This window comes from Escherichia sp. WS3227_2, assembly GCF_046486495.1.
Taxonomy (GTDB): domain Bacteria; phylum Pseudomonadota; class Gammaproteobacteria; order Enterobacterales; family Enterobacteriaceae; genus Escherichia; species Escherichia coli.
Genome location: NZ_JBJQLG010000002.1, coordinates 345,733 through 387,840 on the forward strand (window position 1 = coordinate 345,733; position 42,108 = coordinate 387,840).

39 protein-coding genes are annotated in these 42,108 nt (G+C 51.9%); 26 read left to right on the forward strand and 13 right to left on the reverse strand.

From position 1 onward, the window contains the following. Positions 1-103 precede the first annotated feature (103 nt). Both degP and cdaR read left to right on the forward strand, forming a co-directional pair. Positions 104-1,528, forward strand: a complete 1,425-nt coding sequence (gene degP / locus ACJHXB_RS05055; RefSeq protein ID WP_000753946.1) for a serine endoprotease DegP — start codon at positions 104-106, stop codon at positions 1,526-1,528. A gap of 154 nt (positions 1,529-1,682) precedes the next feature. Beyond that, positions 1,683-2,840: a DNA-binding transcriptional regulator CdaR gene (cdaR, locus tag ACJHXB_RS05060; protein ID WP_000929439.1), complete on the forward strand. Its 1,158-nt coding sequence runs from the start codon at positions 1,683-1,685 to the stop codon at positions 2,838-2,840. A 53-nt stretch (positions 2,841-2,893) separates the two neighbouring features. Here cdaR and ACJHXB_RS05065 read toward each other — a convergent pair whose 3' ends face one another. The 4 genes from ACJHXB_RS05065 to map form a co-directional block, all read right to left on the reverse strand. Beyond that, positions 2,894-3,280 (reverse strand): DUF3461 family protein, encoded by a 387-nt coding sequence (locus ACJHXB_RS05065; protein ID WP_000272188.1) that lies wholly within the window; start codon positions 3,278-3,280, stop codon positions 2,894-2,896. Positions 3,281-3,593: 313 nt separating this feature from the next. Beyond that, entirely contained in the window at positions 3,594-4,418 is an 825-nt protein-coding gene (gene dapD / locus ACJHXB_RS05070) for a 2,3,4,5-tetrahydropyridine-2,6-dicarboxylate N-succinyltransferase (RefSeq protein WP_001186656.1), read from the reverse strand. Positions 4,419-4,448: 30 nt separating this feature from the next. Then, positions 4,449-7,121: a bifunctional uridylyltransferase/uridylyl-removing protein GlnD gene (glnD, locus tag ACJHXB_RS05075; protein WP_001094559.1), complete on the reverse strand. Its 2,673-nt coding sequence runs from the start codon at positions 7,119-7,121 to the stop codon at positions 4,449-4,451. Positions 7,122-7,182: 61 nt separating this feature from the next. Beyond that, the gene (gene map, locus ACJHXB_RS05080; protein ID WP_001018194.1) at positions 7,183-7,977 is read right to left on the reverse strand and encodes a type I methionyl aminopeptidase; all 795 of its coding nucleotides are present in this window, start codon (positions 7,975-7,977) and stop codon (positions 7,183-7,185) included. Between the two features lie 367 nt (positions 7,978-8,344). On the opposite strand from map, the gene rpsB reads away from it, so the two are divergent. The 20 genes from rpsB to tilS all read left to right on the forward strand — a co-directional run bounded on the left by rpsB (position 8,345) and on the right by tilS (position 32,100). Further along, complete coding sequence (gene rpsB, locus ACJHXB_RS05085; RefSeq protein ID WP_000246882.1) at positions 8,345-9,070, forward strand: 30S ribosomal protein S2; 726 nt, start codon at positions 8,345-8,347, stop codon at positions 9,068-9,070. A gap of 257 nt (positions 9,071-9,327) precedes the next feature. Beyond that, complete coding sequence (tsf, locus tag ACJHXB_RS05090; protein WP_000818114.1) at positions 9,328-10,179, forward strand: translation elongation factor Ts; 852 nt, start codon at positions 9,328-9,330, stop codon at positions 10,177-10,179. A gap of 146 nt (positions 10,180-10,325) precedes the next feature. After that, the gene (gene pyrH, locus ACJHXB_RS05095; RefSeq protein WP_000224573.1) at positions 10,326-11,051 is read left to right on the forward strand and encodes a UMP kinase; all 726 of its coding nucleotides are present in this window, start codon (positions 10,326-10,328) and stop codon (positions 11,049-11,051) included. A 291-nt stretch (positions 11,052-11,342) separates the two neighbouring features. Further along, positions 11,343-11,900 carry a ribosome recycling factor gene (frr, locus tag ACJHXB_RS05100; protein ID WP_000622418.1) on the forward strand — a complete coding sequence of 186 codons (558 nt, stop codon included), beginning with the start codon at positions 11,343-11,345 and terminating at the stop codon, positions 11,898-11,900. 91 nt (positions 11,901-11,991) lie between these two features. Beyond that, positions 11,992-13,188: a 1-deoxy-D-xylulose-5-phosphate reductoisomerase gene (gene ispC / locus ACJHXB_RS05105; RefSeq protein ID WP_000811923.1), complete on the forward strand. Its 1,197-nt coding sequence runs from the start codon at positions 11,992-11,994 to the stop codon at positions 13,186-13,188. A gap of 188 nt (positions 13,189-13,376) precedes the next feature. Continuing rightward, on the forward strand, positions 13,377-14,135 hold the full coding sequence (gene ispU, locus ACJHXB_RS05110; RefSeq protein ID WP_001295562.1) for a (2E,6E)-farnesyl-diphosphate-specific ditrans,polycis-undecaprenyl-diphosphate synthase: 759 nt from the start codon (positions 13,377-13,379) through the stop codon (positions 14,133-14,135). Between the two features lie 12 nt (positions 14,136-14,147). Beyond that, positions 14,148-15,005 carry a phosphatidate cytidylyltransferase gene (gene cdsA, locus ACJHXB_RS05115; RefSeq protein WP_000922437.1) on the forward strand — a complete coding sequence of 286 codons (858 nt, stop codon included), beginning with the start codon at positions 14,148-14,150 and terminating at the stop codon, positions 15,003-15,005. Positions 15,006-15,016: 11 nt separating this feature from the next. Then, positions 15,017-16,369: a sigma E protease regulator RseP gene (gene rseP, locus ACJHXB_RS05120; protein WP_001295561.1), complete on the forward strand. Its 1,353-nt coding sequence runs from the start codon at positions 15,017-15,019 to the stop codon at positions 16,367-16,369. A gap of 29 nt (positions 16,370-16,398) precedes the next feature. Next, complete coding sequence (gene bamA / locus ACJHXB_RS05125) at positions 16,399-18,831, forward strand: outer membrane protein assembly factor BamA (RefSeq protein WP_001240896.1); 2,433 nt, start codon at positions 16,399-16,401, stop codon at positions 18,829-18,831. A 121-nt stretch (positions 18,832-18,952) separates the two neighbouring features. After that, the gene (gene skp / locus ACJHXB_RS05130; RefSeq protein ID WP_000758956.1) at positions 18,953-19,438 is read left to right on the forward strand and encodes a molecular chaperone Skp; all 486 of its coding nucleotides are present in this window, start codon (positions 18,953-18,955) and stop codon (positions 19,436-19,438) included. A gap of 3 nt (positions 19,439-19,441) precedes the next feature. Next, the gene (gene lpxD / locus ACJHXB_RS05135) at positions 19,442-20,467 is read left to right on the forward strand and encodes a UDP-3-O-(3-hydroxymyristoyl)glucosamine N-acyltransferase (RefSeq protein ID WP_001139287.1); all 1,026 of its coding nucleotides are present in this window, start codon (positions 19,442-19,444) and stop codon (positions 20,465-20,467) included. A gap of 104 nt (positions 20,468-20,571) precedes the next feature. Next, positions 20,572-21,027, forward strand: coding sequence for a 3-hydroxyacyl-ACP dehydratase FabZ (fabZ, locus tag ACJHXB_RS05140; protein WP_000210739.1), 456 nt, complete (start codon positions 20,572-20,574; stop codon positions 21,025-21,027). A 3-nt stretch (positions 21,028-21,030) separates the two neighbouring features. Continuing rightward, on the forward strand, positions 21,031-21,819 hold the full coding sequence (gene lpxA, locus ACJHXB_RS05145; protein ID WP_000565966.1) for an acyl-ACP--UDP-N-acetylglucosamine O-acyltransferase: 789 nt from the start codon (positions 21,031-21,033) through the stop codon (positions 21,817-21,819). Continuing rightward, positions 21,819-22,967, forward strand: a complete 1,149-nt coding sequence (lpxB, locus tag ACJHXB_RS05150) for a lipid-A-disaccharide synthase (RefSeq protein ID WP_000139686.1) — start codon at positions 21,819-21,821, stop codon at positions 22,965-22,967. Before lpxA ends, lpxB begins: the two co-directional genes overlap by 1 nt. Next, complete coding sequence (rnhB, locus tag ACJHXB_RS05155; protein WP_000569428.1) at positions 22,964-23,560, forward strand: ribonuclease HII; 597 nt, start codon at positions 22,964-22,966, stop codon at positions 23,558-23,560. Before lpxB ends, rnhB begins: the two co-directional genes overlap by 4 nt. Before the next feature lie 36 nt (positions 23,561-23,596). Beyond that, complete coding sequence (gene dnaE, locus ACJHXB_RS05160) at positions 23,597-27,079, forward strand: DNA polymerase III subunit alpha (RefSeq protein WP_001294757.1); 3,483 nt, start codon at positions 23,597-23,599, stop codon at positions 27,077-27,079. A gap of 12 nt (positions 27,080-27,091) precedes the next feature. Further along, positions 27,092-28,051: an acetyl-CoA carboxylase carboxyl transferase subunit alpha gene (gene accA, locus ACJHXB_RS05165; protein WP_000055746.1), complete on the forward strand. Its 960-nt coding sequence runs from the start codon at positions 27,092-27,094 to the stop codon at positions 28,049-28,051. Positions 28,052-28,149: 98 nt separating this feature from the next. Beyond that, positions 28,150-30,291 carry a lysine decarboxylase LdcC gene (gene ldcC / locus ACJHXB_RS05170; RefSeq protein ID WP_001020990.1) on the forward strand — a complete coding sequence of 714 codons (2,142 nt, stop codon included), beginning with the start codon at positions 28,150-28,152 and terminating at the stop codon, positions 30,289-30,291. Positions 30,292-30,347: 56 nt separating this feature from the next. Next, positions 30,348-30,737 (forward strand): VOC family protein, encoded by a 390-nt coding sequence (locus tag ACJHXB_RS05175; RefSeq protein WP_000901098.1) that lies wholly within the window; start codon positions 30,348-30,350, stop codon positions 30,735-30,737. A gap of 64 nt (positions 30,738-30,801) precedes the next feature. Then, entirely contained in the window at positions 30,802-32,100 is a 1,299-nt protein-coding gene (tilS, locus tag ACJHXB_RS05180) for a tRNA lysidine(34) synthetase TilS (protein WP_000176528.1), read from the forward strand. Between the two features lie 48 nt (positions 32,101-32,148). Here the strand turns inward: tilS and rof are convergent, their stop codons facing one another. Continuing rightward, on the reverse strand, positions 32,149-32,409 hold the full coding sequence (gene rof, locus ACJHXB_RS05185) for a Rho-binding antiterminator (protein ID WP_000062311.1): 261 nt from the start codon (positions 32,407-32,409) through the stop codon (positions 32,149-32,151). Continuing rightward, positions 32,396-32,596 (reverse strand): YaeP family protein, encoded by a 201-nt coding sequence (locus tag ACJHXB_RS05190; protein WP_000417058.1) that lies wholly within the window; start codon positions 32,594-32,596, stop codon positions 32,396-32,398. The genes rof and ACJHXB_RS05190 overlap by 14 nt, the downstream gene beginning before the upstream one ends. Positions 32,597-32,761: 165 nt before the next feature. Here ACJHXB_RS05190 and ACJHXB_RS05195 point away from each other — a divergent pair, with 165 nt between their 5' ends. From ACJHXB_RS05195 to nlpE, 3 genes are read left to right on the forward strand one after another with little or no spacing between them, the layout of a single operon-like run. Next, the gene (locus tag ACJHXB_RS05195) at positions 32,762-33,307 is read left to right on the forward strand and encodes a YaeQ family protein (protein WP_001185309.1); all 546 of its coding nucleotides are present in this window, start codon (positions 32,762-32,764) and stop codon (positions 33,305-33,307) included. Continuing rightward, complete coding sequence (arfB, locus tag ACJHXB_RS05200; protein WP_000635545.1) at positions 33,304-33,726, forward strand: alternative ribosome rescue aminoacyl-tRNA hydrolase ArfB; 423 nt, start codon at positions 33,304-33,306, stop codon at positions 33,724-33,726. The genes ACJHXB_RS05195 and arfB overlap by 4 nt, the downstream gene beginning before the upstream one ends. Before the next feature lie 13 nt (positions 33,727-33,739). Beyond that, on the forward strand, positions 33,740-34,450 hold the full coding sequence (gene nlpE, locus ACJHXB_RS05205) for an envelope stress response activation lipoprotein NlpE (RefSeq protein ID WP_000239194.1): 711 nt from the start codon (positions 33,740-33,742) through the stop codon (positions 34,448-34,450). Positions 34,451-34,479: 29 nt separating this feature from the next. Here the strand turns inward: nlpE and ACJHXB_RS05210 are convergent, their stop codons facing one another. The 7 genes from ACJHXB_RS05210 to metN all read right to left on the reverse strand — a co-directional run bounded on the left by ACJHXB_RS05210 (position 34,480) and on the right by metN (position 40,944). After that, on the reverse strand, positions 34,480-35,304 hold the full coding sequence (locus tag ACJHXB_RS05210; RefSeq protein ID WP_001469015.1) for a YaeF family permuted papain-like enzyme: 825 nt from the start codon (positions 35,302-35,304) through the stop codon (positions 34,480-34,482). Between the two features lie 52 nt (positions 35,305-35,356). Further along, positions 35,357-37,075, reverse strand: coding sequence for a proline--tRNA ligase (gene proS / locus ACJHXB_RS05215; RefSeq protein ID WP_001260707.1), 1,719 nt, complete (start codon positions 37,073-37,075; stop codon positions 35,357-35,359). A 110-nt stretch (positions 37,076-37,185) separates the two neighbouring features. Further along, positions 37,186-37,893 (reverse strand): tRNA (N6-threonylcarbamoyladenosine(37)-N6)-methyltransferase TrmO, encoded by a 708-nt coding sequence (gene tsaA, locus ACJHXB_RS05220; RefSeq protein WP_000093980.1) that lies wholly within the window; start codon positions 37,891-37,893, stop codon positions 37,186-37,188. Continuing rightward, complete coding sequence (rcsF, locus tag ACJHXB_RS05225) at positions 37,890-38,294, reverse strand: Rcs stress response system protein RcsF (RefSeq protein ID WP_001202329.1); 405 nt, start codon at positions 38,292-38,294, stop codon at positions 37,890-37,892. Before rcsF ends, tsaA begins: the two co-directional genes overlap by 4 nt. Positions 38,295-38,411: 117 nt before the next feature. After that, the gene (gene metQ / locus ACJHXB_RS05230) at positions 38,412-39,227 is read right to left on the reverse strand and encodes a methionine ABC transporter substrate-binding lipoprotein MetQ (protein ID WP_000874224.1); all 816 of its coding nucleotides are present in this window, start codon (positions 39,225-39,227) and stop codon (positions 38,412-38,414) included. Between the two features lie 39 nt (positions 39,228-39,266). Next, the gene (locus tag ACJHXB_RS05235; RefSeq protein WP_001294600.1) at positions 39,267-39,920 is read right to left on the reverse strand and encodes a methionine ABC transporter permease MetI; all 654 of its coding nucleotides are present in this window, start codon (positions 39,918-39,920) and stop codon (positions 39,267-39,269) included. Further along, positions 39,913-40,944, reverse strand: coding sequence for a methionine ABC transporter ATP-binding protein MetN (metN, locus tag ACJHXB_RS05240; protein WP_000593994.1), 1,032 nt, complete (start codon positions 40,942-40,944; stop codon positions 39,913-39,915). Before metN ends, ACJHXB_RS05235 begins: the two co-directional genes overlap by 8 nt. Positions 40,945-41,131: 187 nt before the next feature. On the opposite strand from metN, the gene gmhB reads away from it, so the two are divergent. Beyond that, the gene (gmhB, locus tag ACJHXB_RS05245; RefSeq protein ID WP_001140178.1) at positions 41,132-41,704 is read left to right on the forward strand and encodes a D-glycero-beta-D-manno-heptose 1,7-bisphosphate 7-phosphatase; all 573 of its coding nucleotides are present in this window, start codon (positions 41,132-41,134) and stop codon (positions 41,702-41,704) included. The last annotated feature ends 404 nt before the right edge of the window (positions 41,705-42,108 follow it).

Genomic DNA, 42,108 nt, shown 5'->3' on the forward strand with positions numbered 1-42,108 from the left:
AATTTTTACCTTTTGCAGAAACTTTAGTTCGGAACTTCGCGCTATAAAACGAATCTGAAGAACACAGCAATTTTGCGTTATCTGTTAATCGAGACTGAAATACATGAAAAAAACCACATTAGCACTGAGTGCACTGGCTCTGAGTTTAGGTTTGGCGTTATCTCCGCTCTCTGCAACGGCGGCTGAGACTTCTTCAGCAACGACAGCCCAGCAGATGCCAAGCCTTGCACCGATGCTCGAAAAGGTGATGCCTTCAGTGGTCAGCATTAACGTAGAAGGTAGCACAACCGTTAATACGCCGCGTATGCCGCGTAATTTCCAGCAGTTCTTCGGTGATGATTCTCCGTTCTGCCAGGAGGGTTCTCCGTTCCAGAGCTCTCCGTTCTGCCAGGGGGGCCAGGGCGGTAATGGCGGCGGCCAGCAACAGAAATTCATGGCGCTGGGTTCCGGCGTCATCATTGATGCCGATAAAGGCTATGTCGTCACCAACAACCACGTTGTTGATAACGCGACGGTGATTAAAGTCCAGCTGAGCGATGGTCGTAAGTTCGACGCGAAGATGGTTGGCAAAGATCCGCGCTCTGATATCGCGCTGATCCAGATCCAGAATCCGAAAAACCTGACCGCAATTAAGATGGCGGATTCTGATGCACTGCGCGTGGGTGATTACACCGTAGCAATTGGTAACCCGTTCGGCCTGGGCGAGACAGTAACTTCCGGGATTGTCTCTGCGCTGGGGCGTAGCGGCCTGAATGCCGAAAACTACGAAAACTTCATCCAGACCGATGCAGCGATCAACCGTGGTAACTCCGGTGGTGCGCTGGTTAACCTGAACGGCGAACTGATCGGTATCAACACCGCGATCCTCGCACCGGACGGCGGCAACATCGGTATCGGTTTTGCTATCCCGAGTAACATGGTGAAAAACCTGACCTCGCAGATGGTGGAATACGGCCAGGTGAAACGCGGTGAGCTGGGTATTATGGGGACTGAGCTGAACTCCGAACTGGCGAAAGCGATGAAAGTTGACGCCCAGCGCGGTGCTTTCGTAAGCCAGGTTCTGCCTAACTCCTCCGCTGCAAAAGCGGGCATTAAAGCGGGTGATGTGATCACCTCACTGAACGGTAAGCCGATCAGCAGCTTTGCTGCCCTGCGTGCTCAGGTGGGTACTATGCCGGTGGGCAGCAAACTGACCCTGGGCTTACTGCGCGACGGTAAGCAGGTTAACGTGAACCTGGAACTGCAGCAGAGCAGCCAGAATCAGGTTGATTCCAGCTCCATCTTCAACGGCATTGAAGGCGCTGAGATGAGCAACAAAGGCAAAGATCAGGGCGTGGTAGTGAACAACGTGAAAACGGGCACTCCGGCTGCGCAGATCGGCCTGAAGAAAGGTGATGTGATTATTGGCGCGAACCAGCAGGCAGTGAAAAACATCGCTGAACTGCGTAAAGTTCTCGACAGCAAACCGTCTGTGCTGGCACTGAACATTCAGCGCGGCGACAGCACCATCTACCTGTTAATGCAGTAATCTCCCTCAACCCCTTCCTGAATACGGGAAGGGGTTCTCCTTATAATCTGTGAACTTCGCCACAACTCCATACATCTTCATCATCCTTTGGGCATTTGCACAATGCCGTACGTTACGTACTTCCTTATGCTAAGCCGTGCATAACGGAGGACTTATGGCTGGCTGGCATCTTGATACCAAAATGGCGCAGGATATCGTGGCACGTACCATGCGCATCATCGATACCAATATCAACGTAATGGATGCCCGCGGGCGAATTATCGGCAGCGGCGATCGTGAGCGTATTGGTGAATTGCACGAAGGAGCATTGCTGGTACTTTCACAGGGACGAGTCGTCGATATCGATGATGCGGTGGCACGTCATCTGCACGGTGTGCGGCAGGGGATTAATCTGCCGTTACGGCTGGAAGGTGAAATTGTCGGCGTAATTGGCCTGACAGGTGAACCAGAGAATCTGCGTAAATATGGCGAACTGGTCTGCATGACGGCTGAAATGATGCTGGAACAGTCGCGGTTGATGCACCTGTTGGCGCAGGATAGCCGTTTGCGGGAAGAACTGGTGATGAACCTGATTCAGGCTGAGGAGAATACCCCCGCACTTACTGAATGGGCGCAACGGCTGGGGATCGATCTCAATCAACCGCGAGTGGTGGCTATTGTTGAGGTCGACAGCGGTCAGCTTGGCGTGGACAGCGCAATGGCGGAGTTACAGCAACTGCAAAACGCGCTGACTACGCCCGAGCGTAATAATCTGGTGGCGATTGTCTCGCTAACCGAAATGGTGGTGTTGAAACCGGCGTTGAACTCTTTTGGGCGCTGGGATGCAGAAGATCATCGTAAGCGAGTTGAACAACTGATTACCCGCATGAAAGAGTACGGCCAGCTGCGTTTTCGCGTTTCGCTGGGTAACTATTTTACCGGACCGGGTAGTATTGCCCGCTCTTATCGTACGGCGAAAACGACGATGGTGGTGGGTAAACAGCGGATGCCAGAAAGTCGCTGCTATTTTTATCAGGATCTGATGTTGCCTGTGTTACTCGACAGTTTGCGTGGCGACTGGCAGGCCAACGAACTGGCGCGACCGCTGGCGCGGCTGAAAGCGATGGATAATAACGGCTTGCTGCGACGTACGCTGGCGGCGTGGTTTCGCCATAACGTGCAGCCGCTGGCAACGTCAAAGGCGCTGTTTATTCATCGTAATACCCTGGAGTATCGGCTTAATCGCATATCGGAACTGACCGGGCTGGATTTGGGCAATTTTGATGACAGGTTGCTACTGTATGTCGCGTTGCAACTGGATGAAGAGCGGTAGGTCGATTACAAAATTACAGCCGGGTGAGACTTTACCCGGCCCACAGAATGGCATTATTTACGCGTCAGTTTTTCCAGATCGGCTTCAATCTCGCTGATCTTATTGGTTACTACTGACTCCAGGTGACGTAAGTCGTCGAGGATCTTACGCTTAAGATCAACTTCGCTGCGGTCACGCTGGCAGATTTGATCAAGCTCATCAATGATATACCGTAGATTCGGGCTGATTTCCTGCACTTCTTTATAACCCTGACCCACACCATCGGCGACGACCGTTTTACGCTGACGCGGATATTTAAATTTCACGCTCTTGGCAAAAAACTCGCCTTTGTCTTTCTGGAAATAGATTTTCAGAATATCGTTGTTGGCTTCCTGCCGGAGGCTGTAACGATCAATTTCTTCAGGATTGGTAATACCCAGACTTTTCAGATTGTCGTACATAGCGTTACCTCAAAATGAGTCAGTAAATTGTGCTTATTTTAGCATTTGGCCTGGCCCGCCCGGCTCGACTGTGATCGCAGAAAGCCTTTTTCTTCCAGACTTCTATCATGGCGTAAAAATCAAAAAATTACCTGCTTTATTGTGGCGATATTCCATGGGATGGATTAGCACATTTATCTTCGTTTTGCGAATTACATGACAGTCCGAAACAAGATGAAAAAGTATTTAAAAAAGGGGGAGGAAGAATGAGTAGGACGAATTATTCTGAACCAGAAAGCAATCGGGCAGCGTCGTGCTGCCCGTGTGCATACTTTTAGTCGATGGTACGCAGCAGTTCGTTAATGCCGACTTTGCCGCGAGTTTTCGCGTCAACTTTCTTAACGATAACCGCACAGTAAAGACTGTATTTGCCATCTTTCGACGGCAGATTACCTGAAACAACCACAGACCCCGCCGGAACGCGACCGTAGTGGATTTCGCCGGTTTCACGGTCGTAAATACGGGTGCTCTGACCGATGTATACGCCCATGGAAATGACGGAACCTTCTTCGACAATAACGCCTTCAACCACTTCAGAACGCGCGCCAATGAAGCAGTTATCTTCAATAATGGTCGGGTTCGCCTGCAATGGCTCCAGCACGCCGCCGATACCTACGCCACCGGAAAGATGGACGTTTTTACCAATCTGCGCACAGGAACCGACGGTCGCCCAGGTATCAACCATGGTGCCTTCATCAACATATGCGCCGATGTTGACGTAAGACGGCATCAGCACGGTGTTACGGGCAATGAACGCACCCTGACGTACCGCCGCTGGTGGTACAACGCGGAAGCCTTCTTTCTGGAAACGCGCTTCATCGTAGTTGGCGAATTTCATCGGCACTTTATCGAAGTAGCGGCTTTCTGCCCCTTCGATCACCTGATTATCATTAATACGGAAAGAGAGCAGCACCGCCTTTTTCAACCACTGATGCGTCACCCACTGACCGTCAATTTTTTCCGCCACACGCAGTGCGCCGGAATCCAGCAGGGCGATCACCTGATTTACCGCTTCGCGGGTAACGGTGTCTGCATTGGCTGGCGTGATCTCGGCACGGCGTTCAAAAGCGGTTTCAATAATGTTCTGTAACTGCTGCATTGTTAAACTCTTTTCATATCAGTAAACACATCACCCTTTATCGTTTGGATTGAGGGCCTCTGTCAACCGCTGATGCACTTCCTGCTGCAACTCGTTATTAAGTGCACGCCGGTCAGCGGTGGCAATTATGAATAAATCTTCTACTCGTTCGCCAATGGTTGTAATTCGGGCACCATGAAGCGAAATTCCCAGATCGGCAAAAATTTTCCCGACTCGCGCCAGCAGTCCAGGTTGGTCGAGGGCGATCAGTTCGAGGAACGATTTGCGGTCGGTATGGGTCGGCAAAAACGTTACTTCGGTTTCAACAGTAAAATGGCGCAATTTGGCAGGTTGGCGACGGGGCTGCGGTGGCTGCCAGCTACTTTGTGTCAGTACTTGCTCCAGACCAAACCGAATAACTTCATGGCGATCTGCGGACAGCGGGCTGCCATCGGGTTCCAGCACGATAAAGGTATCCATCGCCATACCGTCGCGAGTGGTGAAAATTTGTGCGTCGTGGACACTTAAATTGCGGCGGTCTAATTCGGCACTGACGGCGGCAAACAGATAGGGGCGGTCCGGGCTCCAGATAAAAATCTCGGTGCCTCCACGCGTAGCCTGCGGACTAAGCAATACCAGCGGTTTGCTTAAATCATGCTGTAATAAATGGCGCGCATGCCAGGCCAGTTGATTTGGGCTATGGCGGACAAAATAGTTAGCACGACAGCGTGACCAAATTTGGTGCAGCGCCTCTTCGTCGATGTTATCCATGCGCAGCAGTGCCAGCGCCTGGAGTTGGTGATGGCGAACCCGTTCGCGCATATCCGGCGTGTTTTGCATTCCGCGTCGTAGCTGTTTTTCGGTGGCAAAATAGAGTTCGCGCAACAGACTTTGCTTCCAGCTATTCCACAGCGTTTCGTTGGTGGCGCAAATGTCAGCCACCGTCAGGCATACCAGATAACGAAGTCGGTTTTCTGTTTGCACTTCTTCGGCAAACTGCTTGATGACTTCCGGATCCTGAATATCGCGGCGCTGAGCTGTCACCGACATCAGCAAGTGCTGGCGAACCAGCCAGGCGACCAGCTGTGTTTCGCGTGAGTTCAGCCCGTGGAGTTCGGCAAAATGCACTACATCCTGAGCACCGAGAATGGAGTGGTCGCCGCCGCGTCCTTTGGCGATATCGTGAAACAGCGCGGCGATGAAAATCAGCTCAGTTGACGGCAGGCGCGGCCAGACGTCCACACACAACGGATGGCGCTGGCGTGTTTCTTCACTGGCAAAACTCTCCAGTTTCAGCATCACGCGAATAGTATGTTCATCCACCGTGTAGGCGTGGAACAGGTCAAACTGCATCTGCCCGACGATATGCGACCATTGGGGCATATACGCGCCGAGCACGCTATGACGATGCATCGGTAATAGTCCGCGACGCACCGCACCAGGGTGACGCAGAATGCTCAAAAACAGTTTTCGCGCTTCCGGAATATTACACAGCGGTTGTTGCAAATGGCGACGGGCGTGGCGTAACTGGCGCAGCGTGGTAGAGTAAATGCCAGTGATCGCACTGTTGCGCACCATGGTGTAGAACATACGCAAGATGGCTTCCGGCTGGCGCATAAATAGTGTTTCATCACGCAGGTCGATTAGCGTACCGCGTAGCTGAAACTCATCGTCGATTGGACGTGGTTTTTCGTCGGCGGGAAGGGCGAGGATGGCTTCATCGAACAGTTGCAGCAGCATCTGGTTGAGTTCACTGACGCGGCGTGTAACGCGGAAGTAATCCTTCATCATCCGCTCGACCGGTTCGTTACCTTCACCACTGTAATTCAAACGCTGGGCGACGCTAAGCTGGCGATCAAACAGCAGGCGATTATCGTAACGGCTGACGACCAGATGCAGGGCAAAGCGAATACGCCACAATATATGCAGACATTCGTTTAATTCCGCTCGCTCCGCTGAGGTTAAGAAGCCAAACCCGACCATTTCATCCAGCGATGTTGCGCCAAAATGACGGCGGGCCACCCATTGCAGCGTGTGGATATCGCGCAAGCCGCCAGGGCTACTTTTGATGTCTGGCTCAAGGTTGTAGCTGGTGCCGTGGTAACGCTGATGGCGCTGGTTCTGTTCTTCAACTTTCGCTGCGTAGAACTTGTCGGAAGGCCAGAATCCTTCGCTAAAAATATGTTTTTGCAGTTCGAGGAAGAGCGCTACATCACCAATTAATAAGCGGGATTCGATTAAATTGGTGGCGACGGTTAAATCCGATAACCCTTCCAGCATGCACTCTTCAAGCGTGCGCACGCTATGACCGACTTCCAGCTTCACATCCCAGAGCAGCGTTAACAGCTCGCCCACTTTTTGCGCCTGATCATCCGGGAGCTTTTTACGGCTTAAAATCAGTAAATCGATGTCGGAAAGTGGATGCAGCTCGCCACGACCATAACCACCGACGGCAACCAATGCCAGGTCGGCAATCTGGCTGAATCCCGCTTCAATCCATAATCGTTGCAGGAGCTGGTCTATGAACTCGGTACGTGCCTCAATCAACTGTTCTGCGGAGATCCCATTGTCAAAGGCATCACCCAGCCAACGCTGGAAAGTATCGATATGGGCTTTTATCCCACAGACGGTTAATTTATCACGGGGCCAGGCACATGGATTTTGCGGTTGACCGGGCAGGGTGGGGAGAGCGGTGTTTGCGTACTGTTCTGGAAGGGTATTCATTGTGCGCCACCCATAAGATTAAATTATCGCATTAAAAAAGCCGGCATTCGCCGGCTTCATCTTATTCGTCGTGCGAGATTATCGCCGGGATGGTGTCATCCTTGCGTAGCGTCAGAATTTCGCAGCCGTTATCAGTCACCACAATAGTATGCTCGTATTGTGCAGACAAGCTGCGATCTTTGGTTTTTACCGTCCAGCCATCTTTCATGGTGCGGATCTCTTTTTTACCCGCGTTGACCATTGGCTCAATGGTGAAGGTCATTCCCGGTTTCAGCACGACGTTGGTTTCACGGGAGTCATAGTGCAGCACCTGCGGTTCTTCATGGAAGCCGCGACCAATACCGTGTCCGCAATATTCACGAACGACGGAGAAGCCTTCTGCTTCGACAAATTTCTGAATTGCCGCACCGATTTCGCGCAGATTAATGCCAGGTTTTACCATGCGTAGCGCCAGGTACAGGCTTTCTTGCGTGATGCGGCACAGACGTTCGCCCATGATGGTCGGCTTACCGACGATAAACATTTTCGAGGTGTCGCCGTGGAAACCATCTTTGATTACGGTGACATCAATGTTAACGATATCGCCATCTTTCAGCAGCTTGGCGTCGTCCGGGATACCGTGGCACACCACTTCATTAATAGAGATGCAGACGGATTTCGGATAGCCGTGATAGCCGAGGCAGGCAGAAACCGCGTGTTGTTCATTAACAATGTAATCATTACAGATGCGATCCAGCTCGCCGGTGCTGACGCCCGGTTTAACATACGGTTCGATCATCTCCAGCACTTCGGCAGCCAGTCGGCCAGCGACGCGCATTTTTTCGATATCTTCTGGGGTCTTGATTGAGATAGCCATTAATTCTGTCCATCAGCGTCGGTGATACCGACAATATATATGTAAGTGCCGTCAATGGTATCACACCCGGGCAAATTGAGAATCATTCTGAATTTCGCCAAACGTGCCACTGAAGGTTTTCTATAATAGAAAATTCAACGTCTGATGCTGTACACAGCGCCAACAATTATTGGTGTCCACGACGTATTTGTGGTATAAAGCGCGCCGGACTTCCGATCCATTTCGTATACACAGACTGGACGGAAGCGACAATCTCACTTTGTGTAACAACACACACGTATCGGCACATATTCCGGGGTGCCCTTTGGGGTCGGTAATATGGGATACGTGGAGGCATAACCCCAACTTTTATATAGAGGTTTTAATCATGGCAACTGTTTCCATGCGCGACATGCTCAAGGCTGGTGTTCACTTCGGTCACCAGACCCGTTACTGGAACCCGAAAATGAAGCCGTTCATCTTCGGTGCGCGTAACAAAGTTCACATCATCAACCTTGAGAAAACTGTACCGATGTTCAACGAAGCTCTGGCTGAACTGAACAAGATTGCTTCTCGCAAAGGTAAAATCCTTTTCGTTGGTACTAAACGCGCTGCAAGCGAAGCGGTGAAAGACGCTGCTCTGAGCTGCGACCAGTTCTTCGTGAACCATCGCTGGCTGGGCGGTATGCTGACTAACTGGAAAACCGTTCGTCAGTCCATCAAACGTCTGAAAGACCTGGAAACTCAGTCTCAGGACGGTACTTTCGACAAGCTGACCAAGAAAGAAGCGCTGATGCGCACTCGTGAGCTGGAGAAACTGGAAAACAGCCTGGGCGGTATCAAAGACATGGGCGGTCTGCCGGACGCTCTGTTTGTAATCGATGCTGACCACGAACACATTGCTATCAAAGAAGCAAACAACCTGGGTATTCCGGTATTTGCTATCGTTGATACCAACTCTGATCCGGACGGTGTTGACTTCGTTATCCCGGGTAACGACGACGCAATCCGTGCTGTGACCCTGTACCTGGGCGCTGTTGCTGCAACCGTACGTGAAGGCCGTTCTCAGGATCTGGCTTCCCAGGCGGAAGAAAGCTTCGTAGAAGCTGAGTAATAAGGCTTGATAACTCCCCCAAAATAGTTCGAGTTGCAGAAAGGCGGCAAGCTCGAGAATTCCCGGGAGCTTACATCAGTAAGTGACAGGGATGAGCGAGCGAAGATAACGCATCTGCGGCGCGAAATATGAAGGGGGAGAGCCCTTATAGACCAGGTAGTACACGTTTGGTTAGGGGGCCTGCATATGGCCCCCTTTTTCACTTTTATATCTGTGCGGTTTAATGCCGGGCAGATCACATCTCCGAGGATTTTAGAATGGCTGAAATTACCGCATCCCTGGTAAAAGAGCTGCGTGAGCGTACTGGCGCAGGCATGATGGATTGCAAAAAAGCACTGACTGAAGCTAACGGCGACATCGAGCTGGCAATCGAAAACATGCGTAAGTCCGGTGCTATTAAAGCAGCGAAAAAAGCAGGCAACGTTGCTGCTGACGGCGTGATCAAAACCAAAATCGACGGCAACTACGGCATCATTCTGGAAGTTAACTGCCAGACTGACTTCGTTGCAAAAGACGCTGGTTTCCAGGCGTTCGCAGACAAAGTTCTGGACGCAGCTGTTGCTGGCAAAATCACTGACGTTGAAGTTCTGAAAGCACAGTTCGAAGAAGAACGTGTTGCGCTGGTAGCGAAAATTGGTGAAAACATCAACATTCGCCGCGTTGCTGCGCTGGAAGGCGACGTTCTGGGTTCTTATCAGCACGGTGCGCGTATCGGCGTTCTGGTTGCTGCTAAAGGCGCTGACGAAGAGCTGGTTAAACACATCGCTATGCACGTTGCTGCAAGCAAGCCGGAATTCATCAAACCAGAAGACGTATCCGCTGAAGTGGTAGAGAAAGAATACCAGGTACAGCTGGATATCGCGATGCAGTCTGGTAAGCCGAAAGAAATCGCAGAGAAAATGGTTGAAGGCCGCATGAAGAAATTCACCGGCGAAGTTTCTCTGACCGGTCAGCCGTTCGTTATGGAACCAAGCAAAACTGTTGGTCAGCTGCTGAAAGAGCATAACGCTGAAGTGACTGGCTTCATCCGCTTCGAAGTGGGTGAAGGCATCGAGAAAGTTGAGACTGACTTTGCAGCAGAAGTTGCTGCGATGTCCAAGCAGTCTTAATCATCGAAAAGGAGCCGCCTGAGGGCGGCTTCTTTTTGTGCCCATCTTGTAAATTCAGCTAACCCTTGTGGGGCTGCGCTGAAAAGCGACGTACAATGTCGCTAGTATTAATTCATTTCAATCGTTGACAGTCTCAGGAAAGAAACATGGCTACCAATGCAAAACCCGTCTATAAACGCATTCTGCTTAAGTTGAGTGGCGAAGCTCTGCAGGGCACTGAAGGCTTCGGTATTGATGCAAGCATACTGGATCGCATGGCTCAGGAAATCAAAGAACTGGTTGAACTGGGTATTCAGGTTGGTGTGGTGATTGGTGGGGGTAACCTGTTCCGTGGCGCTGGTCTGGCGAAAGCGGGTATGAACCGCGTTGTGGGCGACCACATGGGGATGCTGGCGACCGTAATGAACGGCCTGGCAATGCGTGATGCACTGCACCGCGCCTATGTGAACGCTCGTCTGATGTCCGCTATTCCATTGAATGGCGTGTGCGACAGCTACAGCTGGGCAGAAGCTATCAGCCTGTTGCGCAACAACCGTGTGGTGATCCTCTCCGCCGGTACAGGTAACCCGTTCTTTACCACCGACTCAGCAGCGTGCCTGCGTGGTATCGAAATTGAAGCCGATGTGGTGCTGAAAGCAACCAAAGTTGACGGCGTGTTTACCGCTGATCCGGCGAAAGATCCAACCGCAACCATGTACGAGCAACTGACTTACAGCGAAGTGCTGGAAAAAGAGCTGAAAGTCATGGACCTGGCGGCCTTCACGCTGGCTCGTGACCATAAATTACCGATTCGTGTTTTCAACATGAACAAACCGGGTGCGCTGCGCCGTGTGGTAATGGGTGAAAAAGAAGGGACTTTAATCACGGAATAATTCCCGTGATGGATAAATAAGGGTAAGATTCCGCGTAAGTATCGCGGGGGCGTAAGTCTGGTTATAAGGCGTTATTGTTGCAGGCAGTTTGGTCACGGCCAGCGCGCAGCAACCGGAGCGTACACAAGTACGTGAGGATGGCGAGCACTGCCCGGGGCCAAAATGGCAAATAAAATAGCCTAATAATCCAGACGATTACCCGTAATATGTTTAATCAGGGCTATACTTAGCACACTTCCACTGTGTGTGACTGTCTGGTCTGACTGAGACAAGTTTTCAAGGATTCGTAACGTGATTAGCGATATCAGAAAAGATGCTGAAGTACGCATGGACAAATGCGTAGAAGCGTTCAAAACCCAAATCAGCAAAATACGCACGGGTCGTGCTTCTCCCAGCCTGCTGGATGGCATTGTCGTGGAATATTACGGCACGCCGACGCCGCTGCGTCAGCTGGCAAGCGTAACGGTAGAAGATTCCCGTACTCTGAAAATCAACGTGTTTGATCGTTCAATGTCTCCGGCCGTTGAAAAAGCGATTATGGCGTCCGATCTTGGCCTGAACCCGAACTCTGCGGGTAGCGACATCCGTGTTCCGCTGCCGCCGCTGACGGAAGAACGTCGTAAAGATCTGACCAAAATCGTTCGTGGTGAAGCAGAACAAGCGCGTGTTGCAGTACGTAACGTGCGTCGTGACGCGAACGACAAAGTGAAAGCACTGTTGAAAGATAAAGAGATCAGCGAAGACGACGATCGCCGTTCTCAGGACGATGTACAGAAACTGACTGATGCTGCAATCAAGAAAATTGAAGCGGCGCTGGCAGACAAAGAAGCAGAACTGATGCAGTTCTGATTTCTTGAACGACAAAAACGCCGCTCAGTAGATCCTTGCGGATCGGCTGGCGGCGTTTTGCTTTTTATTCTGTCTCAACTCTGGATGTTTCATGAAGCAACTCACCATTCTGGGCTCGACCGGCTCGATTGGTTGCAGCACGCTGGACGTGGTGCGCCATAATCCCGAACACTTCCGCGTAGTTGCGCTGGTGGCAGGCAAAAATGTCACTCGCATGGTAGAACAGTGCCTGGAATTCTCTCCCCGCTATGCCGTAATGGACGATGAAGCGAGTGCGAAACTTCTTAAAACGATGCTACAGCAACAGGGTAGCCGCACCGAAGTCTTAAGTGGGCAACAAGCCGCTTGCGATATGGCAGCGCTTGAGGATGTTGATCAGGTGATGGCAGCCATTGTTGGCGCTGCTGGGCTGTTACCTACGCTTGCTGCGATCCGCGCGGGTAAAACCATTTTGCTGGCCAATAAAGAATCACTGGTTACCTGCGGACGTCTGTTTATGGACGCCGTAAAGCAGAGCAAAGCGCAATTGTTACCGGTCGATAGCGAACATAACGCCATTTTTCAGAGTTTACCGCAACCTATCCAGCATAATCTGGGATACGCTGACCTTGAGCAAAATGGCGTGGTGTCCATTTTACTTACCGGGTCTGGTGGCCCTTTCCGTGAGACGCCATTGCGCGATTTGGCAACAATGACGCCGGATCAAGCCTGCCGTCATCCGAACTGGTCGATGGGGCGTAAAATTTCTGTCGATTCGGCTACCATGATGAACAAAGGTCTGGAATACATAGAAGCGCGTTGGCTGTTTAACGCCAGCGCCAGCCAGATGGAAGTGCTGATTCACCCGCAGTCAGTGATTCACTCAATGGTGCGCTATCAGGACGGCAGTGTTCTGGCGCAGCTGGGGGAACCGGATATGCGTACGCCAATTGCCCACACCATGGCATGGCCGAATCGCGTGAACTCTGGCGTGAAGCCGCTCGATTTTTGCAAACTAAGTGCGTTGACATTTGCCGCACCGGATTATGATCGTTATCCATGCCTGAAACTGGCGATGGAGGCGTTCGAACAAGGCCAGGCAGCGACGACAGCATTGAATGCCGCAAACGAAATCACCGTTGCTGCTTTTCTTGCGCAACAAATCCGCTTTACGGATATCGCCGCGTTGAATTTATCCGTACTGGAAAAAATGGATATGCGCGAACCACAATGTGTGGACGATGTGTTATCTGTTGATGCGAACGCGCGTGAAGTCGCCAGAAAAGAGGTGATGCGTCTCGCAAGCTGAGGATAATCCGGCTACAGAGAGTCGCGCTATTTGTTAGCGTAGGGCTTCAGTGATATAGTCTGCGCCATCTGATCGTAAGTAGTTGGCTTTATAAGGTCAGGTATGCCGTGGTTTTACACGGCTTTTTTTTGTATAGGCTTCAGTATTCCTGAGTACCGTAAACCCTGTCAGGGAATAAGAAACGCGTGATGTTGTCTGCTACTCAACCACTTAGCGAAAAATTGCCAGCGCATGGCTGTCGTCATGTTGCGATCATTATGGACGGCAATGGTCGCTGGGCAAAAAAGCAAGGGAAGATTCGTGCCTTTGGGCATAAAGCCGGGGCAAAATCCGTCCGCCGGGCTGTCTCTTTTGCGGCCAACAACGGTATTGAGGCGTTAACTCTGTATGCCTTTAGTAGTGAAAACTGGAACCGACCAGCGCAGGAAGTCAGTGCGTTAATGGAACTGTTTGTGTGGGCGCTTGATAGCGAAGTAAAGAGTCTGCACCGACATAACGTGCGTCTGCGTATTATTGGCGATACCAGTCGCTTTAACTCGCGTTTGCAAGAACGTATTCGTAAATCTGAAGCGCTAACAGCCGGGAATACCGGTCTGACGCTGAATATTGCGGCGAACTACGGTGGACGTTGGGATATAGTCCAGGGAGTCAGGCAACTGGCTGAAAAGGTGCAGCAAGGAAACCTGCAACCAGATCAGATAGATGAAGAGATGCTAAACCAGCATGTCTGTATGCATGAACTGGCCCCTGTAGATTTAGTAATTAGGACTGGGGGGGAGCATCGCATTAGTAACTTTTTGCTTTGGCAAATTGCCTATGCCGAACTTTACTTTACAGATGTTCTCTGGCCCGATTTCGATGAACAAGACTTTGAAGGGGCGTTAAATGCCTTTGCTAATCGAGAGCGTCGTTTCGGCGGCACCGAGCCCGGTGATGAAACAGCCTGATGGGGGTCGCTTTTGCTGAAGTATCGCCTGATATCTGCTTTTGTGTTAATACCCGTCGTCATCGCGGCGTTGTTTCTGTTGCCGCCGGTGGGGTTCGCCATTGTAACGCTGGTGGTCTGTATGCTGGCAGCGTGGGAATGGGGACAGCTTAGCGGTTTTACCACTCGCTCGCAGCGAGTATGGTTGGCGGTGTTATGCGGGTTATTGTTGGCGCTGATGCTTTTTCTGTTGCCGGAATATCACCGAAATATTCATCAACCGCTGGTTGAAATCTCACTTTGGGCTTCGCTGGGTTGGTGGATTGTCGCGCTATTGCTGGTGCTGTTTTACCCTGGTTCCGCAGCAATCTGGCGTAACTCTAAAACATTGCGCATTATTTTTGGCGTGCTAACCATTGTTCCCTTCTTCTGGGGCATGCTGGCGTTACGGGCCTGGCACTACGACGAGAATCATTACAGTGGCGCAATATGGCTGCTCTATGTCATGATCCTGGTATGGGGCGCTGACTCTGGCGCATATATGTTTGGCAAATTGTTTGGTAAACATAAACTGGCACCGAAGGTTTCTCCGGGTAAAACCTGGCAAGGCTTTATCGGTGGACTCGCGACTGCAGCGGTAATCTCATGGGGTTATGGCATGTGGGCGAATCTCGACGTCGCTCCCGTCACCTTACTCATTTGCTCTATTGTCGCAGCGTTAGCCTCAGTGCTCGGCGATCTGACCGAGAGTATGTTTAAGCGTGAAGCAGGAATTAAGGACAGCGGTCATTTAATTCCAGGACACGGTGGTATTTTAGATCGTATTGATAGCCTGACGGCTGCGGTACCGGTCTTTGCTTGCTTGTTGTTACTGGTATTCAGGACGCTTTAACGGAAGGTAATATGCTGAGTTTTCTCTGGGATTTGGCTTCGTTCATCGTTGCACTGGGTGTACTTATCACCGTGCATGAATTTGGTCATTTCTGGGTTGCCCGGCGTTGTGGTGTTCGCGTTGAGCGTTTCTCAATAGGGTTTGGTAAGGCGCTCTGGCGGCGAACTGATAAGTTAGGCACCGAATATGTTATCGCCCTGATCCCGTTGGGCGGTTATGTCAAAATGCTGGATGAGCGCGCAGAACCGGTCGTTCCGGAACTCCGCCACCATGCCTTCAATAATAAATCTGTCGGCCAACGAGCGGCGATTATTGCCGCAGGTCCGGTTGCAAACTTCATTTTTGCTATCTTTGCCTACTGGCTGGTTTTTATTATTGGTGTGCCTGGCGTACGTCCGGTGGTTGGCGAAATAGCAGCCAATTCGATAGCTGCGGAAGCACAAATTGCACCAGGTACGGAACTAAAAGCCGTAGATGGTATCGAAACGCCTGATTGGGATGCCGTGCGTTTGCAGTTGGTCGATAAAATTGGCGATGAAAGCACCACCATTACAGTAGCGCCATTTGGCAGCGACCAACGGCGGGATGTAAAGCTCGATTTACGTCACTGGGCGTTTGAGCCTGATAAAGAAGATCCGGTATCTTCGCTGGGGATTCGTCCTCGTGGGCCGCAAATTGAACCTGTACTGGAAAATGTGCAGCCAAACTCGGCGGCAAGCAAGGCAGGTTTGCAAGCAGGCGACAGGATCGTTAAAGTCGATGGTCAGCCCTTAACGCAGTGGGTGACCTTTGTGATGCTTGTCCGGGATAACCCGGGTAAATCCTTAGCGTTAGAAATCGAAAGGCAGGGGAGTCCCTTGTCTTTGACATTAATCCCGGAGAGTAAACCGGGTAATGGTAAAGCGATTGGTTTTGTCGGTATTGAGCCGAAAGTCATTCCTTTGCCTGATGAGTATAAAGTTGTACGCCAGTATGGGCCGTTCAACGCCATCGTCGAAGCCACGGACAAAACGTGGCAGTTGATGAAGCTGACGGTCAGTATGCTGGGAAAATTGATCACCGGTGATGTGAAACTGAACAACCTCAGTGGGCCGATCTCTATCGCCAAGGGGGCTGGGATGACAGCGGAACTCGGGGTTGTTTATTACCTGCCGTTTCTTGCGCTTATTAGCGTGAACTTAGGGATAATTAACCTGTTTCCGTTGCCCGTACTTGACGGGGGGCATCTGCTGTTCCTTGCGATCGAAAAGATCAAGGGCGGACCGGTATCCGAGCGGGTTCAAGACTTTTGTTATCGCATTGGCTCGATTCTGCTGGTGCTGTTAATGGGGCTTGCACTTTTCAATGATTTCTCTCGGTTATGAGAGTTAGTTAGGAAGAACGCATAATAACGATGGCGATGAAAAAGTTGCTCATAGCGTCGCTGCTGTTTAGCAGCGCCACCGTATACGGTGCTGAAGGGTTCGTAGTGAAAGATATTCATTTCGAAGGCCTTCAGCGTGTCGCCGTTGGTGCGGCCCTCCTCAGTATGCCGGTGCGCACAGGCGACACGGTTAATGATGAAGATATCAGTAATACCATTCGCGCTCTGTTTGCTACCGGCAACTTTGAGGATGTTCGCGTCCTTCGTGATGGTGATACCCTTCTGGTTCAGGTAAAAGAACGTCCGACCATTGCCAGCATTACTTTCTCCGGTAACAAATCGGTGAAAGATGACATGCTGAAGCAAAACCTCGAGGCTTCTGGCGTGCGTGTGGGCGAATCCCTCGATCGCACCACCATTGCCGATATCGAGAAAGGTCTGGAAGACTTCTACTACAGCGTCGGTAAATATAGCGCCAGCGTTAAAGCTGTCGTGACCCCGCTGCCGCGCAACCGTGTTGACCTAAAACTGGTGTTCCAGGAAGGTGTGTCAGCTGAAATCCAGCAAATTAACATTGTTGGTAACCATGCTTTCACCACCGACGAACTGATCTCTCATTTCCAACTGCGTGACGAAGTGCCGTGGTGGAACGTGGTAGGCGATCGTAAATACCAGAAACAGAAACTGGCAGGCGACCTTGAAACCCTGCGCAGTTACTATCTGGATCGCGGTTATGCCCGTTTCAACATCGACTCTACCCAGGTCAGTCTGACGCCAGATAAAAAAGGTATTTACGTCACGGTGAACATCACCGAAGGCGATCAGTACAAGCTTTCTGGCGTTGAAGTGAGCGGCAACCTTGCCGGGCACTCCGCTGAAATTGAGCAGCTGACTAAGATCGAGCCGGGCGAGCTGTATAACGGCACCAAAGTGACCAAAATGGAAGATGACATTAAAAAGCTTCTTGGTCGCTATGGTTATGCCTATCCGCGCGTACAGTCGATGCCTGAAATTAACGATGCCGACAAAACCGTTAAATTACGCGTGAACGTTGATGCGGGTAACCGTTTCTACGTGCGTAAGATCCGTTTTGAAGGTAACGATACCTCGAAAGATGCCGTCCTGCGTCGCGAAATGCGTCAGATGGAAGGTGCATGGCTGGGGAGCGATCTGGTCGATCAGGGTAAGGAGCGTCTGAATCGTCTGGGCTTCTTTGAAACTGTCGATACCGATACCCAACGTGTTCCGGGTAGCCCGGACCAGGTTGATGTAGTCTACAAGGTGAAAGAACGTAACACCGGTAGCTTCAACTTCGGGATTGGTTACGGTACTGAAAGTGGCGTGAGCTTCCAGGCTGGTGTGCAACAGGATAACTGGTTAGGTACGGGTTATGCTGTTGGTATCAACGGGACCAAAAACGATTACCAGACCTATGCTGAACTGTCGGTAACCAACCCGTACTTCACCGTAGATGGCGTAAGCCTCGGTGGTCGTCTCTTCTATAATGACTTCCAGGCAGATGACGCCGACCTGTCCGACTATACCAACAAGAGTTATGGTACAGACGTGACGTTGGGCTTCCCGATCAACGAATATAACTCGCTGCGTGCAGGTCTGGGTTATGTACATAACTCCCTGTCCAACATGCAGCCTCAGGTTGCGATGTGGCGTTATCTGTACTCTATGGGTGAACATCCGAGCACCTCTGATCAGGATAACAGCTTCAAAACGGACGACTTCACGTTCAACTATGGTTGGACCTATAACAAGCTTGACCGTGGTTACTTCCCGACAGATGGTTCACGTGTCAACCTGACCGGTAAAGTGACCATTCCTGGATCGGATAACGAATACTACAAAGTGACGTTAGACACGGCGACTTATGTGCCGATCGATGACGATCACAAATGGGTTGTTCTGGGTCGTACCCGCTGGGGTTATGGTGATGGTTTAGGCGGCAAAGAGATGCCGTTCTACGAGAACTTCTATGCCGGTGGTTCCAGCACCGTGCGTGGCTTCCAGTCCAATACCATTGGTCCGAAAGCAGTTTACTTCCCGCATCAGGCTAGTAATTATGATCCGGACTATGATTACGAATGTGCGACTCAGGACGGCGCGAAAGACCTGTGTAAATCGGATGATGCTGTAGGCGGTAACGCTATGGCGGTTGCCAGCCTCGAGTTCATCACCCCGACGCCGTTCATTAGCGACAAGTATGCTAACTCGGTTCGTACTTCCTTCTTCTGGGATATGGGTACCGTTTGGGATACAAACTGGGATTCCAGCCAATATTCTGGATATCCGGACTATAGTGATCCAAGCAATATCCGTATGTCTGCGGGTATCGCATTACAATGGATGTCCCCATTGGGGCCGTTGGTGTTCTCCTACGCCCAGCCGTTCAAAAAGTACGATGGAGACAAGGCAGAACAGTTCCAGTTTAACATCGGTAAAACCTGGTAAGTGTTCTCCACAAAGGAATGTAGTGGTAGTGTAGCGATGACTTTAGGCGATCAATATAAGATCGCCGGGCCACGCAAAGAACTGCACCCTCCGGTGCAAATGGGATGGTAAGGAGTTTATTGTGAAAAAGTGGTTATTAGCTGCAGGTCTCGGTTTAGCACTGGCAACTTCTGCTCAGGCGGCTGACAAAATTGCAATCGTCAATATGGGCAGCCTGTTCCAGCAGGTAGCGCAGAAAACCGGTGTTTCTAACACGCTGGAAAATGAGTTCAAAGGCCGTGCCAGCGAACTGCAGCGTATGGAAACCGATCTGCAGGCTAAAATGAAAAAGCTGCAGTCCATGAAAGCGGGCAGCGATCGCACTAAGCTGGAAAAAGACGTGATGGCTCAGCGCCAGACTTTTGCTCAGAAAGCGCAGGCTTTTGAGCAGGATCGCGCACGTCGTTCCAACGAAGAACGCGGCAAACTGGTTACTCGTATCCAGACTGCTGTGAAATCCGTTGCCAACAGCCAGGATATCGATCTGGTTGTTGATGCAAACGCCGTTGCTTACAACAGCAGCGATGTAAAAGACATCACTGCCGACGTACTGAAACAGGTTAAATAAGTAATGCCTTCAATTCGACTGGCTGATTTAGCGCAGCAGTTGGATGCAGAACTACACGGTGATGGCGATATCGTCATCACCGGCGTTGCGTCCATGCAATCTGCACAAACAGGTCACATCACGTTCATGGTTAACCCAAAATACCGTGAGCATTTAGGCTTGTGCCAGGCGTCCGCGGTTGTCATGACCCAGGACGATCTTCCTTTCGCGAAAAGTGCCGCGCTGGTAGTGAAGAATCCCTACCTGACTTACGCGCGCATGGCGCAAATTTTAGATACCACGCCGCAGCCCGCGCAGAACATTGCACCCAGTGCGGTGATCGACGCGACGGCGAAGCTGGGTAACAACGTATCGATTGGCGCTAACGCGGTGATTGAGTCCGGCGTTGAACTGGGCGATAACGTGATTATCGGTGCCGGTTGCTTCGTAGGTAAAAACAGCAGAATCGGTGCAGGTTCGCGTCTCTGGGCGAACGTAACCATTTACCATGAGATCCAGATCGGTCAGAATTGCCTGATCCAGTCCGGAACAGTGGTAGGTGCAGACGGCTTTGGTTATGCCAACGATCGTGGTAACTGGGTGAAGATCCCACAGATTGGTCGCGTAATTATTGGCGATCGCGTGGAGATCGGCGCATGTACTACCATCGATCGCGGCGCGCTGGATGACACTGTTATTGGCAATGGCGTGATCATTGATAACCAGTGCCAGATTGCACATAACGTCGTGATTGGCGACAATACGGCGGTTGCCGGTGGCGTCATTATGGCGGGCAGCCTGAAAATTGGTCGTTACTGCATGATCGGCGGAGCCAGCGTAATCAACGGGCATATGGAAATATGCGACAAAGTGACGGTTACGGGCATGGGTATGGTGATGCGTCCCATCACTGAACCAGGCGTCTATTCCTCAGGCATTCCGCTGCAACCCAACAAAGTCTGGCGCAAAACCGCTGCACTGGTGATGAACATTGATGACATGAGCAAGCGTCTGAAATCGCTTGAGCGCAAGGTTAATCAACAAGACTAACGTTCCATCTTTTGTTCGCCAAACTTTACGGCCTGTCTCATTCTTACGATTGCGGCAGGCCGTGTTATTATTGTCGTTTCTTATATTTTGACAGGAAGAGTATCTTGACTACTAACACTCATACTCTGCAGATTGAAGAGATTTTAGAACTTCTGCCGCACCGTTTCCCGTTCTTACTGGTGGATCGCGTGCTGGATTTTGAAGAAGGTCGTTTTCTGCGCGCAGTAAAAAATGTCTCTGTCAATGAGCCATTCTTCCAGGGCCATTTCCCTGGAAAACCGATTTTCCCGGGTGTGCTGATTCTGGAAGCAATGGCACAGGCAACAGGTATTCTGGCGTTTAAAAGCGTAGGAAAACTGGAACCGGGTGAGCTGTACTACTTCGCTGGTATTGACGAAGCGCGCTTCAAGCGCCCGGTCGTGCCTGGCGATCAAATGATCATGGAAGTCACTTTCGAAAAAACGCGCCGCGGCCTGACCCGTTTTAAAGGGGTTGCTCTGGTCGACGGTAAAGTAGTTTGCGAAGCAACGATGATGTGTGCTCGTAGCCGGGAGGCCTGATACGTGATTGATAAATCCGCCTTTGTGCATCCAACCGCCATTGTGGAAGAGGGCGCGTCGATTGGCGCTAACGCTCACATTGGTCCTTTTTGTATCGTTGGACCCCATGTCGAAATTGGTGAGGGTACCGTACTGAAATCTCACGTTGTCGTGAATGGTCATACTAAAATTGGCCGCGATAATGAGATTTATCAGTTCGCCTCCATCGGCGAAGTTAACCAGGATCTGAAATATGCTGGCGAACCGACCCGTGTGGAAATCGGCGATCGTAACCGCATTCGCGAAAGCGTCACCATTCATCGTGGCACAGTCCAGGGCGGTGGATTGACGAAGGTGGGCAGCGACAACTTACTGATGATCAACGCGCACATTGCGCACGATTGTACGGTAGGTAACCGCTGTATTCTCGCCAACAACGCAACGCTGGCGGGTCACGTATCGGTTGACGACTTCGCGATTATCGGCGGCATGACCGCAGTCCATCAGTTCTGCATCATTGGTGCGCATGTGATGGTTGGCGGCTGCTCCGGTGTGGCGCAGGACGTCCCTCCTTATGTCATTGCGCAGGGTAACCACGCAACGCCGTTCGGTGTCAATATCGAAGGGCTGAAGCGCCGCGGATTCAGCCGTGAGGCGATTACCGCTATCCGCAATGCGTATAAGCTGATTTATCGCAGCGGTAAAACGCTCGATGAAGTGAAACCGGAAATTGCTGAACTGGCGGAAACATATCCGGAAGTGAAAGCCTTTACCGATTTCTTTGCACGCTCAACGCGCGGTCTGATTCGTTAATGACTGAACAGCGTCCATTAACAATTGCCCTGGTCGCCGGAGAAACCTCCGGCGATATCCTGGGGGCCGGTTTAATCCGCGCTCTGAAAGAACGTGTGCCCAACGCCCGCTTTGTTGGTGTTGCCGGGCCACGAATGCAGGCTGAAGGCTGCGAAGCCTGGTACGAAATGGAAGAGCTGGCGGTGATGGGCATTGTTGAAGTGCTCGGGCGTCTGCGTCGCTTACTGCATATTCGTGCCGATCTGACAACGCGTTTTGGCGAACTGAAGCCAGATGTTTTTGTCGGTATTGATGCGCCTGACTTCAATATTACTCTTGAAGGTAACCTCAAAAAGCAGGGTATCAAAACCATTCATTACGTCAGTCCGTCCGTCTGGGCGTGGCGACAGAAACGCGTTTTCAAAATAGGCAGAGCCACCGATCTGGTGCTCGCATTTCTGCCTTTCGAAAAAGCGTTTTATGACAAATACAACGTACCGTGCCGCTTTATCGGTCATACCATGGCTGATGCCATGCCATTAGATCCAGATAAAAATGGTGCCCGTGATGTACTGGGGATCCCTCACGATGCCCACTGTCTGGCATTGTTGCCGGGCAGCCGTGGTGCAGAAGTCGAAATGCTTAGTGCCGATTTCCTGAAAACGGCCCAGCTTTTGCGCCAGACATATCCGGATCTCGAAATCGTGGTGCCGCTGGTGAATGCCAAACGCCGCGAGCAGTTTGAACGCATCAAAGCTGAAGTTGCGCCAGACCTGTCGGTTCATATGCTGGATGGGATGGGCCGTGAGGCGATGGTCGCCAGTGATGCGGCACTACTGGCGTCGGGGACGGCAGCCCTGGAGTGCATGCTGGCGAAATGCCCGATGGTGGTGGGGTATCGCATGAAGCCTTTCACTTTCTGGTTGGCGAAGCGTCTGGTGAAAACTGATTATGTCTCGCTGCCAAATCTGCTGGCGGGCAGAGAGTTAGTCAAAGAGTTATTGCAGGAAGAGTGTGAGCCGCAAAAACTGGCTGCGGCGCTGTTACCGCTGTTGGCGAACGGGAAAACCAGCCACGCGATGCACGATACCTTCCGTGAACTGCATCAGCAGATCCGCTGCAATGCCGATGAGCAGGCGGCACAAGCCGTTCTGGAGTTAGCACAATGATCGAATTTGTTTATCCGCACACGCAGCTGGTTGCGGGTGTGGATGAAGTCGGACGCGGGCCGTTAGTTGGCGCGGTCGTCACCGCTGCGGTGATCCTTGACCCGGCGCGCCCGATTGCCGGGCTGAATGATTCCAAAAAGCTGAGCGAAAAACGCCGTCTGGCGCTCTGCGAAGAGATCAAAGAGAAAGCGTTGAGCTGGAGTCTGGGCCGCGCGGAACCCCACGAAATCGACGAACTGAACATTCTTCATGCGACCATGCTGGCGATGCAGCGTGCCGTCGCTGGGCTGCATATTACGCCGGAATATGTGTTGATTGATGGTAACCGCTGCCCGAAATTACCGATGCCTTCGATGGCAGTGGTGAAAGGCGATAGCCGCGTACCGGAAATCAGTGCCGCGTCTATCCTGGCGAAAGTGACGCGTGACGCCGAAATGGCGGCGCTGGATATTGTTTTCCCGCAATATGGTTTTGCCCAACACAAAGGGTATCCAACCGCTTTTCATCTGGAAAAACTGGCTGAACACGGCGCGACCGAACACCATCGGCGCAGCTTTGGGCCTGTCAAACGCGCACTGGGACTTGCGTCCTGATTCTTGTGTCGAGATTAAGTAAACCGGAATCTGAAGATGTCTGAACCACGTTTCGTACACCTGCGGGTGCACAGCGACTACTCGATGATCGATGGCCTGGCCAAAACCGCACCGCTGGTAAAAAAGGCGGCGGCGTTGGGTATGCCAGCACTGGCGATCACCGATTTCACCAACCTTTGCGGTCTGGTGAAGTTCTACGGAGCGGGACATGGCGCAGGGATTAAGCCCATCGTCGGGGCGGATTTTAACGTCCAGTGCGACCTGCTGGGTGATGAGTTAACCCACCTGACGGTGCTGGCGGCGAACAATACCGGCTATCAGAATCTGACGTTGCTGATCTCAAAAGCGTATCAGCGCGGGTACGGTGCCGCCGGGCCGATCATCGATCGCGACTGGCTTATCGAATTAAATGAAGGTTTGATCCTTCTTTCCGGCGGGCGCATGGGCGACGTCGGGCGCAGTCTTTTGCGTGGTAACAGCGCGCTGGTAGATGAGTGTGTCGCGTTTTATGAAGAACACTTCCCGGATCGCTATTTTCTCGAGCTGATCCGCACCGGAAGGCCGGACGAAGAAAGCTATCTGCACGCTGCGGTGGAACTGGCGGAAGCGCGCGGTTTGCCCGTCGTGGCGACCAACGACGTGCGCTTTATCGACAGCAGCGACTTTGACGCACACGAAATCCGCGTCGCAATCCACGACGGCTTTACCCTAGATGATCCTAAACGCCCGCGTAACTATTCGCCGCAGCAATATATGCGTAGCGAAGAGGAGATGTGCGAGCTGTTTGCCGACATCCCCGAAGCCCTTGCCAACACCGTTGAGATCGCCAAACGCTGTAACGTAACTGTGCGTCTTGGTGAATACTTCCTGCCGCAGTTCCCGACCGGGGACATGAGCACCGAAGATTATCTGGTCAAGCGTGCAAAAGAAGGCCTGGAAGAGCGTCTGGCCTTTTTATTCCCTGATGAGGAAGAACGTCTTAAGCGCCGCCCGGAATATGACGAACGTCTGGAGACTGAACTTCAGGTTATCAACCAGATGGGCTTCCCGGGCTACTTCCTCATCGTTATGGAATTTATCCAGTGGTCGAAAGATAACGGCGTACCGGTAGGGCCAGGCCGTGGCTCCGGTGCGGGTTCACTGGTGGCCTACGCGCTGAAAATCACCGACCTTGATCCGCTGGAATTTGACCTGCTGTTCGAACGTTTCCTTAACCCGGAACGTGTCTCCATGCCTGACTTTGACGTTGACTTCTGTATGGAGAAACGCGATCAGGTTATCGAACACGTGGCGGACATGTACGGTCGTGATGCGGTATCGCAGATCATCACCTTCGGTACGATGGCGGCGAAAGCGGTGATCCGCGACGTAGGTCGCGTGCTGGGGCATCCGTACGGCTTTGTCGATCGTATCTCGAAACTGATCCCGCCCGATCCGGGGATGACGCTGGCGAAAGCGTTTGAAGCCGAGCCGCAGCTGCCGGAAATCTACGAAGCGGATGAAGAAGTTAAGGCGCTGATCGACATGGCGCGCAAACTGGAAGGGGTCACCCGTAACGCCGGTAAGCACGCCGGTGGGGTGGTTATCGCACCGACCAAAATTACCGATTTTGCGCCGCTTTACTGCGATGAAGAGGGCAAACATCCGGTCACCCAGTTTGATAAAAGCGACGTTGAATACGCCGGACTGGTGAAGTTCGACTTCCTTGGTTTGCGTACGCTCACCATCATCAACTGGGCGCTGGAGATGATCAACAAGCGGCGGGCGAAGAATGGCGAGCCGCCGCTGGATATCGCCGCGATCCCGCTGGATGATAAGAAAAGCTTCGACATGCTGCAACGCTCGGAAACCACGGCGGTATTCCAGCTTGAATCGCGCGGTATGAAAGACCTGATCAAGCGTCTGCAACCTGACTGCTTCGAAGATATGATCGCACTGGTGGCACTGTTCCGCCCTGGTCCGTTGCAGTCAGGGATGGTGGATAACTTTATCGACCGTAAACATGGTCGCGAAGAGATCTCCTATCCGGACGTACAGTGGCAGCATGAAAGCCTGAAACCGGTACTGGAGCCAACCTACGGCATCATCCTGTATCAGGAACAGGTCATGCAGATTGCGCAGGTGCTTTCTGGTTATACCCTCGGTGGCGCGGATATGCTGCGTCGTGCGATGGGTAAGAAAAAGCCGGAAGAGATGGCTAAGCAGCGTTCTGTATTTGCTGAAGGTGCAGAAAAGAACGGAATCAACGCCGAACTGGCGATGAAAATCTTCGACCTGGTGGAGAAATTCGCTGGTTACGGATTTAACAAATCGCACTCTGCGGCCTATGCTTTGGTGTCATATCAAACGTTATGGCTGAAAGCGCACTATCCGGCGGAGTTTATGGCGGCGGTAATGACCGCCGATATGGACAACACCGAGAAGGTGGTGGGCTTGGTGGATGAGTGCTGGCGGATGGGGCTGAAAATCCTGCCGCCGGATATAAACTCCGGTCTTTACCATTTCCACGTCAACGACGACGGCGAAATCGTGTATGGTATTGGCGCGATCAAAGGGGTCGGTGAAGGTCCGATTGAGGCCATCATCGAAGCCCGCAATAAAGGCGGCTACTTCCGCGAACTGTTTGATCTCTGCGCCCGAACCGACACCAAAAAGTTAAACCGGCGGGTGCTGGAAAAACTGATCATGTCCGGGGCGTTTGACCGTCTTGGGCCACACCGCGCGGCGCTGATGAACTCGCTGGGCGATGCGTTAAAAGCGGCAGATCAACACGCGAAAGCGGAAGCTATCGGTCAGGCCGATATGTTCGGCGTGCTGGCCGAAGAGCCGGAACAAATTGAACAATCCTACGCCAGCTGCCAACCGTGGCCGGAGCAGGTGGTGTTAGATGGGGAACGTGAAACGTTAGGTCTGTACCTGACGGGACACCCTATCAACCAGTATTTAAAAGAGATTGAGCGTTATGTCGGAGGCGTAAGGCTGAAAGACATGCACCCGACAGAACGTGGTAAAGTCATCACGGCTGCGGGGCTCGTTGTTGCCGCGCGGGTTATGGTCACCAAGCGCGGCAATCGTATCGGTATCTGCACGCTGGATGACCGTTCCGGGCGGCTGGAAGTGATGTTGTTTACTGACGCCCTGGATAAATACCAGCAATTGCTGGAAAAAGACCGCATACTTATCGTCAGCGGACAGGTCAGCTTTGATGACTTCAGCGGTGGGCTTAAAATGACCGCTCGCGAAGTGATGGATATTGACGAAGCCCGGGAAAAATATGCTCGCGGGCTTGCTATCTCGCTGACGGACAGGCAAATTGATGACCAGCTTTTAAACCGACTCCGTCAGTCTCTGGAACCCCACCGCTCTGGGACAATTCCAGTACATCTCTACTATCAGAGGGCGGATGCACGCGCGCGGTTGCGTTTTGGCGCGACGTGGCGTGTCTCTCCGAGCGATCGTTTATTAAACGATCTCCGTGGCCTCATTGGTTCGGAGCAGGTGGAACTGGAGTTTGACTAATACAGGAATACTATGAGTCTGAATTTCCTTGATTTTGAACAGCCGATTGCAGAGCTGGAAGCGAAAATCGATTCTCTGACTGCGGTTAGCCGTCAGGATGAGAAACTGGATATTAACATCGATGAAGAAGTGCATCGTCTGCGTGAAAAAAGCGTAGAACTGACGCGTAAAATCTTCGCCGATCTCGGTGCATGGCAGATTGCGCAACTGGCACGCCATCCACAGCGTCCTTATACCCTGGATTACGTTCGCCTGGCATTTGATGAATTTGACGAACTGGCTGGCGACCGCGCGTATGCAGACGATAAAGCTATCGTCGGTGGTATCGCCCGTCTCGATGGTCGTCCGGTGATGATCATTGGTCATCAAAAAGGTCGTGAAACCAAAGAAAAAATTCGCCGTAACTTTGGTATGCCAGCGCCAGAAGGTTACCGCAAAGCACTGCGTCTGATGCAAATGGCTGAACGCTTTAAGATGCCAATCATCACCTTTATCGACACCCCGGGGGCTTATCCGGGCGTGGGCGCAGAAGAGCGCGGTCAGTCTGAAGCCATTGCACGCAACCTGCGTGAAATGTCTCGCCTTAGCGTACCGACTATTTGTACCGTTATCGGTGAAGGTGGTTCTGGCGGCGCGCTGGCGATTGGCGTGGGCGATAAAGTGAATATGCTGCAATACAGCACCTATTCCGTTATCTCGCCGGAAGGTTGTGCGTCCATTCTGTGGAAGAGCGCCGACAAAGCGCCGCTGGCGGCTGAAGCGATGGGTATCATCGCTCCGCGTCTGAAAGAGCTGAAACTGATCGACTCCATCATCCCGGAACCGCTGGGCGGCGCTCATCGTAACCCGGAAGCGATGGCTGCATCGTTGAAAGCGCAACTGCTGGCGGATCTGGCCGATCTCGACGTGTTAAGCACTGAAGATTTAAAAAATCGTCGTTATCAGCGCCTGATGAGCTACGGTTACGCATAATTCGCAAAAGTTCTGAAAAAGGGTCACTTCGGTGGCCCTTTTTTATCGCCACGGTTTGAGCAGGCTATGATTAAGGAAGGATTTTCCAGGAGGAACACATGAACATCATTGCCATTATGGGACCGCATGGCGTCTTTTATAAAGATGAGCCCATCAAAGAACTGGAGTCGGCGCTGGTGGCGCAAGGCTTTCAGATTATCTGGCCACAAAACAGCGTTGATTTGCTGAAATTTATCGAACATAACCCTCGAATTTGCGGCGTGATTTTTGACTGGGATGAGTACAGTCTCGATTTATGTAGCGATATCAATCAGCTTAATGAATATCTCCCGCTTTATGCCTTCATCAACACCCACTCGACGATGGATGTCAGCGTGCAGGATATGCGGATGGCGCTCTGGTTTTTTGAATATGCGCTGGGGCAGGCGGAAGATATCGCCATTCGTATGCGTCAGTACACCAACGAATATCTTGATAACATTACACCGCCGTTCACGAAAGCCTTGTTTACCTACGTCAAAGAGCGGAAGTACACCTTTTGTACGCCGGGTCATATGGGCGGCACCGCATATCAAAAAAGCCCGGTTGGCTGTCTGTTTTATGATTTTTTCGGCGGGAATACTCTTAAGGCTGATGTCTCTATTTCGGTTACCGAGCTTGGTTCGTTGCTCGACCACACCGGGCCACACCTGGAAGCAGAAGAGTACATCGCGCGGACTTTTGACGCGGAACAGAGTTATATCGTTACCAACGGAACATCGACGTCGAACAAAATTGTGGGTATGTACGCCGCGCCGTCCGGCAGTACGCTGTTAATTGACCGCAATTGTCATAAATCGCTGGCGCATCTGTTGATGATGAACGATGTAGTGCCAGTCTGGCTGAAACCGACGCGTAATGCGTTGGGGATTCTTGGTGGGATCCCGCGCCGTGAATTTTCTCGCGACAGTATCGAAGAGAAAGTCGCTGCCACCACGCAAGCACAATGGCCGGTTCATGCGGTGATCACCAACTCAACCTATGATGGCTTGCTCTACAACACCGACTGGATCAAACAGACGCTGGATGTCCCTTCGATCCACTTCGATTCCGCCTGGGTGCCGTACACCCATTTTCATCCGATCTACCAGGGTAAAAGTGGTATGAGCGGCGAGCGCGTTGCGGGAAAAGTGATCTTCGAAACGCAATCGACCCACAAAATGCTGGCGGCGTTATCGCAGGCTTCGCTGATCCACATTAAAGGTGAGTATGACGAAGAGGCGTTTAACGAAGCCTTTATGATGCATACCACCACCTCGCCCAGTTATCCCATTGTTGCTTCGGTTGAGACGGCGGCGGCGATGCTGCGTGGTAATCCAGGCAAACGGCTGATTAACCGTTCAGTAGAACGAGCTCTGCATTTTCGCAAAGAGGTCCAGCGGCTGCGGGAAGAGTCTGACGGCTGGTTTTTTGATATCTGGCAACCGCCGCAGGTGGATGAAGCCGAATGCTGGCCCGTTGCGCCAGGCGAACGGTGGCACGGCTTTAACGATGCGGATGCCGATCATATGTTTCTCGATCCGGTTAAAGTCACTATTTTGACACCGGGGATGGACGAGCAGGGCAATATGAGCGAGGAGGGGATCCCGGCGGCGCTGGTGGCAAAATTCCTCGACGAACGTGGGATCGTAGTAGAGAAAACCGGCCCGTATAACCTGCTGTTTCTTTTTAGTATTGGCATCGATAAAACCAAGGTAATGGGATTATTGCGTGGGTTGACGGAATTCAAACGCTCTTACGATCTCAACCTGCGGATCAAAAATATGCTACCCGATCTCTATGCAGAAGATCCCGATTTCTACCGCAATATGCGTATTCAGGATCTGGCGCAAGGGATCCATAAGCTGATTCGTAAACACGATCTTCCCGGTTTGATGTTGCGGGCATTCGATACCTTGCCGGAGATGATCATGACGCCACATCAGGCATGGCAGAGGCAGATTAAAGGCGAAGTAGAAACCATTGCGCTAGAACAACTGGTTGGTAGGGTGTCGGCAAATATGATCCTGCCTTATCCACCGGGCGTACCGCTGCTGATGCCAGGAGAAATGCTGACCAAAGAGAGCCGCACAGTACTCGATTTTCTGCTGATGCTTTGTTCCGTAGGGCAACATTACCCCGGTTTTGAAACGGATATTCACGGCGCGAAACAGGACGAAGACGGCGTTTACCGCGTACGAGTCCTAAAAATGGCGGGATAACTTGCCAGAGCGGCTTCCGGGCGAGTAACGTGCTGTTAACAAATAAAGGAGACGTTATGCTGGGTTTAAAACAGGTTCACCATATTGCGATTATTGCGACGGATTATGCGGTGAGCAAAGCTTTCTACTGCGATATTCTTGGTTTCACGCTGCAAAGCGAAGTCTATCGCGAAGCGCGCGACTCGTGGAAAGGGGATTTGGCGCTTAATGGGCAATATGTGATTGAGCTTTTCTCATTTCCGTTCCCGCCGGAGCGCCCCAGCCGACCGGAAGCTTGCGGCCTGCGTCATCTGGCTTTTAGCGTTGATGATATCGATGCGGCAGTGGCGCACCTTGAAAGCCATAACGTGAAGTGTGAAGCCATCCGTGTCGATCCATACACGCAAAAACGCTTCACGTTCTTTAACGATCCGGACGGGCTGCCGTTGGAACTGTATGAGCAGTAAGGCTTGTCATCGCCGCATTTGCCCGGTAACGTGCCGGGCATTGCTACTGTAAAATCGCACCATCATGACACTCACGCTCAATAGACAACTTCTCACCTCACGCCAGATTCTGGTGGCCTTTAGCGGCGGGCTTGACTCTACCGTTCTGCTGCATCAGTTGGTGCAGTGGCGGGCGGAAAATCCGGGCGTCACTCTGCGCGCTATCCATGTGCATCACGGTTTAAGTGCCAATGCCGACGCCTGGGTTAGGCATTGCGAGAACATCTGCCAACAATGGCAGGTGCCGCTGGTGGTCGAGCGCGTGCAACTTGCGCAAGAGGGGCTAGGTATTGAGGCCCAGGCGCGGCAGGCACGTTATCAGGCATTTGCCCGCACCTTGTTGCCCGGTGAAGTGCTGGTTACAGCGCAACATCTCGACGATCAATGTGAAACCTTTCTGCTGGCGCTAAAACGCGGTAGCGGCCCTGCCGGGCTTTCGGCTATGGCGGAAGTTTCGGAGTTTGCCGGAACACGGCTTATCCGCCCGTTGCTTGCCCGCACGCGGGGGGAACTGGAGCAGTGGGCGTTGGCGCATGGTTTACGCTGGATTGAAGACGAAAGTAATCAGGATGATAGCTACGATCGTAACTTCCTGCGCCTGCGCGTGGTGCCGTTATTGCAGCAGCGTTGGCCGCATTTTGCCGAAGCAACGGCCCGCAGCGCTGCGCTTTGCGCTGAACAAGAGAGCCTGTTAGATGAACTGCTGGCGGATGATATAGCGCACTGTCAAACGTCGCAGGGGACGCTGCAGATTGCGCCAATGCTGGCGATGAGTGATGCCCGCCGCGCGGCGATTATCCGCCGCTGGCTGGCAGGGAAGAATGCACCGATGCCTTCCCGCGACGCGTTGGTGAGGATCTGGCAGGAAGTGGCGCTGGCGCGGGAAGATGCTTCCCCCTGTTTACGCCTGGGCGCGTTTGAAATCCGCCGCTATCAGTCGCAACTGTGGTGGATTAAATCCGTTGCCGGGCAAAGCGAAACCATTGTGCCGTGGCAGACGTGGCTACAACCGCTGGAATTACCGGCGGGGCTGGGAAGTGTACAGCTTACTGCGGGAGGCGATATTCGCCCTCCTCGTGCAGACGAAGCGGTCAGCGTGCGTTTCAAAGCGCCAGGATTGCTGCATATTATCGGGCGCAACGGCGGACGTAAGCTGAAGAAAATCTGGCAGGAGCTGGGCGTGCCGCCGTGGCTACGTGACACCACGCCACTGCTGTTTTATGGCGAAACGTTGATTGCGGCGGCAGGGGTATTTATGACGCAAGAAGGTGTGGCTGAAGGTGAGAATGGCGTAAGTTTTATCTGGAATAGAACGCTTAGTTAAGTGAAAGCCGGATAAGACGCTTCAAACGTCGCATCCGGCGAAAGTCAATCAGGACTCGCTCACCACCACCGTACCGATTTCCGGGTGGCTAAAGCTGGTAATTTTATCCAGACGCAGCTCGCGGGTTGCACCAGCGGCCTCGACGACCAGATACTCCACATTTTTGCGGGAGACTAAATCGCTGGCCTTCGCCTGCAATTTTTCGCCATCTTTCAGCTCAAGTGTCAGCATTAAATGATGCTGGCAGGCGAGCTCAAGATTATCGTAATCATCACAATTGATTGGTTGATACGTATCATTCATTGACATAATCGCTCACCAGTAAGTTTGCCGCAGCGTATGCTGCTTTTTCCCTGACAGCCTCAGAAAGGGCGTCGTCGGCAGCCATTTCATTCAGCACTTTCAAAACGCAGCCCAGCGCGTCCGGAACGTATCCTAAGTCTCCGCTGGCGATTTCCGCGTACCGCTTGCGTATTAACTCACAATATTTTTCCACATGCCCTCCTGTCAGCACTCTGACTTAACCGTGGATGCAAGTCTAAGCCTACGAAGATAAACTCTGTTTCGCAAGGTGACTATACCACACTCATTTCTGCAATATCAGCGCCGCAACTGCACGTATTCCGTTACAATGGCCTCCTGATTCGAAAGGAGTTTTCTTATGGCGCTTAAAGCGACAATTTATAAAGCGACGGTTAATGTGGCCGATGTCGACCGCAACCAGTTTCTCGATGCCTCTCTGACGCTGGCGCGCCACCCTTCAGAAACCCAGGAGCGCATGATGCTGCGCCTGCTGGCGTGGCTGAAATATGCTGATGAACGTCTGCAATTTACCCGTGGTTTGTGTGCCGATGATGAGCCGGAAGCGTGGCTGCGTAACGATCATTTGGGCATTGATTTGTGGATCGAGCTGGGGCTGCCGGATGAGCGACGGATTAAGAAAGCCTGCACCCAGGCCGCAGAAGTGGCGCTGTTTGCCTATAATAGTCGGGCGGCGCAAATCTGGTGGCAGCAAAATCAGAGCAAATGCGCGCAGTTTTCCAATCTTTCCATCTGGTATCTGGACGATGAACAACTGGCGAAAGTAAGCGCCTTTGCCGATCGTACCATGACGCTGCAGGCAACGATTCAGGATGGCGTGATCTGGTTATCGGATGATAAGAATAATCTGGAAGTGAACTTAACCGCTTGGCAACAACCTTCATGATTGTGATTTCCCGACATGTTGCTATCCCCGATGGTGAGCTTGAGATCACCGCCATTCGTGCGCAGGGCGCGGGCGGGCAGCATGTTAATAAGACCTCAACGGCTATTCATCTGCGTTTTGACATTCGGGCGTCCAGCCTGCCAGAGTATTACAAAGAACGTCTGCTCGCCGCCAGCCATCACTTGATCAGCAGTGATGGGGTGATTGTCATTAAGGCACAGGAATACCGCAGTCAGGAACTGAACCGCGAAGCGGCTCTGGCCCGGCTGGTGGCAGTGATTAAAGATTTAACAACAGAACAAAAAGCCCGACGACCCACGCGGCCCACCCGCGCATCAAAAGAGCGCAGGCTGGCATCGAAAGCACAAAAATCAAGCGTGAAGGCGATGCGCGGCAAAGTGCGCAGCGGTCGGGAATAAAAAGAAGGAATGGATGGTGAAAAAAGCGATAGTGACAGCGATGGCTGTAATCAGCCTCTTTACTCTGATGGGATGTAATAATCGGGCCGAAGTCGATACGCTTTCTCCGGCACAGGCTGCCGAACTGAAACCGATGCCGCAAAGTTGGCGCGGCGTGCTGCCGTGTGCTGATTGCGAAGGAATCGAAACCTCTCTGTTCCTCGAAAAAGACGGAACCTGGGTGATGAATGAGCGCTATCTTGGTGCGCGTGAAGAGCCTTCCTCTTTCGCTTCCTACGGTACATGGGCGCGAACCGCTGACAAGCTGGTATTAACCGACAGCAAAGGTGAAAAGTCATATTATCGGGCGAAAGGAGATGCGCTGGAGATGCTCGATCGTGAAGGTAATCCGATTGAATCGCAGTTCAACTATACGCTGGAACCGGCACAATCCAGTTTACCCATGACGCCGATGACCCTGCGGGGCATGTATTTTTATATGGCTGATGCGGCGACCTTCACTGATTGCGCGACCGGAAAACGTTTTATGGTAGCGAATAATGCAGAGCTGGAGCGTAGCTACCTGGCTGCGCGCGGTAACAGTGAAAAACCGATGTTACTGTCAGTAGAAGGTCACTTTACGCTTGAGGCTAATCCGGATACCGGTGCGCCAACCAAAGTATTAGCGCCCGATACGGCAGGTAAATTTTACCCGAACCAGGATTGCAGTAGTTTGGGGCAGTAATTGAAAGCCGGAGCATTCTCCGGCTTTCATCACTGAGTCAGTCCAACAAAGCGACCCGCCTTGATATAAATCCCTGGCTTCAGGTGCCCAACATACTGTAACTGCGTTTCTGGTTTAAACGCAGAGATATCGCCAGTACGCATATGCATCAGATCGGCAGGGCTAATCCAGCCTGATTGCGCCAGCGTAAGCGGATGCCCGGCTTTGGCAAATGCATCAGTGACAAATTCCGAACAAAACCACGATTTTTTGTCTCCTTCGCCCACACCGCTTAACTGCGCTTTCGCCAGGCCGCTGACGCACTGTTGGCGAAAATCCTCGGAGAACGGATTCAGTGAGCACATCTGGCGAGTCACCATAAAGGGAATAAATTCGACAATGCCGCGATAGTTGTAACCGCTATCTTTAATTTTGTTGGCGAACGCGGTGATTTCTGTGGCTTGTTGCGGGGTAAGATCCGGTACTCGTAAGACGAAAAGCTTATCACTATGCTTCATGGCTTTTTTAAGGGAAACAATCTGGACGCCAGCACCTGTCGCTTCTGCAACGTTATTATCACCCAGATAGATTGCAACGTGACTCACAGAGGAAGTGCTGAAGACGCGGATTCCAAATGAGGTTACCCCAAGGCTTGAGGAGAACAGCAAATCGCCGGGTTTGAGATCAGGTTCCGTTATTTCTTTTATTGATTGTTCGGTGAAAGAGCTTTGATGCTGGAATTTGACTGCCCATGTTTTCGCCCCGGCATCTACCGCTGTGGCTGATGAGTCTGGCTGGCTGATATCTACGGTACAGGCCGAAAGGAAAAGAAAGCTGGGGAGAAGCAGGCGGCAATGCGCCTTTGGTTTATCCATTTTATACAATCCATGTAAAAAAGGGCCCTGAAATTCAGGACCCTTTCTGGCATCAGCCTTTAATCTGTTTCACCAGATAATCGACGATGTCACCTGTCTTAATTAACTGTTTCTCGCCGTTACGACGATATTTGTATTCGATATCGTCGTTGTCGAGGTTACGGTCGCCCAGCACAATAGTGTGCGGAATACCGATCAGTTCCATATCAGCAAACATCACGCCCGGACGCTCTTTGCGGTCATCCAGCAGCACTTCGATACCTTGTGCACGCAGTTCGCTGTACAGTTTCTCGGCCAGTTCCTGTACGCGGAAGGATTTGTGCATGTTCATCGGCAGAATCGCCACCTGGAACGGCGCGATAGCGTCAGGCCATACGATGCCGCGTTCGTCGTAGTTCTGCTCAATCGCCGCAGCTACTACACGCGTTACCCCGATACCGTAGCAACCCATCGTCAGGATTTGGTTACGACCATCTTCACCCTGTACGGAGGCTTTCAGTGCTTCGGAGTACTTGGTACCCAGCTGGAAGATGTGACCAACTTCGATACCACGTTTGATCAGCAGTGTACCCTGGCCATCCGGGCTTGGATCGCCCGCCACCACGTTACGGATATCAGCAATTTCTGGGGTAGCGACATCGCGATCCCAGTTGATGCCGAAGTAGTGTTTACCATCGATGTTAGCACCAGCAGCGAAATCACTCATCGCTGCAACGGTACGGTCAATCACCACCGGAATCGGCATGTTTACCGGACCCAGTGAACCCGGACCGGCTTTAACCACGGCACGAATTTCTTCTTCAGTCGCAAAAGTCAGCGGGCTTGCAACCTGCGGCAGTTTTTCTGCTTTAACTTCGTTCAGCTCGTGGTCACCACGCACCAGCAGCGCAACTAGCGGGAAGCTACTGCCTTCAACCGCTTTAACCAGCAGAGTTTTCACCGTTTTCTCAATCGGCAGATTGAACTGTTCAACCAGTTCCGCGATGGTTTTCGCGTTCGGCGTATCAACCAGCGTCATTTCCTGGGTAGCAGCAGCGCGCGGTTCTTTCGGCGCGATAGCTTCTGCCAGTTCAATGTTCGCTGCATAGTCAGAGGTGTCGGAGAAGACCACATCGTCTTCACCGCTCTGCGCCAGCACCTGGAATTCGTGAGAGGCGCTACCGCCGATAGAACCGGTGTCGGCCTGTACGGCGCGGAAATCCAGCCCCATGCGGCTGAAGATTTTGCTGTAGGCCGCATACATTGCATCGTAGGTTTCCTGCAGGGATTCCTGAGAAGTATGGAAAGAGTAAGCATCTTTCATCAGGAATTCGCGGGAACGCATGACGCCGAAACGCGGACGCACTTCGTCGCGGAACTTGGTCTGGATCTGATAGAAGTTCAGCGGCAGCTGTTTGTAAGAGCTCAGCTCGTTACGAATCAGGTCTGTAATAACTTCTTCATGAGTTGGGCCGAGTACGAACGGACGCTCGCCACGGTCAACAAAACGCAGCAGTTCCGGACCGTACTGTTCCCAACGACCACTCTCTTGCCACAAATCGGCTGGCTGAACCACCGGCATCGACACCTCGATCGCACCGGCGTTGTTCATCTCTTCACGCACGATGTTTTCGACTTTTTTCAGAACGCGCACGCCGGTCGGCAGCCAGGTATATAACCCGGAGGCCAGCTTGCGGATCATCCCGGCGCGCAGCATCAGCTGATGGCTGATCACCTCGGCGTCGGCAGGTGTCTCCTTGAGAGTGGAGAGCAGGTATTGGCTAGTACGCATGTTGTTACGGTTCCAGTTGGAAGGTAGAACAGGCTCAAGGCGAGCCTGGGACAAAAAAAGTGATTTAGTTTACCAGTGCAAAAGAAATGTCAAAAGAGAAGGGAGCGAATTTAACGCAGTTCCAGCGCAAAGACTTCAAAACCTGCGTCGGTGACGCGCCAGCGAACGTTAAAATCATGCAGCCAGACGGCATAGGTTTTGCCCGTTTCCTCACCTTTACGATAGGCCGGGCGCGGGTCCTGCGCCAGTACTTCGCGGATAAACAGCGTTAACTGCGGATAACGCTTCTCTAGCGTCAAAAGCTGCTTTTCGACCTCTGCGGTAAAGCTCACCGCCATCTCTGCCGCTGGCGCACTTTGCGCATAGCTGGCACTGGCATCGGGAAGCGATTCGGCAAAGGGGAGATACGGTTTGATATCCACCACCGGCGTCCCATCTACCAGATCCAGACTGCCGAGCTTCAGAATCACGCTGTCTTTATAGCAAACAACCTCTTTCAGCTCTACCAGCGACATACCAATCGGGTTAGGGCGGAAAGTGGAGCGCGTAGCGAAAACACCCATTCTGGCATTACCGCCGAGGCGCGGTGGACGCACAGTCGGACGCCAGCCGCCTTCCATCGTTTGATGAAAGACGAAAAGGATCCATAAATGGCTGAACGCTTCCAGGCCGCGAACGGCGTCGGCCTGGTTGTAGGGAGCAATGAGATGCAGTTCGCCGTTGGCGCTTTTTACCAGACCTGGCTGGCGCGGAACGGCGAATTTTTCTTTATAGGGCGAGCGAATAATGCCTATTTGCTCGAACTGGAAACTGCTCATTTCGCCGTAATGTTAAGCGCAGAACCGATACATACAGCCTGACGATAGCAGCCTGGCGTACCGCTGGTGACTTCGCAGCTATGCAGTAATACCGCATTGGCCTTCATTTTCGAGGCGTTAATTTGCATCCGCTTGCGTGCGGTTGGAATGCTCGGCGGAGAGTCCTGATTGGAGGCCTGGCAAGAATCGCCACTGACTTCACCGAGATCGCGGAACGGTTTGCCGACTAATTCTTCTGCATTGGTATAAATTCGGACCGGCGTGGCGCGCGGCGCTTTCGGTTTTGCAGGCTCCGCTTTCGGCTGGGGTGCAGTGCTTTGAACGGGTTCGACAGGGGATCTGCTTAACATGGAACAGCCGCTTAGCATGAGTGCTACTAAACAGATCGGTAAAGCACGCATAGTATTTCCTCAATGTATGATCAAAACGTCAATATTGAATCAGGAGCTTGTAAAAATGACAAGACGGGCAAGCGCCCGTCCTGAATGATATTACAAATTGTGGAAACAGCCTAAAAATTACCAGCCTTTAACAGCGCCGCCGTTAAACACTTTGTTTGCTGCTTCGTAAACTTCGTCAGACTGATAAGCCTGGACGAATTTCTTCACGTTCTCGGCGTCTTTGTTATCTTCACGCGTCACGATCAGGTTTACATACGGGGAGTCTTTATCTTCGACAAAGATACCGTCTTTCGCCGGAGTCAGGCCAATCTGGCTGGCATAGGTGGTGTTAATAACTGCCAGAGCGATTTGCGCGTCGTCCAGAGAGCGCGGCAGCTGCGGTGCTTCCAGCTCAACAATTTTCAGATTTTTTGGGTTCTCAACAACATCAAGAACGGTCGGCAGCAGGCCAACACCATCTTTCAGTTTGATCAAGCCCACTTTTTGCAGCAGCAGCAGAGAACGGCCAAGGTTAGTTGGGTCGTTTGGCACGGCAACCTGCGAACCATCCTGCAGTTCATCCAGTGATTTGATTTTCTTGGAGTAACCAGCAATCGGATAAACAAAAGTGTTGCCTACTGCGACCAGTTTGTAGCCACGATCTTTCAGTTGCTGATCAAGGTACGGTTTATGCTGGAAGGCGTTGGCGTCGATATCGCCTTTGCTCAATGCCTCGTTTGGCAGAACATAGTCGTTGAAGGTTACCAGCTCAACGTCCAGACCATATTTGTCTTTCGCAACTTTCTGCGCGACTTCTGCAACCTGCTGTTCGGCACCAACAATCACGCCGACTTTAATGTGGTTTGGATCTTTTTCATCCTGACCGCAGCCTACCAGTGCCAGTGATCCAATCAGGGCTCCCACTGCCGCAAAGGTTTTGAATTTGAACGCCATACCTTATTCCTTCTTCAATTATTTATGTTGTGTTGAACGTTACTTGCGAGTGACAGCCCGGACGATGCGGTCGCCTGCGAACTGAATTAAATAAACCAGAATGACCAGCAATACCAGTACCGTATTCATCACCGTCGCGTTGTAGCCGATGTAGCCATACTGATAGCCAATCTGACCTAAACCACCGGCACCGACTGCACCACCCATCGCGGAATAACCGACCAGGGTAATCAGGGTGATAGTTGCCGCATTCACCAGACCCGGCAACGCTTCCGGTAACAGCACTTTACGGACGATCTGCATTGGCGTGGCACCCATTGCGCGGGAAGCTTCAATTAACCCGGTTGGGATCTCCAGCAGAGCGTTCTCGACCATACGGGCAATAAACGGTGCTGCACCAACGGTTAACGGAACAATCGCTGCCTGCAAACCAATCGATGTACCGACAATAACTCGGGTAAACGGAATCATCCATACCAGCAAGATAATGAACGGGATAGAACGGAAAATGTTCACAATCGCAGAAACGGTACGATACAGCTTCGCGTTAGCAATAATTTGCCCCGGACGCGTGACATAAAGCAGGACGCCAACCGGCAGACCAATCACAAACCCAAAAAATCCGGATACGAAGGTCATTGCCAGCGTTTCCCATACGCCACGAACCAGCAGCCACATCATCGGCTCAGACATAACCCAGTACCTCTACTTTTACATGGTGTTCCTGCAGCCAGGCAATGGCGGCTTGCGTATCTTGTTGTGTGCCGTGCATTTCAGTCAGCATGATGCCGAACTTAACGCCACCGGCGTAATCCATCTGCGCGCTAATAATGTTGTTGTTGACGTTGAAACGACGCGCGGTTTCAGAAAGCAGTGGGGCATCGACCGATTGACCGGTAAACTCCAGACGCAGCATCGGCACGCAGTCAGTGAATGGCTCCGCTTGCAGACGTTCCTGGTAATCTTCCGGGATATCCAGATGCAGGGTCGACTGAATAAACTTCTGCGCCAGCGGCGTTTTCGGATGCGAGAACACTTCACTTACCGTGTCCTGCTCGATCAGTTCGCCATTGCTGATGACCGCCACGCAATCACAAATGCGCTTCACAACGTCCATTTCGTGGGTGATCAACAGAATCGTCAAACCCAGACGGCGGTTGATGTCTTTCAGCAGTTCGAGAATAGAACGTGTCGTTGCCGGATCCAGCGCGCTGGTGGCCTCATCACACAGCAATACTTTGGGATTGCTGGCTAACGCACGGGCAATCGCCACACGCTGTTTCTGCCCACCGGAAAGATTCGACGGGTAGCTATCATGCTTATCGCCAAGACCAACCAATGACAGCAATTCCGTCACGCGACGTTTGATCTCATCTTTCGGTGTGTTGTCCAGCTCCAGCGGCAGAGCCACGTTGCCAAAAACAGTACGCGAAGAGAGCAGGTTAAAATGCTGGAAAATCATACCAATCTGGCGGCGAGCTTTGGTCAGCTCGGATTCTGACAGCGTGGTCAGTTCCTGGCCATCGACCAGCACGCTACCCTCGGTTGGGCGCTCCAGCAGGTTTACACAACGTATAAGCGTACTCTTACCCGCGCCAGAGGCACCGATAACGCCATAAATTTGTCCAGCTGGCACATGCAGGCTGACGTTGTTCAACGCCTGGATGGTGCGGGTGCCCTGGTGGAACACTTTGGTGATATTCGAAAGTTTTATCATTGATTATTTATTATCGTCATTAAGTTAGTCGTGGCATTTCGAATGCCTGGAACGGGCAACGCCGTCAATGAAATGGATGTTAAGGCATCCAGACGTCTAAATCAATCAGGTTTATGCGAAGAGCACTTTCTTGCTGGTCGAAACATGCGATACTAGCGTCACATGCCTTATTAAGGAGCTATAAAAGGTGGCGAAGAGCGTACCCGCAATTTTTCTTGACCGTGATGGCACCATTAATGTCGATCACGGCTATGTCCATGAGATCGACAACTTTGAATTTATCGACGGTGTTATTGACGCCATGCGCGAGCTAAAAAAAATGGGCTTTGCGCTGGTGGTAGTCACCAACCAGTCTGGCATTGCTCGCGGTAAATTTACTGAAGCACAGTTTGAAACGCTGACCGAGTGGATGGACTGGTCGCTGGCGGACCGAGATGTCGATCTGGATGGTATCTATTATTGCCCGCATCATCCGCAGGGTAGTGTTGAAGAGTTTCGCCAGGTCTGCGACTGCCGCAAACCACATCCGGGGATGCTTTTGTCAGCACGCGATTATTTGCATATTGATATGGCCGCTTCTTATATGGTGGGCGATAAATTAGAAGATATGCAGGCAGCAGCTGCGGCGAACGTGGGAACAAAAGTGCTGGTGCGTACGGGTAAACCTGTTACGCCTGAAGCAGAAAACGCGGCGGATTGGGTGTTAAATAGCCTGGCAGACCTGCCGCAAGCGATAAAAAAGCAGCAAAAACCGGCGTAATGATTAAAAGATGAGCGGTTGAAATAAAAATGCATTTTTCCGCTTGTCTTCCTGAGCCGACTCCCTATAATGCGCCTCCATCGACACGGCAGATGTGAATCACTTCACACAAACAGCCGGTTCGGTTGAAGAGAAAAATCCTGAAATTCAGGGTTGACTCTGAAAGAGGAAAGCGTAATATACGCCACCTCGCGACAGTGAGCTGAAAGCTGCGTCGCAACTGCTCTTTAACAATTTATCAGACAATCTGTGTGGGCACTCGAAGATACGGATTCTTAACGTCGCAAGACGAAAAATGAATACCAAGTCTCAAGAGTGAACACGTAATTCATTACGAAGTTTAATTCTTTGAGCATCAAACTTTTAAATTGAAGAGTTTGATCATGGCTCAGATTGAACGCTGG

Excerpts from the sequence above, each read along its gene's own strand:
- degP (WP_000753946.1), top strand. The coding sequence starts at position 104 with ATGAAAAAAACCACATTAGCACTGAGTGCACTGGCTCTGAGTTTAGGT.
- cdaR (WP_000929439.1), top strand. The coding sequence starts at position 1,683 with ATGGCTGGCTGGCATCTTGATACCAAAATGGCGCAGGATATCGTGGCA.
- ACJHXB_RS05065 (WP_000272188.1), bottom strand. The coding sequence starts at position 3,280 with ATGTACGACAATCTGAAAAGTCTGGGTATTACCAATCCTGAAGAAATT.
- dapD (WP_001186656.1), bottom strand. The coding sequence starts at position 4,418 with ATGCAGCAGTTACAGAACATTATTGAAACCGCTTTTGAACGCCGTGCC.
- glnD (WP_001094559.1), bottom strand. The coding sequence starts at position 7,121 with ATGAATACCCTTCCAGAACAGTACGCAAACACCGCTCTCCCCACCCTG.
- map (WP_001018194.1), bottom strand. The coding sequence starts at position 7,977 with ATGGCTATCTCAATCAAGACCCCAGAAGATATCGAAAAAATGCGCGTC.
- rpsB (WP_000246882.1), top strand. The coding sequence starts at position 8,345 with ATGGCAACTGTTTCCATGCGCGACATGCTCAAGGCTGGTGTTCACTTC.
- tsf (WP_000818114.1), top strand. The coding sequence starts at position 9,328 with ATGGCTGAAATTACCGCATCCCTGGTAAAAGAGCTGCGTGAGCGTACT.
- pyrH (WP_000224573.1), top strand. The coding sequence starts at position 10,326 with ATGGCTACCAATGCAAAACCCGTCTATAAACGCATTCTGCTTAAGTTG.
- ispC (WP_000811923.1), top strand. The coding sequence starts at position 11,992 with ATGAAGCAACTCACCATTCTGGGCTCGACCGGCTCGATTGGTTGCAGC.
- ispU (WP_001295562.1), top strand. The coding sequence starts at position 13,377 with ATGTTGTCTGCTACTCAACCACTTAGCGAAAAATTGCCAGCGCATGGC.
- rseP (WP_001295561.1), top strand. The coding sequence starts at position 15,017 with ATGCTGAGTTTTCTCTGGGATTTGGCTTCGTTCATCGTTGCACTGGGT.
- bamA (WP_001240896.1), top strand. The coding sequence starts at position 16,399 with ATGGCGATGAAAAAGTTGCTCATAGCGTCGCTGCTGTTTAGCAGCGCC.
- lpxD (WP_001139287.1), top strand. The coding sequence starts at position 19,442 with ATGCCTTCAATTCGACTGGCTGATTTAGCGCAGCAGTTGGATGCAGAA.
- lpxB (WP_000139686.1), top strand. The coding sequence starts at position 21,819 with ATGACTGAACAGCGTCCATTAACAATTGCCCTGGTCGCCGGAGAAACC.
- rnhB (WP_000569428.1), top strand. The coding sequence starts at position 22,964 with ATGATCGAATTTGTTTATCCGCACACGCAGCTGGTTGCGGGTGTGGAT.
- dnaE (WP_001294757.1), top strand. The coding sequence starts at position 23,597 with ATGTCTGAACCACGTTTCGTACACCTGCGGGTGCACAGCGACTACTCG.
- accA (WP_000055746.1), top strand. The coding sequence starts at position 27,092 with ATGAGTCTGAATTTCCTTGATTTTGAACAGCCGATTGCAGAGCTGGAA.
- ldcC (WP_001020990.1), top strand. The coding sequence starts at position 28,150 with ATGAACATCATTGCCATTATGGGACCGCATGGCGTCTTTTATAAAGAT.
- ACJHXB_RS05175 (WP_000901098.1), top strand. The coding sequence starts at position 30,348 with ATGCTGGGTTTAAAACAGGTTCACCATATTGCGATTATTGCGACGGAT.
- tilS (WP_000176528.1), top strand. The coding sequence starts at position 30,802 with ATGACACTCACGCTCAATAGACAACTTCTCACCTCACGCCAGATTCTG.
- rof (WP_000062311.1), bottom strand. The coding sequence starts at position 32,409 with ATGTCAATGAATGATACGTATCAACCAATCAATTGTGATGATTACGAT.
- ACJHXB_RS05195 (WP_001185309.1), top strand. The coding sequence starts at position 32,762 with ATGGCGCTTAAAGCGACAATTTATAAAGCGACGGTTAATGTGGCCGAT.
- arfB (WP_000635545.1), top strand. The coding sequence starts at position 33,304 with ATGATTGTGATTTCCCGACATGTTGCTATCCCCGATGGTGAGCTTGAG.
- nlpE (WP_000239194.1), top strand. The coding sequence starts at position 33,740 with ATGGTGAAAAAAGCGATAGTGACAGCGATGGCTGTAATCAGCCTCTTT.
- ACJHXB_RS05210 (WP_001469015.1), bottom strand. The coding sequence starts at position 35,304 with ATGGATAAACCAAAGGCGCATTGCCGCCTGCTTCTCCCCAGCTTTCTT.
- proS (WP_001260707.1), bottom strand. The coding sequence starts at position 37,075 with ATGCGTACTAGCCAATACCTGCTCTCCACTCTCAAGGAGACACCTGCC.
- tsaA (WP_000093980.1), bottom strand. The coding sequence starts at position 37,893 with ATGAGCAGTTTCCAGTTCGAGCAAATAGGCATTATTCGCTCGCCCTAT.
- rcsF (WP_001202329.1), bottom strand. The coding sequence starts at position 38,294 with ATGCGTGCTTTACCGATCTGTTTAGTAGCACTCATGCTAAGCGGCTGT.
- metQ (WP_000874224.1), bottom strand. The coding sequence starts at position 39,227 with ATGGCGTTCAAATTCAAAACCTTTGCGGCAGTGGGAGCCCTGATTGGA.
- ACJHXB_RS05235 (WP_001294600.1), bottom strand. The coding sequence starts at position 39,920 with ATGTCTGAGCCGATGATGTGGCTGCTGGTTCGTGGCGTATGGGAAACG.
- metN (WP_000593994.1), bottom strand. The coding sequence starts at position 40,944 with ATGATAAAACTTTCGAATATCACCAAAGTGTTCCACCAGGGCACCCGC.